The 54,945-nt window shown below is 70.9% G+C and carries 59 protein-coding genes (2 of these 59 cut by a window edge); 39 read left to right on the top strand and 20 right to left on the bottom strand.

Annotated elements, in window-relative coordinates; genetic code table 11:
* The 6 genes from HNR22_RS12835 to HNR22_RS12810 form a co-directional block, all read left to right on the top strand.
* Positions 1–894 carry the 3' portion of an Rne/Rng family ribonuclease gene (locus HNR22_RS12835; RefSeq protein ID WP_179780567.1) on the top strand. It extends 2,196 nt beyond the left edge of the window, so only the last 894 of its 3,090 coding nucleotides appear in the window; its start codon lies beyond the left edge, outside the window; the stop codon is at positions 892–894.
* Between the two features lie 117 nt (positions 895–1,011).
* A complete protein-coding gene (locus tag HNR22_RS12830; protein WP_179780566.1) occupies positions 1,012–1,491 on the top strand; it encodes a hypothetical protein in 480 nt (159 codons plus the stop codon).
* Between the two features lie 166 nt (positions 1,492–1,657).
* Positions 1,658–1,972, top strand: a complete 315-nt coding sequence (gene rplU / locus HNR22_RS12825) for a 50S ribosomal protein L21 (RefSeq protein WP_007464063.1) — start codon at positions 1,658–1,660, stop codon at positions 1,970–1,972.
* An 11-nt stretch (positions 1,973–1,983) separates the two neighbouring features.
* Positions 1,984–2,238 (top strand): 50S ribosomal protein L27, encoded by a 255-nt coding sequence (rpmA, locus tag HNR22_RS12820; RefSeq protein WP_074313740.1) that lies wholly within the window; start codon positions 1,984–1,986, stop codon positions 2,236–2,238.
* 93 nt (positions 2,239–2,331) lie between these two features.
* Complete coding sequence (obgE, locus tag HNR22_RS12815) at positions 2,332–3,804, top strand: GTPase ObgE (RefSeq protein ID WP_179780565.1); 1,473 nt, start codon at positions 2,332–2,334, stop codon at positions 3,802–3,804.
* Positions 3,805–3,874: 70 nt separating this feature from the next.
* Positions 3,875–4,324: a GNAT family N-acetyltransferase gene (locus HNR22_RS12810; protein WP_179780564.1), complete on the top strand. Its 450-nt coding sequence runs from the start codon at positions 3,875–3,877 to the stop codon at positions 4,322–4,324.
* Between the two features lie 15 nt (positions 4,325–4,339).
* On the opposite strand, the gene HNR22_RS12805 is transcribed toward HNR22_RS12810, so the two are convergent.
* Both HNR22_RS12805 and HNR22_RS12800 read right to left on the bottom strand, forming a co-directional pair.
* On the bottom strand, positions 4,340–4,999 hold the full coding sequence (locus HNR22_RS12805; RefSeq protein ID WP_179780563.1) for a DUF6766 family protein: 660 nt from the start codon (positions 4,997–4,999) through the stop codon (positions 4,340–4,342).
* A 65-nt stretch (positions 5,000–5,064) separates the two neighbouring features.
* Positions 5,065–5,556, bottom strand: coding sequence for a DUF4383 domain-containing protein (locus HNR22_RS12800; RefSeq protein WP_179780562.1), 492 nt, complete (start codon positions 5,554–5,556; stop codon positions 5,065–5,067).
* A gap of 239 nt (positions 5,557–5,795) precedes the next feature.
* Here HNR22_RS12800 and HNR22_RS12795 point away from each other — a divergent pair, with 239 nt between their 5' ends.
* Genes HNR22_RS12795 through HNR22_RS12785 form a run of 3 tightly spaced genes read left to right on the top strand, consistent with a single transcriptional unit; the run spans position 5,796 to position 7,739 of the window.
* On the top strand, positions 5,796–6,593 hold the full coding sequence (locus tag HNR22_RS12795) for a hypothetical protein (protein ID WP_179780561.1): 798 nt from the start codon (positions 5,796–5,798) through the stop codon (positions 6,591–6,593).
* A 31-nt stretch (positions 6,594–6,624) separates the two neighbouring features.
* Complete coding sequence (locus HNR22_RS12790) at positions 6,625–7,092, top strand: phage holin family protein (RefSeq protein WP_179780560.1); 468 nt, start codon at positions 6,625–6,627, stop codon at positions 7,090–7,092.
* A complete protein-coding gene (locus HNR22_RS12785; protein WP_179780559.1) occupies positions 7,089–7,739 on the top strand; it encodes a DUF3618 domain-containing protein in 651 nt (216 codons plus the stop codon). Before HNR22_RS12790 ends, HNR22_RS12785 begins: the two co-directional genes overlap by 4 nt.
* Positions 7,740–7,806: 67 nt before the next feature.
* Here HNR22_RS12785 and HNR22_RS12780 read toward each other — a convergent pair whose 3' ends face one another.
* On the bottom strand, positions 7,807–8,850 hold the full coding sequence (locus tag HNR22_RS12780; protein ID WP_246380809.1) for a glycosyltransferase family 2 protein: 1,044 nt from the start codon (positions 8,848–8,850) through the stop codon (positions 7,807–7,809).
* Between the two features lie 159 nt (positions 8,851–9,009).
* Between HNR22_RS12780 and HNR22_RS12775 the strand changes: the two genes are divergently transcribed.
* The gene (locus HNR22_RS12775) at positions 9,010–9,648 is read left to right on the top strand and encodes an SRPBCC family protein (protein WP_179780558.1); all 639 of its coding nucleotides are present in this window, start codon (positions 9,010–9,012) and stop codon (positions 9,646–9,648) included.
* Positions 9,645–10,814 carry an alcohol dehydrogenase catalytic domain-containing protein gene (locus HNR22_RS12770; protein ID WP_179780557.1) on the top strand — a complete coding sequence of 390 codons (1,170 nt, stop codon included), beginning with the start codon at positions 9,645–9,647 and terminating at the stop codon, positions 10,812–10,814. Before HNR22_RS12775 ends, HNR22_RS12770 begins: the two co-directional genes overlap by 4 nt.
* A gap of 81 nt (positions 10,815–10,895) precedes the next feature.
* Here HNR22_RS12770 and HNR22_RS12765 read toward each other — a convergent pair whose 3' ends face one another.
* Positions 10,896–12,143 (bottom strand): cytochrome P450, encoded by a 1,248-nt coding sequence (locus tag HNR22_RS12765; RefSeq protein ID WP_179780556.1) that lies wholly within the window; start codon positions 12,141–12,143, stop codon positions 10,896–10,898.
* A 159-nt stretch (positions 12,144–12,302) separates the two neighbouring features.
* Here HNR22_RS12765 and HNR22_RS12760 point away from each other — a divergent pair, with 159 nt between their 5' ends.
* Positions 12,303–12,704: a hypothetical protein gene (locus HNR22_RS12760; protein ID WP_179780555.1), complete on the top strand. Its 402-nt coding sequence runs from the start codon at positions 12,303–12,305 to the stop codon at positions 12,702–12,704.
* 58 nt (positions 12,705–12,762) lie between these two features.
* Here HNR22_RS12760 and HNR22_RS12755 read toward each other — a convergent pair whose 3' ends face one another.
* Positions 12,763–12,981, bottom strand: a complete 219-nt coding sequence (locus tag HNR22_RS12755) for a DUF397 domain-containing protein (protein WP_030336536.1) — start codon at positions 12,979–12,981, stop codon at positions 12,763–12,765.
* A 69-nt stretch (positions 12,982–13,050) separates the two neighbouring features.
* Between HNR22_RS12755 and pepN the strand changes: the two genes are divergently transcribed.
* Positions 13,051–15,567, top strand: coding sequence for an aminopeptidase N (gene pepN / locus HNR22_RS12750; protein WP_179780554.1), 2,517 nt, complete (start codon positions 13,051–13,053; stop codon positions 15,565–15,567).
* A gap of 90 nt (positions 15,568–15,657) precedes the next feature.
* Here the strand turns inward: pepN and HNR22_RS12745 are convergent, their stop codons facing one another.
* Together HNR22_RS12745 and HNR22_RS12740 are read right to left on the bottom strand one after the other, a co-directional pair.
* A complete protein-coding gene (locus HNR22_RS12745) occupies positions 15,658–16,872 on the bottom strand; it encodes an FAD-dependent monooxygenase (RefSeq protein ID WP_179780553.1) in 1,215 nt (404 codons plus the stop codon).
* Positions 16,873–17,025: 153 nt separating this feature from the next.
* Positions 17,026–17,844 (bottom strand): PadR family transcriptional regulator, encoded by an 819-nt coding sequence (locus tag HNR22_RS12740; protein WP_343059804.1) that lies wholly within the window; start codon positions 17,842–17,844, stop codon positions 17,026–17,028.
* A 1,206-nt stretch (positions 17,845–19,050) separates the two neighbouring features.
* Between HNR22_RS12740 and nadD the strand changes: the two genes are divergently transcribed.
* From nadD to HNR22_RS12715, 5 genes are all read left to right on the top strand, one after another.
* On the top strand, positions 19,051–19,647 hold the full coding sequence (nadD, locus tag HNR22_RS12735) for a nicotinate-nucleotide adenylyltransferase (protein WP_179780552.1): 597 nt from the start codon (positions 19,051–19,053) through the stop codon (positions 19,645–19,647).
* 110 nt (positions 19,648–19,757) lie between these two features.
* Positions 19,758–20,165, top strand: a complete 408-nt coding sequence (gene rsfS / locus HNR22_RS12730; protein ID WP_088949720.1) for a ribosome silencing factor — start codon at positions 19,758–19,760, stop codon at positions 20,163–20,165.
* On the top strand, positions 20,162–20,821 hold the full coding sequence (locus tag HNR22_RS12725; protein ID WP_179780551.1) for a histidine phosphatase family protein: 660 nt from the start codon (positions 20,162–20,164) through the stop codon (positions 20,819–20,821). The genes rsfS and HNR22_RS12725 overlap by 4 nt, the downstream gene beginning before the upstream one ends.
* A 48-nt stretch (positions 20,822–20,869) precedes the next feature.
* Positions 20,870–21,724 carry a DegV family protein gene (locus HNR22_RS12720; RefSeq protein WP_179780550.1) on the top strand — a complete coding sequence of 285 codons (855 nt, stop codon included), beginning with the start codon at positions 20,870–20,872 and terminating at the stop codon, positions 21,722–21,724.
* A 4-nt stretch (positions 21,725–21,728) separates the two neighbouring features.
* The gene (locus HNR22_RS12715; RefSeq protein ID WP_179780549.1) at positions 21,729–22,502 is read left to right on the top strand and encodes an SDR family NAD(P)-dependent oxidoreductase; all 774 of its coding nucleotides are present in this window, start codon (positions 21,729–21,731) and stop codon (positions 22,500–22,502) included.
* A 30-nt stretch (positions 22,503–22,532) separates the two neighbouring features.
* Here HNR22_RS12715 and HNR22_RS12710 read toward each other — a convergent pair whose 3' ends face one another.
* Positions 22,533–22,754, bottom strand: a complete 222-nt coding sequence (locus HNR22_RS12710; protein WP_091409860.1) for a GntR family transcriptional regulator — start codon at positions 22,752–22,754, stop codon at positions 22,533–22,535.
* A gap of 250 nt (positions 22,755–23,004) precedes the next feature.
* Between HNR22_RS12710 and HNR22_RS12705 the strand changes: the two genes are divergently transcribed.
* Both HNR22_RS12705 and HNR22_RS12700 read left to right on the top strand, forming a co-directional pair.
* Positions 23,005–23,211, top strand: a complete 207-nt coding sequence (locus HNR22_RS12705; protein WP_179780548.1) for a hypothetical protein — start codon at positions 23,005–23,007, stop codon at positions 23,209–23,211.
* Positions 23,212–23,436: 225 nt separating this feature from the next.
* Positions 23,437–23,811: a VOC family protein gene (locus HNR22_RS12700; RefSeq protein ID WP_112604312.1), complete on the top strand. Its 375-nt coding sequence runs from the start codon at positions 23,437–23,439 to the stop codon at positions 23,809–23,811.
* Positions 23,812–23,852: 41 nt separating this feature from the next.
* Here HNR22_RS12700 and HNR22_RS12695 read toward each other — a convergent pair whose 3' ends face one another.
* Together HNR22_RS12695 and hemC are read right to left on the bottom strand one after the other, a co-directional pair.
* Complete coding sequence (locus HNR22_RS12695) at positions 23,853–24,251, bottom strand: integrase (protein WP_179780547.1); 399 nt, start codon at positions 24,249–24,251, stop codon at positions 23,853–23,855.
* A gap of 37 nt (positions 24,252–24,288) precedes the next feature.
* The gene (hemC, locus tag HNR22_RS12690; RefSeq protein ID WP_179780546.1) at positions 24,289–25,224 is read right to left on the bottom strand and encodes a hydroxymethylbilane synthase; all 936 of its coding nucleotides are present in this window, start codon (positions 25,222–25,224) and stop codon (positions 24,289–24,291) included.
* A 187-nt stretch (positions 25,225–25,411) separates the two neighbouring features.
* On the opposite strand from hemC, the gene HNR22_RS12685 reads away from it, so the two are divergent.
* The 4 genes from HNR22_RS12685 (at position 25,412) to HNR22_RS12670 (ending at position 30,439) form a co-directional block, all read left to right on the top strand.
* Positions 25,412–26,248, top strand: a complete 837-nt coding sequence (locus HNR22_RS12685; protein ID WP_179780545.1) for a helix-hairpin-helix domain-containing protein — start codon at positions 25,412–25,414, stop codon at positions 26,246–26,248.
* A 56-nt stretch (positions 26,249–26,304) separates the two neighbouring features.
* Entirely contained in the window at positions 26,305–28,704 is a 2,400-nt protein-coding gene (locus tag HNR22_RS12680) for a ComEC/Rec2 family competence protein (protein WP_179783530.1), read from the top strand.
* A 323-nt stretch (positions 28,705–29,027) separates the two neighbouring features.
* Positions 29,028–30,020 carry a DNA polymerase III subunit delta gene (gene holA / locus HNR22_RS12675; protein WP_179783529.1) on the top strand — a complete coding sequence of 331 codons (993 nt, stop codon included), beginning with the start codon at positions 29,028–29,030 and terminating at the stop codon, positions 30,018–30,020.
* On the top strand, positions 30,017–30,439 hold the full coding sequence (locus tag HNR22_RS12670; RefSeq protein ID WP_088949713.1) for a hypothetical protein: 423 nt from the start codon (positions 30,017–30,019) through the stop codon (positions 30,437–30,439). Before holA ends, HNR22_RS12670 begins: the two co-directional genes overlap by 4 nt.
* Before the next feature lie 252 nt (positions 30,440–30,691).
* Here HNR22_RS12670 and rpsT read toward each other — a convergent pair whose 3' ends face one another.
* Entirely contained in the window at positions 30,692–30,958 is a 267-nt protein-coding gene (gene rpsT, locus HNR22_RS12665; RefSeq protein ID WP_179780544.1) for a 30S ribosomal protein S20, read from the bottom strand.
* A 274-nt stretch (positions 30,959–31,232) separates the two neighbouring features.
* A complete protein-coding gene (locus HNR22_RS12660; protein WP_179780543.1) occupies positions 31,233–32,219 on the bottom strand; it encodes a phosphotransferase in 987 nt (328 codons plus the stop codon).
* A 61-nt stretch (positions 32,220–32,280) separates the two neighbouring features.
* Between HNR22_RS12660 and HNR22_RS12655 the strand changes: the two genes are divergently transcribed.
* The 7 genes from HNR22_RS12655 to HNR22_RS12625 all read left to right on the top strand — a co-directional run bounded on the left by HNR22_RS12655 (position 32,281) and on the right by HNR22_RS12625 (position 40,551).
* Positions 32,281–32,817 (top strand): DUF4240 domain-containing protein, encoded by a 537-nt coding sequence (locus HNR22_RS12655; protein ID WP_110562678.1) that lies wholly within the window; start codon positions 32,281–32,283, stop codon positions 32,815–32,817.
* A gap of 116 nt (positions 32,818–32,933) precedes the next feature.
* Complete coding sequence (gene lepA, locus HNR22_RS12650) at positions 32,934–34,811, top strand: translation elongation factor 4 (protein WP_179780542.1); 1,878 nt, start codon at positions 32,934–32,936, stop codon at positions 34,809–34,811.
* Between the two features lie 1,308 nt (positions 34,812–36,119).
* The gene (locus HNR22_RS12645; RefSeq protein WP_179780541.1) at positions 36,120–36,404 is read left to right on the top strand and encodes a GlsB/YeaQ/YmgE family stress response membrane protein; all 285 of its coding nucleotides are present in this window, start codon (positions 36,120–36,122) and stop codon (positions 36,402–36,404) included.
* Positions 36,405–36,918: 514 nt separating this feature from the next.
* On the top strand, positions 36,919–37,203 hold the full coding sequence (locus HNR22_RS12640; RefSeq protein WP_179780540.1) for a GlsB/YeaQ/YmgE family stress response membrane protein: 285 nt from the start codon (positions 36,919–36,921) through the stop codon (positions 37,201–37,203).
* A gap of 251 nt (positions 37,204–37,454) precedes the next feature.
* Positions 37,455–38,741, top strand: a complete 1,287-nt coding sequence (locus tag HNR22_RS12635; protein WP_179780539.1) for an extracellular solute-binding protein — start codon at positions 37,455–37,457, stop codon at positions 38,739–38,741.
* Entirely contained in the window at positions 38,738–39,724 is a 987-nt protein-coding gene (locus tag HNR22_RS12630) for an ABC transporter permease subunit (protein ID WP_179780538.1), read from the top strand. Before HNR22_RS12635 ends, HNR22_RS12630 begins: the two co-directional genes overlap by 4 nt.
* Positions 39,721–40,551: a carbohydrate ABC transporter permease gene (locus HNR22_RS12625; RefSeq protein ID WP_088949707.1), complete on the top strand. Its 831-nt coding sequence runs from the start codon at positions 39,721–39,723 to the stop codon at positions 40,549–40,551. Before HNR22_RS12630 ends, HNR22_RS12625 begins: the two co-directional genes overlap by 4 nt.
* A gap of 58 nt (positions 40,552–40,609) precedes the next feature.
* Here the strand turns inward: HNR22_RS12625 and HNR22_RS12620 are convergent, their stop codons facing one another.
* The 3 genes from HNR22_RS12620 to HNR22_RS12610 are packed head-to-tail and all read right to left on the bottom strand — an operon-like array spanning position 40,610 to position 42,965.
* Entirely contained in the window at positions 40,610–41,392 is a 783-nt protein-coding gene (locus HNR22_RS12620) for a MerR family transcriptional regulator (protein ID WP_179780537.1), read from the bottom strand.
* A 17-nt stretch (positions 41,393–41,409) separates the two neighbouring features.
* Positions 41,410–42,171, bottom strand: a complete 762-nt coding sequence (locus HNR22_RS12615) for an ABC transporter permease (RefSeq protein WP_179780536.1) — start codon at positions 42,169–42,171, stop codon at positions 41,410–41,412.
* Positions 42,168–42,965 (bottom strand): ABC transporter ATP-binding protein, encoded by a 798-nt coding sequence (locus HNR22_RS12610; protein WP_179780535.1) that lies wholly within the window; start codon positions 42,963–42,965, stop codon positions 42,168–42,170. The genes HNR22_RS12615 and HNR22_RS12610 overlap by 4 nt, the downstream gene beginning before the upstream one ends.
* Positions 42,966–43,036: 71 nt before the next feature.
* On the opposite strand from HNR22_RS12610, the gene HNR22_RS12605 reads away from it, so the two are divergent.
* From HNR22_RS12605 to HNR22_RS12580, 6 genes are all read left to right on the top strand, one after another.
* Positions 43,037–43,675, top strand: a complete 639-nt coding sequence (locus HNR22_RS12605; RefSeq protein WP_179780534.1) for an MOSC domain-containing protein — start codon at positions 43,037–43,039, stop codon at positions 43,673–43,675.
* Positions 43,676–43,765: 90 nt separating this feature from the next.
* Positions 43,766–44,362: a helix-turn-helix domain-containing protein gene (locus tag HNR22_RS12600; RefSeq protein WP_179783528.1), complete on the top strand. Its 597-nt coding sequence runs from the start codon at positions 43,766–43,768 to the stop codon at positions 44,360–44,362.
* Positions 44,362–44,733, top strand: coding sequence for a hypothetical protein (locus HNR22_RS12595; RefSeq protein WP_179780533.1), 372 nt, complete (start codon positions 44,362–44,364; stop codon positions 44,731–44,733). Before HNR22_RS12600 ends, HNR22_RS12595 begins: the two co-directional genes overlap by 1 nt.
* Positions 44,730–45,650, top strand: a complete 921-nt coding sequence (locus HNR22_RS12590) for an ATP-binding cassette domain-containing protein (protein ID WP_179780532.1) — start codon at positions 44,730–44,732, stop codon at positions 45,648–45,650. Before HNR22_RS12595 ends, HNR22_RS12590 begins: the two co-directional genes overlap by 4 nt.
* A complete protein-coding gene (locus HNR22_RS12585; RefSeq protein WP_179780531.1) occupies positions 45,650–46,447 on the top strand; it encodes an ABC transporter permease in 798 nt (265 codons plus the stop codon). The genes HNR22_RS12590 and HNR22_RS12585 overlap by 1 nt, the downstream gene beginning before the upstream one ends.
* Before the next feature lie 152 nt (positions 46,448–46,599).
* Positions 46,600–47,796 carry a low temperature requirement protein A gene (locus tag HNR22_RS12580; protein WP_179780530.1) on the top strand — a complete coding sequence of 399 codons (1,197 nt, stop codon included), beginning with the start codon at positions 46,600–46,602 and terminating at the stop codon, positions 47,794–47,796.
* Between the two features lie 27 nt (positions 47,797–47,823).
* On the opposite strand, the gene HNR22_RS12575 is transcribed toward HNR22_RS12580, so the two are convergent.
* From HNR22_RS12575 to HNR22_RS12565, 3 genes are all read right to left on the bottom strand, one after another.
* Entirely contained in the window at positions 47,824–49,026 is a 1,203-nt protein-coding gene (locus tag HNR22_RS12575) for a low temperature requirement protein A (protein WP_179780529.1), read from the bottom strand.
* A gap of 161 nt (positions 49,027–49,187) precedes the next feature.
* Positions 49,188–50,090, bottom strand: coding sequence for a phytanoyl-CoA dioxygenase family protein (locus tag HNR22_RS12570; protein ID WP_091409805.1), 903 nt, complete (start codon positions 50,088–50,090; stop codon positions 49,188–49,190).
* Between the two features lie 221 nt (positions 50,091–50,311).
* The gene (locus HNR22_RS12565) at positions 50,312–51,172 is read right to left on the bottom strand and encodes a hypothetical protein (RefSeq protein WP_088949699.1); all 861 of its coding nucleotides are present in this window, start codon (positions 51,170–51,172) and stop codon (positions 50,312–50,314) included.
* A gap of 372 nt (positions 51,173–51,544) precedes the next feature.
* Here HNR22_RS12565 and HNR22_RS12560 point away from each other — a divergent pair, with 372 nt between their 5' ends.
* Positions 51,545–52,309, top strand: coding sequence for an SDR family NAD(P)-dependent oxidoreductase (locus tag HNR22_RS12560; protein WP_179780528.1), 765 nt, complete (start codon positions 51,545–51,547; stop codon positions 52,307–52,309).
* A 122-nt stretch (positions 52,310–52,431) separates the two neighbouring features.
* Here HNR22_RS12560 and HNR22_RS12555 read toward each other — a convergent pair whose 3' ends face one another.
* On the bottom strand, positions 52,432–53,241 hold the full coding sequence (locus tag HNR22_RS12555) for an enoyl-CoA hydratase-related protein (RefSeq protein ID WP_179780527.1): 810 nt from the start codon (positions 53,239–53,241) through the stop codon (positions 52,432–52,434).
* A gap of 19 nt (positions 53,242–53,260) precedes the next feature.
* On the opposite strand from HNR22_RS12555, the gene hemW reads away from it, so the two are divergent.
* On the top strand, positions 53,261–54,484 hold the full coding sequence (gene hemW, locus HNR22_RS12550) for a radical SAM family heme chaperone HemW (RefSeq protein ID WP_179783527.1): 1,224 nt from the start codon (positions 53,261–53,263) through the stop codon (positions 54,482–54,484).
* 54 nt (positions 54,485–54,538) lie between these two features.
* Here the strand turns inward: hemW and HNR22_RS12545 are convergent, their stop codons facing one another.
* On the bottom strand, positions 54,539–54,945 hold the 3' portion of the coding sequence (locus tag HNR22_RS12545; RefSeq protein WP_179780526.1) for a DUF4870 domain-containing protein. It continues 241 nt past the right edge of the window; 407 of the gene's 648 nt are visible here — the last part of the coding sequence; its start codon lies beyond the right edge, outside the window — the gene reads right to left on this strand; the stop codon is at positions 54,539–54,541.

Genomic DNA, 54,945 nt, shown 5'->3' with positions numbered 1-54,945 from the left:
CACGTCGGCACGAGCGACGTCTTCGCCGAGTACCGGATCGACGAGCAGATCATCAAGGGCCTGGACCGCAAGGTCTTCCTGCCCTCCGGTGGCTCGCTGGTGATCGACCGCACCGAGGCGATGACTGTCGTCGACGTCAACACCGGTAAGTACACCGGCTCCGGGGGCAACCTGGAGGAGACCGTCACCCGCAACAACCTGGAGGCGGCGGAGGAGATCGTCCGTCAGCTCCGGTTGCGCGACATCGGCGGCATCGTGGTGATCGACTTCATCGACATGGTGTTGGAGTCGAACCGTGAGCTGGTGCTGCGCCGACTCACCGAGTGCCTGGGCCGGGACCGGACCAAGCACCAGGTCACCGAGATCACCTCGCTCGGTCTGGTGCAGATGACCCGTAAGCGGATCGGCGCGGGCCTGCTGGAGGCGTTCAGCGAGACCTGCGAGTGCTGCAAGGGCCGGGGCGTCATCATGCACACCGAGCCGGTGCCGGAGAAGCCGCGCCCTGCCGGTGCGGGGGAGAAGGTCAAGGCGGTCGCCTCGTCGGTGGCCGCCGCCGCCCCGGCCACCGAGCAGGCCACCACCTCGTCCCGCCGCCGGGCACGCAAGAACGCCCCGACCGAGCGGGCCGTCGTGGAGGTCGTCGACACCGACAACAGCGCCGAACCGGACGCCGACTACCAGGACACCATGGGCTACGACCTGTCCCGCTACGAGTCGGAGACCGCCGCCGCGCCGGCGATCTCCGACAGCCAGCAGGGGGAGTCGGCTCGGCTGGCGGCGGCGGACGACCCGGACGCGCTCGCCGACGGTGACGGCGACGAGGACGCCACCGAGGGTGGCGCCGGCCGACGCCGTTCGCGCCGAGGTGGCGCCCGCCGGCGTACGCGCCCCTGACCGCCTGACCGGCCAAGTGTTTGACGAGGTCCCTTTCCCGGCAATGTGACGGGGGAGGGACCTCGCCGTTGCGGCCACCCCGGTCCAGGATCGGTCGTCCCGGGTCAGGAGAAGAAGATGCGTCGTCTGCTCGCCGTCACCGCGTTGGTCACCGTGCTGGCTGGCTGCTCCGCCGACCGGCCCGGGGGCGTCGGGCCAGGTCCGACCGGCGTGACCACCGGTGGCTCGACCTCCGGATCGAACGGTGTTCCGGCCAGTGGTGCTGCGGCGGGCGGCTCGCAGGTCTGTGTCGCCGCCCAGCAGGCCAGCACCACCGCCGTACGGACGTACGTGGCGGAGCTGGGCCGGATGGTCGCGGCGGTGGGCGCCGGGGACACCAGCACGGCCGAGGCCGCCCGTGGGCGGGCCGAGGCGGCACTGGACGGCTGGCGCACCGAGCTGCGGGAGCAGTCGGAGCAGGCCACCGATCCGCAGCTCAAGACTCTGCTCACGGACCTCGGCACCGAGGTGGCCGCGCTCAGCGTCGACGTCGAGTCGATCGACGAGACTGAGCTGGACCGGCTCCAGCAGCGTCTCGACCAGCTCTGCGCGCGCTGACCAGGGCGGGCCGGTTTGGGGTCGGGGCCGGCAATGGCGTACTCTTGCCTGCGGCCCACCTTTGGTGTGCCGAGTTCCCGTGTGCCCGCGCCGCCGTGCACTGCTACCCGGCGAGCCGCTGCGGGGACGACCGCCAGCAGCCTCAACGACAGGGAGTCCGCCTCCGATGTACGCGATCGTCAAGACCGGCGGCAAGCAGTACAAGGTCGCCGAGGGCGACGTGATCGAGGTCGAGAAGCTCACCGGTGCCCCCGGTGACGCGGTGAAGCTCACCGCGGTGCTCCTCGTCGACGGTGACGACCTGGTGACCGACGCGGCGAAGCTTGCCGAGGTCGCGGTGTCCGGCGAAATCGCCGCGCACACCAAGGGCCCGAAGATCCGGATCCACAAGTTCAAGAACAAGACCGGCTACCACAAGCGCCAGGGTCACCGCCAGCCGTTGACCCAGGTCAAGGTGACCGGCATCTCCAGCGGGAAGTAGGTCGTCCTCCAATGGCTCACAAAAAGGGTGCGTCCAGCTCGCGTAACGGTCGTGACTCCGCGGCCCAGCGACTCGGCGTGAAGCGCTTCGGTGGTCAGGTTGTCAGCGCCGGTGAGATCCTCATCCGGCAGCGTGGCACCAAGTTCCACCCCGGTGACCTGGTCGGCCGTGGCGGCGACGACACGCTGTTCGCGCTGTCGGCCGGTGCGGTCCTGTTCGGCACCAAGCGCGGTCGCAAGACCGTCAGCATCGTTCCGCAGCAGTAGTTCTCGAGCCAAGCGGGCCGCGGACCTACGGGTCCCGGCCCGTTTGGCTTTTTTCGAAGTGCGGGGTTGGACCTCGCTGGAAGGATTGACGCCGTGGCAACGTTCGTTGACCGGGTCGTTCTGCATCTGCAGGCCGGCGATGGTGGGCACGGTTGTGTCTCGATCCACCGCGAGAAGTTCAAGCCCTTCGGCGGACCGGACGGCGGTAACGGGGGGCACGGCGGCAGCGTGTCGCTGGTGGTCGACCCGCAGGTGACCACGCTGCTCGACTTCCACTTCCACCCGCACGTCAAGGCCGACAACGGCAAGGGTGGCGCCGGGTCGAACCGGGACGGGGCCAACGGTCACAACCTGGTGCTCAAGGTGCCCAACGGCACCGTGGTGCAGACCACCGACGGCACCGTGCTGGCCGACATGGTCGGTGCCGGCACCACCTTCGAGGTGGCCCGCGGTGGGCGCGGCGGGCGGGGCAACGCCTCGCTGGCCAACGCCAAGCGCAAGGCTCCGGGCTTCGCCGAGCTGGGCGAGCCCGGCGACCAGCTGGACATCGTGCTGGAGCTCAAGAGCGTCGCCGATGTGGGCCTGGTGGGTTTCCCGTCGGCCGGCAAGTCGTCGCTGATCTCGGTGATCTCCGCGGCCAAGCCGAAGATCGCCGACTACCCGTTCACCACTCTCGTGCCCAACCTCGGTGTGGTCCGCATGGACAACCACACCTTCACCGTCGCGGACGTCCCGGGTCTGATCCCCGGTGCGGCGACCGGCAAGGGTTTGGGCCTGGAGTTCCTACGGCACATCGAGCGCTGCGCGGTGCTGGTGCACGTCATCGACTCGGCGACCCTGGAGCCTGGGCGTGACCCGGTCGCCGACATCGACGCCATCGAGGCGGAGCTGAGCCAGTACGGCGGGCTGACCGACCGCCCGCGGCTCGTGGCCGTGAACAAGGTCGACGTGCCGGACGGCCGGGACCTCGCCGAGATCGTGCGCCCCGACCTGGAGGAGCGCGGCTACCGGGTGTTCGAGGTGTCCGCGGCCACCCGGGAAGGGCTCAAGGAGCTGACCTACGCGATGGCCGAGCTGGTCGAGGCCGAGCGCAAGGCCGCACCGCCCGCCGAGCCGACCAGGATCGTGATCCGTCCGATGGCCGTGGACGACGACGGCTTCACCATCACGGCCGAGGCGGACGGCTCGTTCACAGTGCGCGGTGTCCGGCCGGAGCGCTGGGTCAAGCAGACCAACTTCGACAACGACGAGGCGGTCGGCTACCTGGCCGACCGGCTGGCCCGGCTCGGGGTGGAGGACAAGCTGGCCAAGGCCGGCGCGCAGCCCGGTGACCTGGTCCGGATCGGGGCGCGCGAGTTCGACTGGCAGCCGACGCTGTTCGCCGGCGTGGACTTCGTACCCGGTAACCGGGGCACCGACGTCCGCCTGGAGGAGAAGTCGAACCGGGCCTCGGCGGCGGACCGGCTCGCCGCCCGCAAGGCCCGCCGGGTGCGGTCGGCCGACGAGGTGGGCGCGGACGCGTCGGACGACCTCGACGACATCGAGGACGAGGACGACGCCGAGTAGTTCGTTGCGCTCTGTGATCGGGTTGATTTCCGGAAACCTCCCCGAAATCCACCCGTTCTAGCGTGGGGTGATGCTGATCGAGTCCCGGCCTGTCACCGATCCGGAGATCGCCGCCCTCGTGATCGCGCAGCAGCGTGAGCTGCGTGAGGCCGATGGCGGGTTGGACGGGCAGGTCTTCATGCCGCACGACGACGTCCGCTACCTGGCGGTGGTGGTCAACGGTCGGGCGGTCGCCTGCGGAGGGCTCCAGTCGCTCGACGCCGAGACCGGCGAGATCAAGCGAATGTACGTGCGGCCCGCGTACCGGGGGCGGGGCGTCGCCCGCCAGTTGGTGGCAGCGCTGGAGGAGTGCGCGTTCCGACAGGGGCACTCGGTGGTCTGCCTGGAGACCGGCACCTACCTGCCGGCGGCGATCGCGCTGTACACCTCGTGTGGCTACGAGCAGATCCCGGTCTACGGCGAGTACGTGAGCAACCCGTACAGCATCTGTTTCGCCAAGCGGCTGCCGGTCGCGGCCTGACGGCCGCGTCGCCGGTCAGGCGCCGGTGCTGGCGTGCTCGACGGTCACCGGCTTCGACTCGGGTGAGGCGTGCTGGCGCAGGACGATGCTCAGCAGGATCAGCGCACCGACCGCGAGGAACTCGCTCTGCCAGTTCTGCATGGACTGGAACCAGAAGTCGCTGGTGCTGAGGAAGTCCCACACCCCGATCGGCGGTGCGCCGCTCTGCAGCGCCTGCTCCTGGTTGTACGCCGCGGTGCCACCGAGCAGGTGACCCACGAACGAACCGGCGAAGATCAGCAGCAGCGCGAGGGAGAGGCTGTTGCGGTAGATCACCAGCGGCAGACCGCCGACACGCACCGGCCAGGGCGACTGCGGGGTGGCCCGGCGCTCGTCGTCCTCCGGCCGGTCGGTCTGGTCCACCGGCTTCGACTCGGCCGAGCCCCGCTGCACCAGGTAAGCGGTGAGCAGCACGTACCCGCCCATCTGGAGGAACTCCGACTCCCAGTTCTCGAAGACCGCCTCGGCGAAGTGCCCACTGGTCAGGTACGCCGGCCAGCTCAGCGGCGCGGCGCCGAACTCGGTCAGCTCCTCATTGTGGGTCTGCCAGCCGAAGACGCTTTGCAAGACGAGGAAGACCAGGAACGCCCCCAGCATGGCGACGGCCAGGCCGTTGTTGCGTAGCCAACGAGGCATGACGGACCCCCTTCGCAGGGCGATTACCCCCGTGGGCGTGACCGCGAAACCCCCGAAGCTCCAGGTCAGTGCCGTTCGGCGGGATTGTCGAGGCGCCCGCCGGTGCCCACCTGGTTCGACAGCAGCAGCCCGAGCGCGAGCATCCCGAAGCCGAGCGCGAGGTGCAGCCAGTTGTCGGCGTCGTTCAACGGCAGGATGTTCGCCCCGCCCTCCGGGTTGATCGCCTCGATCCCCAGGCCGTACAGCCAGAGAGCGAGGTAGATCGCGCCGCCGGCGGCCAGGAACAAGCGGGCGCCGGCGATGCTGCGGGCCAGCACCAGACCGACCAGCCCGAAGAGCAGGTGCACCGCGTTGTGCAGGATCGACACCTGGAACAGCCCCAGCAGCCGGGCGTCCGAGTGGTGCCCGGCGAATCTCAGCTCGCCGTAGTCGGTGGTGATGCCGGGGATGAAGCCGAGGACGCCGATCAGCAGGAAGACCCCGGCGACGGCCAACGCGGCCAGCTGGACCCGGGGTCGGGGCACGGCCGGTCGGCCCCCTCGCGCGTCTCGTGCCATCGCTGCCCCCTCCATGGATCTGCCAGCACTCGCGAACCTCACTGTCCGCAGCGGCGACGTGACGCAGCCCGACGATCCTCCATTTTGAAGTCGGACCGACCGGTCCCGCAGAGAAATGCACGAAGAGGTATGGAAGCCGAAACGCAGGGTAGGTAAATGGTCAGCGGCTGCGGCAACGCAGCCACGCGGCCACATCCCCCCAGCACAACCGCGACGACTTTCTGAGCGGAAGGGAAATCATGTCTTACGATCTTTCACCTACGTCTTCCACGTACGGGCAGGAGTCGACGAACGGCGGTGGCGTTCGCGACCAGGCGCGCCAGGTCGGTTCCGAGGCCGCGCAGGCTGGCGGCGCGGTCGCCCAGACCGCCAAGGAGCAGGGCACCGAGGTTGGCCGCGAGGCGGCCCGGCAGGCCCGCAACCTGTACGGCGAGGCCCGCACCCAGCTCGCCAGCCAGACCGGTGAGCAGCAGCGCCGTGCCGCCGGTGGGCTGCGTTCACTGGCCGACGAGATGCGCTCGATGGCCGAGCAGGGTGGCCAGGCCGGCCCGGTGACCGAGCTGGCCCGCCAGGCCGCCGACCGGGTGCACGGCGTCGCCGGCTGGCTCGAGGAGCGCGAGCCCGGCGACCTGATCACCGAGGTACGCGACTACGCGCGACGCAACCCGGGCACCTTCCTGGTCGGCGCGGCGGTTCTCGGCGTGTTGGCCGGCCGGCTGACCCGCAGCATCTCCGCCGCTGGCGACGACTCCGGCAACGGAAGCTCGACCTACCGGGGCGCCGGGGCGTACGACCCGGAGCAGACCGCCGTGATCCCGACGCCGCCGCCTGCACCCCGCGCGGCGCCGAACGCCGCCCCGGCTGGCGGCTACCTCGACCCGACCCCCGGCACGTACACCGAGCCGACTCCCGGCGGTTACACCGAGCCGACTCCCGGTGGTTACACCGAGCCGACCGGCACCGGGCAGCCGCTGCCTCCGGTGACCCAGACCGACCCGCTGCCGGGCGTTCCGTCCAGCGGCAGCCCGCGCCCGTGACCCGCCGAACCATCCGAAGGGAGGCGACGGCATGAGCATGCCGACGCAGGGGTCCGGACTGGGCTCCGGATACCACCTCGACGAGGGTGCCCCGCACACCGCCGCGGAGGTGAAGGGCAGCTCGCTGGGGGACCTGATGCGTCAGGTCACCACCGACCTGTCGACGCTGATGCGTCAGGAGGTCGAACTGGCCAAGGCCGAGATCCGCCAGGAGGGCAAGAAGGCCGGTAAGGCCGCCGGGCTCTTCGGCGGTGCCGGCTTCGGCGGCTACATGGTGGCGCTCTTCGTGTCCATCGCCGTGTGGCAGTTCCTGGACAACGTCATGGACTCCGGCCTGGCCGCGCTGATCGTGGCCGCGATCTGGGCCGCGGTCGCCGCCGTCCTCTACTCCATGGCCAAGAAGAACGCCCAGCACGTACGCGGGCTCAAGCAGACCAACGACAGCGTGCAGCGGATCCCCGACGCGCTCAAGCCGCACCCGGAGGGAGTCACCCGATGAGCACCGATCCCGATCAGATCCGCCGCGAGATCGAAGCCACCCGTAACAGCCTCAGCTCCGATGTGGACGCGCTGGCGTACAAGGTAAGCCCGAGCCGCATCGTCGATGACCGTAAGCAGCGGGCCCGTTCCGCTCTGCAGAATGTGAGGGACAAGGTCATGGGAACCGCGTCTGACCTCGGCCACGGCACCGGCCAGGCCGCCCACTCGGTGGGTGACCGCGCCTCGTCGGCGGCCTCCAGCGTCAGCGACGCCGCGCACTCGGCGGCGACCACTGTCAGCGATGCCGCCCACAGCGCTCCACGGGTGATCCGGCAGAAGTCCCAGGGCAACCCTCTCGCCGCCGGTCTGATCGCGTTCGGGGTCGGCTGGCTGGCCTCCTCGCTGATTCCGGCCTCCCGCCGTGAGCAGCAGGCCGCGACCCAGCTCAAGGACCGGGTCAGCGAGCACAGCGGGGTGGTGAAGGAGAAGCTGGGCGAGGTGGCCAGCGAGCTCAAGGAAGAGCTGCGCGAGCCGGCCCAGCAGGCCGCCCAGTCGGTGAAGTCCACCGCTCAGGACGCCGTGCACGCGGTCAAGGACGACTCGAAGTCGGCCGCGCAGGACGTCAAGGACCAGGCCCAGCAGGCCCGGCACCAGGTCAACTCCTGACCCCACGCCAATCCCGACAGCTCGCGGCCACCTCGGTGACCGCGAGCTGTCGCGTCGTGGGGTGCGGTCAGCGGCGGCGTCGCAGGGCGCGGGTCGAGTGGGCGGCCCGGCGGATTCGGGTGTCGCCGTAGCGGACACCGCCGAACAGGAACCGCTGGCCGATCGCGAGCCAGCCGCACACGCCGCGCTCCAGCAGCCAGACCGGAGCCGCCAGCGCCGTCGCCGCAGGGAAGACAGCGGTGCCGCCGGCCCGACGGCGGCCCACCTCGGCGAGGGCCACAGTGCCGGCCGCCGCACCGAGCACCAGCGCGGGTCGCCGGGCCGCGACCGCCGCGGCCAGTGCCGGCAGGACCGCGAGCGTGGTCAGCAGGCGGGCCGGCTGGGCCAGATCGTCGTACGCCTGACGGACCCGTTGACCGCGGAAGTGCGCGGCGTCCGGAGGCAGCCGGCGTACGTAGAGCCAGGCCGGAGCCGCCTCGGTGCCGTCGTTCGCGCGCAGGGTGCGGATCAGCTCCAGGTTCTCGAAGAGCACGTCCGGGTCGTAGCCGCCCATGGCGAGGAAGGTGCTGCGACGCACCGCGAGGGTCCCCGGGTAGTCCGTGCCGAGCGCCCGGTTGAGCAGCGTCCGGCCGGTGTCCCACCAGGCGTGCCAGGGAAGCGGATCGAAGTAGTTCTGCGGTCGCACCAGGTCGACCCGGTCCAGCAGCCGGTGCACGGCGGTCAGCCCGGCCTCGTCGTACCGGACGTCGTCGTCGGCGATCACCACGTGCTCGTGACCTGCCGCGCGCACACCTGTGCGTACGCCGAGGACCTTGCCGTTGAGCCCGCGGGCGGTGGCGTCGGGCGGGAGGTGCCGGACCAGCCCCCGCCAGGCGTCGGCGTGCCGCGCGAACAGGTCCGGTGCGGAGCCGTCGACCACGAGCACGTCGACCCGGTCGGCCAGCCACCGCAGGTAACCGGTCAGCTCGGCCAGGCCGGTGTCGGCGTGCCAGCGCAGCGGCAGCACGTACGTCATCGGCAGACGGACCGGCGACGTGCTGGCGCGGTCGTGTTCGACGCCCCATCGGCGCGCGCCGCGTCGGGCGTCACCAGGTGGGCTGAACAGGGACATCGGCGTGCCTCCTCGGCCGGACAGCGGTGAATTCAAGGCTGAGCAGCACCTGCCCGCATTCCCGCCGATCAAACGGAGGTGTTGTTTCGACCGCCCGGCGCCGGGTAGCGCTGCCGGAGAGAGCTGTCCATCCCCGGACGTCCGGCTGGAGGAGACGAGATGACCAACAACGGAACGAGATTGGCGGTGCTCGGCGTCACCGCGGTCACGGCGGTCGGTGTGGGGCGGGCGGTGGCTCGCCGTCGGCACCGGCATCAGCCGGAGCGGCAGGACGGCTGGTACGTGGTACGTCGCGGGGTGACCGTGGACCGGTCCCGGGACGGGGTGATCGGTTTCTGGGCCGACCGGGAACGGCTGGACCGCGCGCTGGCCGGGTGGGCCACCCTGGAGCAGCTCGACGACCGGCGCTGGCGGTGCGTGGCTCGCGACCGGGCCGGTGGCGACACCGGATGGCGGGCGGAGATCACCGTCGACGGGCCCGGCGCGCTGCGGTGGCGGGTCGAGGACGGGCCGGTGCCGCAGGAGGGGCGGATCGAGCTGGTCGACGCACCCCAGGGCCGGGGCACCGAGATCCGGGCCGAGCTGCGGTACCGCTCGGGCCCGGTGCGCCGGGTGTTCGGCCTGATCGGTGGAGATGACCCCGATCTGGCGCTGCGGGACGCCCTGCGGCGCGTGAAGTCGCTGATCGAGTGTGGCCAGGTGATGGACACCCGCGACGACCCGTCCGGCCGGAGCCCGAGGCAGGAGAAGGCGACAGACAAGGTCCGGGAGAAGCTGATGACGGGAGGCCGGGCGTGAGGGCACTGTGTTGGGAAGGCGTCGGCAAGCTGGCGGTGCGGGACGTGCCGGAGCCCAGCATCCGCGCCGAGGGCGACATCATCGTCCGGGTCCGGGCCAGCAGTGTCTGTGGCTCGGACCTGCACCTGATCAACGGGTACCTGCCGGCGATGCGGGAGGGCGACATCCTCGGCCACGAGTTCATGGGCGAGGTGGTGGAGACCGGTCCCGGCGTACGACGGCACAAGGTCGGTGACCGCGTGGTGGTCGGGTCGGTGGTCGCCTGCGGTGGCTGCTGGTACTGCCGCACCGAGCAGTACTCGCTCTGCGACAACTCCAACCCCCAGCCGGTGTTCACCGAGAAGCTGTGGGGGCACTCACCGGCCGGCATCCTCGGCTACTCGCACGCCGCCGGCGGCTACTCGGGATCGCACGCCGAGTACATCCGGGTGCCGTTCGGTGACGTGGGTGCGTTCGGGGTGCCCGACGGGGTGCCGGACGACTCGGTGGTGTTCGCCTCCGACGCGATGCCCACCGGGTGGATGGCGGCGGACTTCTGCGGGCTCACCGGTGGTGAGGTGGTCGCCGTCTGGGGGGCCGGCGGCGTCGGGCAGATGGCGGCCCGGTCGGCGCAACTCCTCGGCGCCGAGCGGATCATCATGATCGACCGGTTCCCGGACCGGCTCGCCACGGCGGCCGAGCGGGTCGGCGTCGAGACGATCAACTACGCGGAGACGGACGTGCTGGAGGCACTGCGGGAGCTGACCGCCGGCCGTGGGCCGGACGCCTGCATCGAGGCCGTCGGCATGGAGTCATACGACGTCGGGCCGACCTACGCGTACGACCGGGCGAAGCAGGCGGCTCGGTTGCAGACCGACCGGCCGACCTCCGTACGCCAGGCGATCATGGCCTGCCGTAAGGGTGGCACGGTGAGCATCGTCGGGGTGTACGCCGGTCTGGTGGACAAGTTCCCGCTCGGCGCGGCCATGAACAAGGCCCTGGTGCTGCGGATGGGGCAGATGCACGCGCAGCGCTACATCCCGATGCTGCTCGACCGACTCGCGGCCGGCGAGATCGACCCCGGCTACCTGGCCACCCACCCGATCTCCCTGGAAGAGGGCGCACACGGCTACGAGCTGTTCGAGAAGAAGCAGGACGGCTGCCTCCGCAGCGTGCTGCACCCCTGACCCGCTGGCGTGCCGCCTCGCCGGTCACCCCGAAAGACCGGCGAGGCGGAGGTCAGGCGGTGCGACGGATGGTGCTGAGGGTCAGGCGGTGCGACGGATGTTGGTGAGGGTCAGGCCGAGGGGCGGCAGCGCCGGCATCCGGTGCAGGTCCAGGGCCAGGTTCTGGACGGGCACGTCGTAGCGCATGGTGCTGGTCAGGTTGGTGACCCCCCGCTTCATCAGGTCGATGGTGATCCACTCGCCCGCGCAACGGTGCCCGGCCCAGTGGTCACCGCCGCCCTGCGGGATCAGCTCGAACGGGTCCACGCGTCGGTCGGCGAACCGCTCCGGCCGGAACAGCTCCGGTTCCGGCCAGAGGGTCGGGTGGTGGTTGGTGCCGTACAGGTCGAGCAGGACCCGCCGCCCCCGGGGAAAGTGGTGGCCCTGCCAGTCGAAGGAATGCCGGACCCGGGCTGCCGCCATCGGGAAGAACGGGTAGTAGCGGCGTACTTCCTGGACGAAGTTCTCGGTGGCCTCGCCGTCGCCGCGGACCCGTTCCCGCCAGCCCGGATGGTCGTGCAGGGCGAGCGCGGCGAACGCGATGTACTGGTCCACGGCGACCACCGGCCGTAGCACGTTGAGCAGTTCCACCGCAGCGACCCGGCGGGGGAGCAGCCGTCCCTGCCGGTCCCGGTGCTCGGCGATCACGGCCAGGGCGCTGCCGGGCGGCGCCGGAAAGAGCCCGACCCGGGTCCGCTCGATGAGGTCGCCGAGCCAGCGTTCGGTGCGACGGCGGGCGAGCTGTCCCCGCCAGTGCCGGGGGCCGACCGCCGCCGGAGCCTCGATCATCGAGTGCAGCTCGACGGCGCGTCGTTCGACCTGCGACGTGGGCAGCGGCACCCCCGCCCAGGCGCAGACCACCCTGGTCAGCAACCGGCCGAGTTCGTCGTAGAGCGGCAGGGGACCGGCGGCCTCCCAGGCGGGGATCCGCGCCTGCCACTCGTCGTCGAAGAGTTGGCCGAGTTGCCGGATGGCGGTCGGCGTCATGATCGACATGAACATGGCCTTGCGGTCGGCGTGCTCCGGCCCGTCCAGCCCCTGCACGCCACGCCGACCGGTGAGGGTCCGCTGCACCCGCAGCGGCATGGCGGTCGCGCGCTGGAAGCGGTCGTTGTCGTAGAACAGCACCGCCGCGGGCCGGCCGCGCAGGCAGATTGTCGGGGCGAGCAGGATCCGGGTCTGGAAGACGTCGCTGCCGTACCGCTCGCAGCGTTCGCTGATGAACCGGTAGCCGGCGCGGAGCAACGCGAGCGTGCTGTCCGGGCTGCGGTCGGCCGGCATGGTCGCCATCGGGTCTCCTCACGCGCGGTTGCGGCCGGTCGCCACCGGCCGGCTGCGTCTACCCCCGTCACGGCCGCTGAATCCCCGCGCCGACGGCACGCCGGCTGGCCCCTCCCAGGGGCAGCGGAACCTGGTTTGCTGCTGGTGGGGCAACCACGGGGAGGGCGGATGCGCGACAACACATCACCGCACTGGCGGCAGCGACGAGCGGTCGGGGCACTGGGCCGAGGCCGCGACGCGCGGCCACTCATCGGGCCGCCCCGGCGGCCCACCCGGCCACACCGCTTCTTCACCGTGCACCTGGGCTTCACCGCGCCCAGCGTGGTCGAGGCACGCGAGCTTGCCGTGGCGTACGCGGAGGCGCTCAACCTGCTCCGCCCGGAGGTGGCGCTCGGGGCGGCGGCCCTGTCACCGGCCGATGCCTGGCAGCGGGCCGAACGGCTGTTCTGCGGTGCGCTCGGCCCGGACGGCGAGCGCTGCGTCGACGTGGCCGATCACCCCGGCTTCCACCACGCCCCGGGCCCCGGCGGTCTCGGCTGGGGCGACGGCGACGGCCCCGCCCGTGACTGACCGCCAACCCGGGGCCGCCGGTCCCGGGTCGACGGCCACCGCCCGCTCGCGGGCACGATCAGTCCAGGTCAAACTCGCCGTCCTGCGCGCCGGCCACGAACGCGTCCCACTCGGCCTGCGTGAAGACCAGCACCGGCCCGTCCGGCTCGGCCGAGTTGCGCATCCCGATCAGATCGTCGACGAAGGCGACCTCTACGGCGCTGTCGGAGGTGTCCCCTTCGGCCCGCTGCCAGACCGCCCGAGAGAGGTCGAAGTCGCCCTTGGGGTGCTGCGCCATTGTTCTTTCCTCCAGTGCCGAGGGTCGTGTGGTGACCGGGTGCCGATCCCCATCGGGCAGGATAAGCGGATGCCGAGCCTGACCCGTGTAGAGGCGACCGCGCGTGGCGCGGCGATTACTGTCGAGTCCTATCAGGTGGACCTCGACCTGACCGCTGGCACCGAGCTGTTCCGATCCCGCGTCGAGATCCGGTTCCGGGCGACCGCCGGCACCGCGACCTTCGCCGAGGTCAAGCCCGCAAAACTGCTCGGCGTACGCCTCAACGACCGCGACCTCGACCCCGGTCTGCTCACCGACAACCGGCTGCCGCTCGACGACCTGCTCGCGGACAACACGCTGGTCGTCGAGGCGGAGATGGCATATTCCAGGACGGGCGAGGGGATGCACCGCTTCGTCGACCCGGCCGACGGCGAGTCCTACCTCTACGCGGTGTCCTTCCTCGACAACGTGCAGCGCATCTTCGCCGCGTTCGACCAGCCCGACCTCAAGGCCCCGTTCACCCTCTCGGTGACCGCGCCGCCGGAATGGACGGTGTCCGGCAACGCCGAGGTGGCCGCAAACCCCGCGCCCGGCCGTTGGGAGTTCGCCCCGACCGCGCCGCTGGCCACATACTTCTTCTCGCTGATCGCCGGTCCCTACCACGTCCGGCGGGCCGAGCACGACGGCGTGCCGCTGGGCATCTACTGCCGCCGGTCGCTCGCCGAGCACCTGGACGCCGACGCCGAGGAGATCTTCACCATCACCCGGCAGTGCCTGGACCGGTTCCACCAGCTCTTCACCGAGCGCTACCCGTTCGGCAAGTACGACCAGGCGTTCGTGCCCGAGTTCAACGCCGGCGCGATGGAAAACCCGGGCATCGTCACCTTCCGCGACGACTACGTGTTCCGCTCGGCGGTCACCGACACCCAGCGCGAGCTGCGGGCCACCACCATCGCGCACGAAATGGCACACATGTGGTTCGGTGACCTGGTCACCATGCGCTGGTGGGACGACCTGTGGTTGAACGAGTCCTTCGCGGAATACCTGGGCACCCGGGTCACCGCCGAGGCGACCCGCTTCGACCAGGCGTGGACCACCTTCGCGATGCGCCGCAAGGCATGGGGGTACGCCGCCGACCAGCGCCCCTCCACCCACCCGGTCGCCCCGGAGGAGGTGGCCGACACCGACGAGGGCCTGCTCAACTTCGACGGCATCTCGTACGCCAAGGGCGCCAGCGTGCTCCGGCAACTGGTCGCGTGGCTCGGTGACGAGGCGTTCCTCGCCGGCCTGAACGCGCACTTCGCGGCGCACCGCTTCGGCAACGCCACCCTCGACGACCTGCTGACCAGCCTCTCCGCCGCCAGCGGGCGGGACCTGTCCGGTTGGGCCGAGCTGTGGCTACGCCGGCCACAGGTCAACACCCTGCGCGCCGAGGTCGCCGTCGACGCCGACGGCCACTACGCCGAGGTGGCCGTGGTGCAGACGGCGCCCGAGTCACACCAGGTGCTGCGTCCGCACCGCATCGGCGTGGGCCGCTACTCGATGGACGGCGCCGTCGAGCGCGACGAGGTGGACATCGACCCCGCCGCCGACGGTGGCCGCACGGTGCTGGGTGGGCTGACCGGCGCCCCGGCGGCCCGGCTGCTCCTGCTCAACGACGGTGATCTCAGCTTCGCCAAGGTGCGCCTCGACCCGGCGTCGGCGGACGCCGTTCCGCTGGTGCTTCCCGGGCTGACCGACCCACTGGCGAGGGCGGTGCTCTGGAGCGAGGCGCTGGACGCGGCGACCGACGGGGAGCGGCCGGTCACCGGCCTCGTCGAGCTGATGGTCGCCGCGCTGCCGGCCGAAACCGAAGTGATCATCGCGGAGGACGTGCTGACCCTCAGCCGGTCGCTGATCGACCGCTATCTCGACCCACTGGCCCGGTCCACAGCGCTGGCCCGGGTCGCCGGGGCGTGCCAACGACTGCTCGACGGTGCGCAGGCGGGGAAGTCGTTGCAGCTGGCCGCCGCCCGCGGCTGGATCGCCGCGACCACCGACGTGGACCTGCTCGTCGGCTGGCTCGCCGGCCGGGACGTGCCGACCGGCCTGAAGGTCGACGCGGAGCTGCGCTGGGCGGTGCTGCGTCGGCTGGTGGTGCTGGGCGCCGCCGGCGAGGCGGAGATCGCCCTCGAGGCAGCCGCCGACAACAGCTCCACGGGGGCGGAACGGGCCGCCCGCTGCCGGGCCGCCCTGCCCGACCCGGCCGCGAAGCAGGCAGCCTGGGAAATCATCGTGCGGGACACCGAGCTGTCCAGCCGGCCGTTGGAGGCGACCGCCGAGGGGTTCTGGCAACCCGAACAGGCCGAGCTGACCGCCGCCTACGTCGATCGGTACTTCGCGGACATGCCGGCCGCCGCGCGCCGGCGTACCCCCTGGACGGCCGACCGGGTCGCGGCCCTGGCGTTTCCCCGCTACGCCGTGGCGCAGCCGACCCGGGAAGCGGCCGCGGCGTTGCTGGCCCGCGACGACCTGACCCCCGGCCTGCGCCGGGTGGTGACCGACGCCGACGACGACCTGCGCCGCGCGCTGGTCGCCCGAACGGCGGTGGCCGCCGCGTCCGCATAGGGCTGATTGGGCGCGGGGTCCGGGACGGTTCGACACCCCGATTCCCCGGACCCCCAGTCGATCAGGCAAGGACCACCCCGCACCCGTAGTTCAGCGCAGTGCGGGCTCCGCCGTGACCGGCGCGTCCCAGTCGATGACGTACCGCTGCTCGTGGGCGATCGTCTTCTCCGGGTCCATCGCGGTGCGCACCAGCAGGGGCATCAGCAACGGCATCAGCGTCCGGCCGACCGGCCCCGGCGCCTTGGTGTGGTTGATCCGCGCCGCGCGGGCGGCGACCTTCTCCACCCGGGTGCGACGGAGCCCCTCGAACGCGGCGAACGCCGACGCCACGTCCGGTAGGTCACGCAGGCAGCGGGCGAGCTGCACCGCGCTCTCGATGGCCAGCGACGCGCCCTGCCCGGAGCTGTTCGACGGTGCGTGCGCCGCATCGCCGACCAGCACCATCCGACCCCGGTGCCAGTGCGGCACCGGCGGCATGATCTGCAACGCCCCGACCACCTGGAGTTCGTCCGCGGTGCTGGTCGCCATCAGCTCCCGGCCCGGGTCGTCGTCGCCGTAGGTGCCGCGCAGCGTGGCCAGCCACTGCGCCGACGGCACCGTGCGGGCCTCGACCAGGCTCATCGGCCGCTGGTACGGCAGGTTGGCCCCCCACCGGGTGCCACCGTCCGGCTCCGGCCAGTAGAGGTAGTAGCCGCGGCGCCCGAACGCGAACGTCATAGTGCCCGGCTCCGCATCCACCTCGTGCCGGGCCACCGCCTCGAAGCCGAGCAGACCGGTGAACCGGGGGCCGGGCGCGGCCGGGTCGATCAGGCCACGAACGGTCGACCGGATGCCGTCCGCACCGATCAGGACGTCGGCGGTGGCGGTACTCCCGTCCTCGAAGTGGGCGGTCACGCCGCTCTCCGTCTGCTCGGCGTCGACCAGCCGCTTGCCGTACGCGAAACCGACCCCCTCGGCGACCGCCTGGTCGTGCAGCGCCCGATGCAGCTCGGCGCGGTGCACCACGTGCAGCGGTGGCACTCCGCTCAGCGTGGGCAGGTCGATGCGGCGTCGGCCGACCGCCATGACGCTGCGCGTGATCGGGGTGGCGGTCGCCGTCACCGCCCGGTCCGCGCCGACCGTACGCAGGGCCGCCACGCCGTTGGGCGCGAGCGCGAGGGTGCCGCCGATGCCGCCAACTCCGCTGGCGGTGGCGGGGTACGCCTCGTGGACGGTCGCCGTGATGCCGGCGCGGCGCAGTGCGAGTGCCGTCACCGGTCCGGCAATGCCGCCGCCGATGACGATCGCGGTTCGTACCGTGGTCATGCTCTTCTCCCTGAGGTGTGTGGTCGCGTGCGACCGACCTGGGAGGGAGCCCGGTTATCCTCTGGTTGCCGCTTCGGGCCGGGCGCCTTCCCAGGCATCGGTTCGGGGTAAGGGCTCCGGCGGGGTGTTGGCGCACCCCGCCGGAGCCGTTCTTCAGTCGGCTTCCCGGCTGCTGGCTGTCGGGGTGCTGGTTTTCGGAGTGGTGGTGTCGACGCCGGTTGTTTCGGCGCCGGCGCTTTCGGCGTTGGCTTTCGAGGTGCTGGTTTTCTCGGCGCTTTCGGCGTTGGCCTTCGGGGCGCTGGTGGTGTCGGTGCTTTCGGCGTTGGTCTTGGGGGTGGTGGTTCTCTCGGCCAGCTCGGTCAGCTCCGCGGACATCTCGCCGGTTTCGTGGAAGGCCCGCCAGGTGTCCAGCCCCGGGTAGCTGCCCGAGGTCAGCTCCGCGAGCAGCCCCCGCAGCCAGGAGGCCTCCGCGTCCCGCATGGCGAGGTCGTACTCCGACTCCACCAGGAACAGCCGCGGAACCTCCCGCAGGTGCGCGTCGAGCGCTTCCCGGTCCTGGCGGATCACGTCCTCCAGCAGGTCGAGCCGTTGCCGCAGCAGGGCGGCGGCCTCGTCGGGATGCAGGGCGGCGAGAACGGACAGGCCGGCTCGGAAGCGGGGATGCTCGGGCATCGGCGTGGAGACCAACTCGCGGGCCCAGTCGACCAGCTCCGCCCGCCCCAGGTCCGTGATGCGGTAGACGGTGCGTTCCGGGCGTCGACCCTCGCGGACGCTCTCCACCGCTTCGATCATGCGGTGTTTGTCCATGTTGCGGATCACCGTGTAGAAGGACCCCCACTTGAACTCCATGTCCTGGTCCTTGCCCCAGGCACGCAGTGCGGTGGCGATCTCGTACGGGTGCATCGGCCGCTGGACCAGGGCAGACAGCACGGCCAGCGCCAGCAGGTTGCCGACCTTGCGCCGCTTCTGCACGACCGCTCCTCTGCTCGCGAGCGATTACTCGTACGCGAGTATATGCCCATGCTGACTCACCCCGCGACCCCCGTGCGGCGACCTCCCGGTGCGGCGACCCCGTGCGGCGACCCCCGGTGCGGGGACCCCCGGGGTGCGGCGGACCCCCCGGTGCGGGGACCCCCGGGGTGCGGCGGACCCCCCGGTGCGGGGACCCCCCGGGTGCGGCGACCCCCGGTGCGGGGACCCCCCGGGTGCGGGGACCCCCCGGGTGCGGGGACCCCCCGGGTGCGGCGACCCCCCGGTGCGGCGACCTCGTGCGGTTGCCTCGTGGTGTGCCCCCATGCGGCGACCCGCCGCGAGGCCCGCCCGCGCGACGACTCGCCCTCCGTGCTGAGCGCGCTGAGCCCGCTCTGCGCCGCCTGCGGCGTGATCGACTCCGTTTTCTGAAAATCGGGGTGTCACGCCGTACCGGACACCCCGATTTCCAGAAAGCCGAGTCGATCACCGCGCGGTGCCATCAAGTCGATCACCGCGCGGCCGCCGGATGCCCCGCGACCGACGGCGTGGTAACCCCGCACCACGTCTGCCAGAACCGCACCCGATGTACCGCGAACGCTCGCTGCCGACTTGCTTCGCCGACCGCGCTCCGCGCCCCGCTCGCGCCCTCTCGCGTGGTGATCGACTCGGTTTTCATGAAGTCGGGGTGTTCGGGCCGGTGCGACGCCGCGTTTTTCAGGAAGCCGAGTCGATCACCGCGCGGCGCCTCCGGACGCCCTGGACGCCGGTGCGGTGACCCGCGCTCGGTGCGCCTGACTGTGCTCCGCCGCACCGCTCCGCGCCCCGCTCGCGCCCTCTCGCACGGTGATCGACTCGGTTTTCATGAAGTCGGGGTGTTCGGGCCGGCGTGACACCCCGATTTCCAGAAAGCCGAGTCGATCACCCTGTCATGCCGAGTCGATCACCCTGTCATGCCGAGTCGATCACCACGTCACGCCGAGTCGATCATCACGTCACGCCGAATTGATCACCACGCCGGGCCGAGTCGATCACCGGCCGGCCGAGTTGATCGCCCTGGCGTGTCGGGGTTGATCAGCGTGAAGCCCGAGGTGACCGCCGCGCCGCCGGGGCGAATCGTCTGCCCGGCAGGCTGCCATCCGGTGGGCTGACGTGCGCCCGATACCGGGCGGCAACGGAGCGCCGCGACGTCCGGCCTACGATCACGGGGTGGAGGAAGACATCCGGCGGATCGGGATCATGGGTGGCACCTTCGACCCGATCCACCACGGGCACCTCGTCGCGGCCAGTGAGGTGGCGGACCGGTTCGGTCTGGACGAGGTGGTTTTCGTCCCCACCGGTCAGCCGTGGCAGAAGGCTGATGAGCCGGTCAGCCCAGCCGAGGACCGGTACCTGATGACGGTCATCGCCACCGCCTCCAACCCCCGCTTCCAGGTCAGCCGGGTCGACATCGACCGCAGTGGCCCCACCTACACGGTCGACACCCTGCGTGATCTTCAGGCCGAGTACGGCCCCAAGGTGCAGCTGTTCTTCATCACCGGCGCGGACGCGCTGCAACGCATCCTGTCGTGGAAGGACCTGGACGAGATCTTCGAGCTGGCCCACTTCATCGGGGTGACCCGGCCCGGCTTCCAGTTGACCGACAAGCACCTTCCGGCGGACACCGTCAGCCTGATCCAGGTGCCAGCGATGTCCATCTCGTCGACCGACTGCCGCGCTCGGGTCGCCCGGGGTGAGCCGGTCTGGTATCTGGTGCCCGACGGTGTGGTGCAGTACATCGCCAAGCGGCGCCTCTATCAGGGCTGATCACGCCTGGTATGGCCCGGTCTGTGCGCTTAACCGACCAGAACTGACCGGTCGGGGCGTCGCCGGGTATGAGACGCTTGGAGGATCGCACGCTTGATCTAAGGAGAACGGTGACAGTTTCCGAACGCGCTCACGAGCTGGCTATCGCGGCTGCCCAGGCCGCTGCCGACAAGAAGGCGCAGGACATCACGATCATCGACGTCGGCGACCAGCTCGCCATCACCGACGCGTTCGTGCTCGCTGCCGCCCCCAACGAGCGTCAGGTGCTGGCCATCGTCGACGCGATCGAGGCGAGTCTGCTGGAGCTGCCGGAGAAGGCGAAGCCGGTGCGGCGCGAGGGCGAGCGTGGCGGCCGTTGGGTGCTGCTCGACTACGTGGACATCGTGGTGCACGTCCAGCACACCGAGGAGCGCGAGTTCTACGCGCTCGACCGGCTCTGGAAGGACTGCCCCACCATCCCGTTCGTCGACCGCGACCTGGTCGAGGCCGACGCCAGCGGGTCCGCCGCAGCAGAATGACCCGGCTGATCGTCTGGCGGCACGGCAACACCGACTGGAACGCCGCCAACCGCGTGCAGGGGCAGACCGACGTACCCCTGAATGAGCTGGGCCGCGACCAGGCCCGCGCCGCCGCCCCGCTGCTCGCGGCGCTGCGGCCCGACGCGATCGTGTCGAGCGACCTGAGCCGCGCCGCGGAGACCGCTGGCGCGCTCGCCGCGCTGACGGGGCTTCCGGTGCGCTCTGACGCCCGGCTGCGTGAGCGGCACTTCGGTCAGTGGCAGGGTCTGCACCTCACCGAGGTCGCCGAGCGCTTTCCCGAGGAGTACGCGCGCTGGCGGGCCGGCGACCCCGATCCGGGCGCGGATCTGGAGCCTCTGCACGACCTCGGCGAGCGGGTCGGCGCCGCGTTGCGGGAGGCGGCCGACTCGGCACCGGGCGGCACCGTGGTGATCGCCACCCACGGTGGTGGCTCCCGGCAGGGCATCGGTCACCTGCTCGGTTGGGACACCAACGTGCTGCGCACCATCGGTTCGCTGGCCAACTGCCACTGGAGCGAGCTGCGGCACGACGACCGCGCGCCGGCTGTCGGGCGTCCGCAGGACGTCCGGGGGTGGCAGCTGCGGGCGCACAACGTCGGCCTGGTCACCGCCCCGGTCGTCGTTGACGCGATCTGAACGCTTCCGCCTCGTCGTTCGACCTCTCGATCGGCTAGCGTGCCGGGCATGCCCGTCGCGGTTGTCATCGACTCCACCGCCTACCTTCCGCCCGAGCTGGTGCAGGCGCACCGGCTGACCGTCGTTCCGTTGACCGTCGTGCTCAACGGCGCGGAGGGGCTGGAGGGGGTGGAGACCCAGCCGGCCGACGCCACCCTGGCGCTGAGCGCCCGGCGGGTCACCGCGACCACGTCCCGGCCGGCACCCGAGCAGTTCGCCCGCACGTACCGCCGACTGCTCGACGACGGCGCCGACGGCGTCGTCTCGGTGCACATCTCCGCCGCACTGTCCGGCACGGTGGAGGCGGCCCGGCTCGCCGCCGCCGACTTCGACGGCCGCGTCGAGGTCGTGGACAGTCGCTCCACGGGCATGGGGCTCGGCTTCCCGGCCATCGCGGCCGCCACCGCCGCCCAGGCGGGCGCCGACCTGACCGGGGTACGCGACGCCGCGCTCGCCGCCGTCGCCCGCACCACCGTCTGGTTCTACGTCGACACGCTGGAGTTCCTTCGCCGAGGCGGCCGGATCAACGCCGCCGAGGCGTTGCTGGGGACCGCCCTGTCCGTCAAGCCGATCATGCACATGCCGGACGGGGCGATCGTGCTGCGCGAGAAGGTCCGTACCGCCAGCCGGGGAGTGGCCCGTCTCGTGGATCTGGCCGTCGAGGCGGCCGGGGACGACGAGGTGGACATCGGGGTGCATCATCTGGCGGCGCCGCAGCGGGCCGAGGCGTTGCTCGCCGCGCTGACCGGGCGGTTCGGTGACCGGCTGCACGACACGTACGTCTCCGAGGCGGGTGCGGTCGTCGCCGCGCACGCGGGCCCGGGTCTGGCCAGCGTGGTCGTTCACCGCAGGCCGGCCGGCTGAGCCTATGGCGACGTCCTGTGTGGTCACCGGCGGCGGCCGTGGTGTCGGCCGGGCCGTGGTGGAGCGCCTGGTGGCGACCGGTCTCACGGTCGTCGTGCTGGAGCGCGACGCGGACGCGGTCGACTGGCTGACCGGGCACCCGGCTGCCGACCGGCTCGTCGCCGTGATCGGCGACGCCGCCGACGAGCAGGTTGCCGAGCACGCCGCCGAGCTGGCCGAACGGGCCGCGCCCCTGTCCGGCTGGGTGAACAACGCGGCGGTCTTCCGCGACGCCGCGCTGCACTCCGCCTCGGCCGACACGGTGCTGGAACTGATCGAGCTGAACCTACGCCCGGCGGTGGCGGGCGCTGCGGTGGCCGTGCGCCGGTTCCTGGCCCGCGCCGCCGGCGGCGCGATCGTCAACGTCTCGTCGCACCAGGCCCGCCGGCCGGTGTCAGGTGCCTTGCCGTACGCGACGGCGAAGGCCGCTGTGGAGGGGCTGACGCGGGCGCTGGCCGTCGAGTACGGGAGGCACGGCATCCGTGCCAACGCGGTCGCGCTCGGCTCGATCGCCACCGAGCGGCACGCCGACTTTTTGGCCGCGCAGGAACCCTCCCAGGCCCAGTGGATCGACGCCGAGCTGACCCGGCTGCACCCGGTGGGGCGCATCGGGCGGGTCGACGAGGTGGCCGAGGCCGTCGCGTACCTGCTGTCACCTGCGGCGAGCTTCGTCAACGGGGTGACGCTGCCGGTGGACGGCGGACGGGCCGTACTCGGCCTCGACCCAGAGACCCGCTGAGGTCTGCGGAACGCCGCGCCGCGATCGACGCTAACTGTCGGCGACGAAGACGCCCTGGCCCTGCTGACCGTAGATCAGGTTCCGCTCGTGCAGTTCCTTGACGGCTCGATAGGCCGTTGAGCGTGCCACGTTGTAGAGCTCGCCGATCTCCGACACCGACGGCAGTTGTTGGCCAGGCGAGTATTCGCCTGAGCGGATCTTCTGCTCGATGTCGTCCGCAACGCGGCGGTAGTGCGGTGGTCTCGTCGGCATGAGCGGCTCTCCCGGACTTCAGCGGAGATCATGTTTCCAGCCCGGGCGTGATCGAGACAAGGCGGCAACGCAGCAAAGTGGAGATAGTGAGAACTTGACTACAGTGAGACAGTGGATACAGTGAGACAGTGACCGGGTGCTCCTGGACTTCAGCACTCCCGAGGTATCCGGTCTGCCCGCCCTGAGGGAGCGCATCGCAAGGCTTTGGCCCTCAGGGCGGGCTACTTCGGATCGCGCGGAGGCGCCAAAGATGCCAATCGATGAACCGGTGTCCACGGCGACCGAACTGTTCATAGCCAAGAGGGTGCTGGATGCTCACTGGACCCGGGCGCTCGACCGGCCGTGGCGGGCGGGCGGGTGCCTGGAGTGCCGAGGACGCAGCGAGTGCCGACAACTCGACTGGGCGTTGGCGCTCACGGCGGAAGTCGCCTCGGTCATCTTCAGAAACGGTGAATGATCCTGCCCGCGCCGCTGTGTTAGCCTCCGTGCGCGCCCCAGATGGGCCTACCCCCCCGGAGGTTCTGGCTACTTCAGCCACCACGCCGAGATCGACGCGATGTGCGCGTCCCTCGTGCGGGATCCGGGGCGTCGGTGCCCGCGGGGCTTTGTCATCTGCGTGGCTGGGTGAACGCTGTGGGCCTCCGGTCGGGTCTTCGGATCGACCGGGAAGAAGACGGCACGGATGACAGTCACGTTCAACCACACCATCATCGCCAGCAAGGACAAGAGCGCCTCAGCCGCGTTCTACCGGGAGTTGTTCGAGCTACCCGAGGCGCCATCGTGGGGGCCGTTCGCCAACGTCCAACTGGACGAGGGTGTGCTGCTCCAGTTCGCCGAGCCGCCGGTGGACATCCAGATGCAGCACTACGCGTTCCTCGTCGACGACGAGCTGTTCGTGCGGTGCCTGGCGTTCGTCGAGGGGCGTGGCATCACGTACTGGGCCGACCCGCAGCTGAAGCGGGAGGGGGAGACCAACACCGAGCACGGTGGGCGGGGCTTCTACTTCTTCGACCCGGCGGGACACGCGATCGAAATCATCACCCGGCCGTACCTGTAGCAGGCCCGACGGCCGGTCGGGCGCGGTTGCCCCACCGGCCGTTAGCCTCGCTGCTGAGCCTCGTGGGTCGTGGAATCCGCGCTCTCGCCCGGGCGTACGGGATTGGTCAGCTGGAATCCCGACGCCGCGAAGTTGGCCCCATGCTCGCGGTCGGACAGCACGAACGTTCCGCCCCGCTGCTCTGGCTGCCAACCACTCTTCAGGCCGCAGATGATGACCTCCCGCACGTCCGCGGGTGTGGGGTAGCCGTTGTCGACAACGTACGGCCCGGGTGCCGACAGCAGATCCGCTTCGAGCTTCTGGCTGCTCTTGCCGCCGGATCCCCAGGCGCGAACGTAGACGGCCCGGCGGTAGAAACCGTTGATCTGCACGCTGTGCAGCGCCGCGCGCCACATGAAGGTGTGCCCGTCGATGTGAATCTGCCGTAGTCGAGCCCGCATCTGAGCCACCTCCCTGCCTTCAAGATCGGCGGACGGGTCAGGCGTGCGTGGACAGGTCGAGGAGGTCACGGGCACCCTGTCGGAGCAGGGCGGCGGCGACGGAGGTCCCGAGGGTGATCGGATCCGCCGCCCATTCGTGTACATCGAGCACTGTCTTACCGTCGAGGCTGATCACCCTCGCCCGTAGGCCGAGGCGGCCGTCGGGTTCGGTGCGGGCAAGCGCAGCGATGGGGGAGTGACAGTTCCCCTGCAGGATGTGCAGCATGGTCCGTTCCGCCACGGTCTCCCGCCAGGCCCGTGGGTCACCGAGACTGGCTGCCAGGTCACGGGTGCTGGTGTCGTCATCCCGGCATTGCAGGACCAGGGTGCCGGAGCCGACGGCCGGGACCATCGTGTCGACGTCGATCGGGTGGGTGATGCGGGCGGCCTGTCCGATCCGCTCCAGCCCGGAGAACGCGAGCAGCAGCGCGTCGTACCTGTCCCCGGCGTCGAGTTTGGCGAGCCTGCTGTTCGCGTTGCCCCGGATGGCCACCGGCACCAGGTTCGGCCAGTGCAGCGCCAGCTGGGCGACCCGCCGGACGGCGGAGGTGCCAATCCGGGTACCGGGGGGCAGTTGGTCGATCCGCAGCCCGCCCGGGTGCACGAGGCAGTCCCGGACGTCGTCGCGGGCCAGGTAGGCGGCCATCACCGTGCCGGCTGGCGCCGGGCGGTCTCCGGGGACGTCCTTGACGCAGTGCACCACCAGGTCCACATCCCCGGCGAGCAGGGCCGCGTCCACCTCCTTGGTGAACGCTCCCTTGCCGCCCAGGGCGGCAAGGTCACCGTGCCACCGATCGCCGCTTGTCGACATCGACAGCACGTCCACTGTGACGTCGGGGTGCCGGTCGGCGAGCATCGCGCGGACCCGCTCGACCTGGGCGAGCGCCATCGGAGAGTTGCGGGTGCCGATGCGCAGCAGGCGGGAGTCGGACATACCGCCGAGGGTAATCCGCTCGCTGCGGGCGTCCGCGACCAGACCGGCCGCCCAGGCCGCGCGCCGTAATTCGGCCCTCGCATAGCAGATCGGAGCATGATCAGGGCGTTGTCCACAGTGGCGATGGTTGTCCACAGGATGACGCCGTCACTCTCCACCGTCCCGGCCGCCGCCATAGCGTCGCGCTGTGTCGCACGACGAGGAGACAGAGGTACGCCAGCGCCTGCGCCGGCTGACGGAGGCGGCTGTCGCGCCGCCGCGCCGGCCGGAGGCGCCGCTCACTGGCGTACCCCCGTCGTCCCTGGTCGGCTTGCAGCCCGTGGACGTGCTGTCCCCCCAGCCCGCCGGGCTGGTCTCGGAGCCGACATCGGACGGCCTTGCGGTCCCGTCCGAGTCGCGGCTGCCCGGCCCCGGGGCGTTCGACCCTGGGCGGCGCGGTGTGCGGGCGTTGGCGGTGGTCGCCGTGGTGGTGGTAGTGGGTGCGGCAGGTTGGGCCTGGCAGGCGCGGCCGCAGTCGGAGCCGGTCGCCCCGCTGGCCAGCGACGCCGCGCCGGTCGCGTCGGCGGGTGACCCCAGCGTGTCCAGCTCCGGCGAGGTGGTGGTGGCGGTCGCGGGCAAGGTCCGAAAACCCGGTTTGGTACGCCTGCCGGCCGGGTCCCGGCTCGCCGACGCGGTGCAGGCGGCCGGCGGCGCGCTGCCCGGGGTCGACGTGGCGCTGCTCAACCCCGCCCGCAAGGTCACCGACGGCGAGCTGATAGTGGTCGGGGTGACGCCACCGCCGGTGCCGGGCGGTGCGGCCGGGCCCGCCGCAGGCGGTGCGGCACCCGCCGCCGGGCCGCTGAACCTCAACACCGCGACGCTGGCACAGCTCGACGCGCTGCCCGGGGTGGGGCCGGTGCTCGCCCAACGGATCCTCACCCACCGAGACCAGCACGGCGGGTTCAAGTCCGTTGGCGACCTACGCCAGGTCGACGGGATCGGCGATGCCCGTTACGAACAGCTCAAGGATCTGGTGACGGTGTGAGCGAGTCCGCCGTCGCCGCTGGCCCTTCGCCGGCCGGTAGGGCTCAGCCCGCGCCGCTGGCTGGGCCGGCGCAGAGCACGCCGCTCGTTGGCCGGGCCCGGTCCGAGCCGCCGGATCTGCGACTGGCTGGGCTCGCCGTGGCGGCCTGGCTCACGGCGCTCGCCGGCCTGCACCTCGGCAGCCGCACCACGCTGCTGGTAGCGAGTACGGCGGCCGGTCTGACGGCAATTGGTGCCGTGCACCTGCTCGGCCGCCTCGGCAGTCCCCGAGCCATGGCGCGGCGCTACGGGTGGGTCGCCGTGGCGGTCGGCCTCGGTGTGATCTGTGGTGGTGCGGCCACCGCCGCCCGGCTCGCCGTTCGAGACGCGCCGGCGATCCGTGCCCTCGCCGAGCAACGCGCTCCGATCACCGCCGACCTGGTCGTCCGGGACGATCCGCGCCCGATCCGGAGCGCCGGGCGGCCGGGGATGCTGCTGGTGTCGACCGAACTGGTCCGGCTCACCGGCCCGGATGGTCGACGGATCCACGCGTCGGTGCGGCTACTCGTCCTGGCGACCGACCCGGCCTGGCGGGGCCTGTTGCCCGGGCAGCGCCTCACCGTCGACGGCCGGCTCGGCGTCCCGCGAGGCGGCGACCTCACCGCGGCGGTGCTCAGCACCAACGATCCACCGCAGCGGCACGGCGCGCCGTCCTGGGCGCAGCGCGCCGCCGGGACGCTGCGTACCGGCCTGCAACGGGCCTGCGCGCCGCTGCCCGACGACCCCGGCGGGCTGCTGCCCGGTCTGGTGGTGGGCGACACCAGCCGGCTGCCACCCGCCGTCGAGGCGGACTTCCAGGCCACCGGGATGACACATCTCAACGCGGTCTCCGGCTCCAACGTCGCGATCGTGGTGGGTGCTGTGTTGTTGCTGGCCCGGTGGTCGCGTGCCGGTCCGTGGCTCGCCGCCGCGCTGTGTGGGGTGGCGCTCGTGGGGTTCGTCATTCTGGTCCGCCCGTCGCCGAGCGTCGTACGGGCCGCCACGATGGGAGCGATCGGGCTGGCCGCGCTCGCCGCCGGTCGACCTCGGGCGGCGCTGCCCGCGCTGGCCGCCGCCGTGACAGTGCTGGTGCTCGTCGACCCCGAGTTGGCCGGGGACCCCGGGTTCGCCCTCTCCGTGCTGGCCACCGGTGGCCTGTTGCTGCTCGCGCCGCGCTGGCGGGACGGGTTGCGTCGGCGAGGAGTCCCGCCTGGGCTGGCCGAGGCATTGGCCGTGCCGGCGGCTGCCCAGCTCGCCTGCGGTCCGGTCGTCGCCGGGATCTCCGGCACTGTGAGCCTGGTGGCGGTGCCGGCGAACCTGCTGGCGGTGCCGGCCATCGCGCCAGCGACAGTGCTGGGCGTGCTGGCGGCCATGGTGTCGCCGATCTGGCCGGGCGGTGCCGAGTTCGTCGCGTGGCTGGCGAGTTGGCCGGCCTGGTGGCTGGTGGTCATCGCCCGCCAGGGTGCTCGACTGCCGGGTGGCACTCTGCCGTGGCCGGGCGGGGTTCCCGGTGCCCTGCTGCTGACCGGGCTGACCGTCGCGTTGCTGCTCGCGGTTCGCCGGCCACTCGTACGCCGGCTGGTGGCGGTGGTGGGGGTTGCCGCCGTGCTGGGTGCCCTGCCGGTTCGGCTGGTGGCCGCCGGCTGGCCGCCCGCCGGGTGGGTGGTGGTGGCCTGCGCGGTGGGGCAGGGCGACGCGCTGGTGCTTCCGGTCGACCCCGGCCGGGCCGTGGTGGTGGACGCCGGGCCGGAACCGGGTGCGGTGGACGCTTGCCTGCGTCGGCTCGGCGTACGGGAGGTGCCCCTGCTGGTGATCAGCCACTTCCACGCTGACCACGTGGGCGGCGTGGCCGGGGTGTTCCGGGGGCGGCGGGTGGGTGCCGTGCTGACGCCGTCGTCCACCGACCCGGAGAGCGGTCGGGACCTGGTTCGGGCGGCGGCCACCGGCGGGCGGGCCGCGCTGCTGACCACAGCGGCCGGCGCCCGTCATCCCGTGGGCGGGGTCGACCTGCTGGTGCTCGGCCCGCCGTACCCGCTGGCCGGGACCAGGTCCGACCCGAACAACAACTCGCTGGTGCTGCGTGCCACGGTGGCCGGGGTACGGATCCTGCTGGCCGGCGACGCGGAGACCGAGGAGCAGCACGCGATGGTGGCGCGGGCGGCACCCGGCCAGTTACGGGCTGACGTGTTGAAGGTCGCGCACCACGGGTCGGCGTACCAGGATCCGGGGTTCCTCGACGCGGTGCGGCCGACGGTGGCGCTCGTGCCGGTGGGCACGGGCAACACCTACGGACACCCGAGTCCGGGGCTGCTCGCCCAACTGGGCAGGGGCGGCGTGCGGGTGCTGCGTACCGACACGGACGGCGACGTGGCGGCGGTCCGAACGGGTGACGGTCTGGCGGTAGCCCGGCGTGGTGTGCCCGCAGGCCGCCAGCCCTGACCCCCCGGGCGGACAGTCCGGAGTCGCCCGCACAGCACCAAAACAGGCACCACAACTCCATGCTCGACGAAGTCGAGCCGCATCTTCTCCGCGATCTTGCATCTTCTGTTGCGGCATAGGGTTCATTCCGGGCATGTCGACGACCGAAACTGCAAGATCGGCGCCGGCGGAAGATCGCGAACGCGGTGGCGTGGATCAAGAAGTGCGGGCGACTTGCGGATTAAACGAATAATTGAGCTGTATGTCTGGATTTGCGCTGTGTGCGGGCTGCGCCGATCAAGCAGCGAATGAGCAGGCACGATCCCGAGCCGGGCCGTGCGAATATGGGCGGCGTGACCCCCGCCAGCCTCGCCCCCATTCTGCTCGTCCTCGGTGACGAGGAGCTGCTCGCCACGCGCGCGGTCACCGAAGCTGTCGCGAAGGTTCGCGGTGTGGACCCCGAGGCGGACGTCCGCGAATACCAGGCCAGCGCACTCACCGTTGGCGAGATCGCCGAGATGCTCAGCCCGTCGCTGTTCGGTGGGCGGCGGCTGCTGATCCTGCGCTCCGGTCAGGACGCCCGCAAGGATCTGGTCGCCGCACTGCTCGCGTACGCGAAGAACCCCGACCCCGACGTCCAACTGCTGGTGCTGCACCTGGGCGGCGCCAAGGGCAAGGCGTTCGCCGACGGGCTGCGCGCAGCCGGTGCGACTGTCGTGCCGGTGGCCCAGCTGCCGAAAGGGCCGAAGGGGCACCGCGACAGGGTGGCCTTCGTCCGCGACGAGATCCGCCGAGCTGGCGGAAAGTGCACCGACGACGCCGCCGAGGCGCTCATCGCGGCGGTCGGCAACGACCTGCGCGAGCTGGCCGCCGCCTGTTCCCAACTGATCGCCGACACGGACGGGCGGATCAGCGCCGACACGGTCTCCCGTTACTACCGCGGCAGGGTCGAGGTGACCGGCTTCACCGTTGCGGACGCCACCATGGTCGGTGACGTGCCGGCGGCGCTGGAGGCACTGCGCTGGGCCCTGCACGTCGGAGTCGACCCGGTGCCCATCGCCGACGCCCTGGCCGACGGGGTGCGCACGGTTGCCCGGGTGGCCTCGGCTGGGCGGGGCAACCCGTACCAGCTCGCCAGCAGCCTCGGGATGCCCGCGTGGAAGATCGAGCGGGCGCAGCGGCAGGGGCGTGGTTGGACGCCGGAGGGCCTGGTCCGGGCCATGCAGGTCGCCGCCGAGTGCAACGCGGCCGTCAAGGGCGGCTCCGACGACCGGGCGTACGCCCTGGAGCGGGCGGTCTTCTCCGTCGCCGCGGCCCGGCAGGGCAGCGCCAGGTGACGGGGGCGAACCGCCCGGCCTGGGCCACCATCCCCGTGGACGAGGAGCGTTACCGGCCGCTCTACGCCCGGCTCCTCGGCCTGCGGTTCGTCAACCCCGGCGGCGTGCTGTGCTTCCTCTTCTTCGAGGGCACCATCGCTCTGGCGGTGCTGCTCGCCCTCGCCGAGCTGGTCACCTGGTGGGCGGTGCTGGTGCTGCCCGTCGTGGTGGCGGCCATGGTCAAGCTCAACGACATGGTGGCCGCGATCGTGGTCCGCTCCGCCGCGCTGGTGCCCGAGCAGGAACGGGACCGTTTCCGCCGGCAGATGGAGCCGGCGGTCGGCCGAGCCCAGGTGGAGTGGATCTCGCACAGCGTCACCGGCGTGGTGATCACCGCGGATTCGGTGCCGCCCGCCCGCCGCCCCGACCCGTCAGACTGAGCGCGACCCGCCGGATCGAGCGCTGGTCGGTCGGATCGAGCGCCGGCCCGTCCGACTCAGCGCGATTCAGCAGATCGACCACTGACCCGGCGGGTTGAGCGTCAGCCCGTCCGACTCAGCGCCGCCCGGCGGATCGAGCGCCGGCCCGTGAGATTGAGCCGTCTGGTCTGCGGGCACGACACCTGCCTGCGGACACGCGGAAGCCCCGGGCCTGGGCCCGGGGCTTTCCGAATCGGTCTGACGGTTGAGTCGTCAGGCGGAGAGCGCACCCACGCGCTTCGCGATCGCGGACTTGCGGTTCGCGGCCTGGTTGGAGTGGATCACGCCCTTGCTGACGGCCTTGTCCAGCTTGCGAGAGGCGTCCAGCATCAGCGCGGTGGCCTTCTCGACGTCACCGGCCTCGGCAGCCTCGTTGAACTTCCGGACGGCGGTCTTCAGCGACGACTTGACCGACTTGTTGCGCAGCCGGGCCTTCTCGTTCTGCCGGTTGCGCTTGATCTGGGACTTGATGTTCGCCACGCGACAGCCTCGTCTTGATAGCTCGGGTTGGTCAGCTTGTGCGCTGGATGACGAACATGCGTCACCGCTGCGCGAAGAGCCAGGTTACCAGGTCGCCCGGGACGAGCCAAAACGGCTCGGCCTTCGCGCGGACGGACCCGGCCCGTCGACCACCAGATTACGCCCCCGACCATCACGGCGGCTCACCCCCAGCCCGCGTCGCCCCCAGGCCAGCCCGCCGCCAGGCCGGCCAGCCCGCCGCCAGGCCGGCCAGCCCGCCGCCAGGCCGGCCGGCTCACCGCCAGCCCTGGCGGCGGGCCAGCCAGTCGAGTGACTGCTCGCCGCTCCACCGCTGGTGGGCGGGCAGGTGCGGCGAGGCCGTCGCCGGTGCGGCCGCAGCGCCGGTGAGGTAGTAGCCGGCCAACGCGGCAAGGGTCGCGTCCAGCGCGTCCGGGGGCGCGCCGGCGGTCGCCGGGTGCGTGGCGAAGAGCCGGTCCGCGTCCAGCCCGCTGGTGTACGCGGTGAGCAGCAGGCCGGCCAGGTCGAACCAGGCCGGCCCGGAGCAGACCCAGGTCCAGTCGCAGAACCAGGCTCGGCCGTGCGCGTCGATCAGCACGTTGTCGACCCGCAGGTCGCCGTGGATCAGGCTGGTCGCCCCGGCGGCGTACCGGGGGAGGCGGGACTCCAGCGCCACCAGCTCGGCCAGGCGGCCCCGCGCCGGAGCGGGCAGTGGTGGGGCCGGCTCGCGCCCGGCGGCGACCTCCTCCCACCAGAGGATGTCCGAGCGGGCCAGGTCCGACAGCTGCGGCAGGCCGAGCGCGGTCAGCTCGACCGGGGGGTCGGCCAGGGCGGCGGCGACCTGCGCGTACCCGGCGAGGGTGGCGTCCAACTCGGCGGGCACCCAGGGCAGACGCGGGGTGTGGCCGTCGACGGCGTCGGTGCAGAGCACGAACCAGCCAGCTTCGGACAGGGTCCACCGGGGGCGGGGCGCCGGCAGGTCGGCCGGCAGCCGATCCAGGATCGCGGCCTCCCGGGCGTACCAGTCGACCAGATGCGGTTGCTCGGCGGCGGGTGCCGCCTTGACGAAGGCCCTGCCACCGTCGGCGGTGTGGAGCACTGCGGCGAAGCCGCGGGTGAAGCCCGCGCCCGCGACCCGGGCGGTGACCACCGGCGCGCCCAGGCGGTCGGCGACCGCGGCCCGCAGCGCCGCCGGCAGCGTCGGCCACGACGGGCGCAGCGCACTCGCGTGGTAGGGCACCGGCGGCAGCGGGGGAGGAGACACCACACAATGCTGCCCCGGGGTACGTGCGCGGCGCGCGGCGACACTGCCAGACTGCCAAGCCATGAGGACCGAGGACTTCTGGCAGCTGATCGACCAGGCTCGAGCGGGCGGTGGGGGAGAGCCCGGGCCGGTCGCCGCGCGGGCGGTCGCGCTGCTCGCCGAACGCGACCCGGAGGACATCATCGGGTACGCCCGGCACCAGACGAGGGTGCTGGCCGCCTCGCACAAGGCGGATCTGTGGGGTGCGGCGTACCTGATCAACGGCGGCGCTTCGGCCGACGGCTTCGAGCACTTCCGGGGCTGGCTGATGACCCAGGGTCGGGCGGTCTTCGCCCGGGCGGTCGCCGAACCGGACTCGCTGGCCGAGTTGCCCCAGGTGCGGGCGGCCTCGCTCAGCGGCGAGGAGTTCTCCGCCGAGCAGATGCTGTCGGTGCCCTGGGACGCGTACCGCAAGGCCACCGCGACCGAGTTGCCGGCGGACCGCGACCCGGTGCGTACGCCGGACCTCAACGACTTCTGGGACTTCGACGACGAGGAGGAGGCCCGCCGACGGCTGCCCCGGTTGGCCGCACTCTTCGTCGAACCGCCGATGGAGTGAGGGGTCCTCGGGCCGATCCATCGCCCGCGCAGCGGGCGTGCCCCGGCGGCGTGGGAACATAGAGGGGGTCGGCGGCGCGCCGGCCTGTTCACGTCAGCCGACCAGAACGGACCGCTGTGCCACCGAAGCTCGATCCCGGCGCGAACGCCCCTGGTGCCACCGACCCCGGTCGCATCCGGAACTTCGGCATCATCGCCCACATCGACCACGGGAAGTCGACCCTGGCCGACCGGATGTTGCAGCTCACCGGTGTGGTCGACCCCCGGCAGATGCGCGCCCAGTACCTGGACCGGATGGACATCGAGCGCGAGCGCGGCATCACGATCAAGAGCCAGGCCGTTCGCATGCCGTGGACCATCCGCGAGGGCGAGCGGGCCGGCGAGCACGCGGTGCTCAACATGATCGACACCCCGGGGCACGTCGACTTCACGTACGAGGTGTCCCGGTCGCTGGCCGCCTGCGAGGGCGCCGTGCTCCTGGTCGACGCCGCGCAGGGCATCGAGGCGCAGACCCTGGCCAACCTCTACCTGGCCCTGGAAAACGACCTGCGCATCATCCCGGTGCTCAACAAGATCGACCTGCCGGCCGCCCAGCCGGAGAAGTACGCCGAGGAGCTGGCCCATCTCATCGGTGGCGACCCCGCCGACTGCATCCGCGTTTCCGGCAAGACCGGCGAGGGCGTGCCGTACCTGCTCGACGAGATCGTCCGGCAGTTCATCCCGCCGGTCGGCGACGCGGCGGCGCCCGCCCGGGCGATGATCTTCGATTCGGTGTACGACGTCTACCGCGGCGTCGTCACGTACGTCCGGGTCATCGACGGGCGGATCAGCGCCCGGGACCGGATCAAGATGATGTCCACCGGCGCCGTGCACGAGCTGCTGGAGATCGGCGTCATCTCGCCCGAGATGGTCAAGGCCGAGGCGCTCGGCGTCGGCGAGGTCGGCTACCTCATCACCGGTGTGAAGGACGTCCGGCAGTCCCGGGTCGGCGACACGGTCACCATCAACAGCCGGCCGGCGGCCGAGGCGCTGGGTGGCTACAAGGACCCGAAGCCGATGGTCTACTCCGGCCTCTACCCGATCGACGGGTCCGACTACCCCAACCTGCGTGAGGCTCTGGACAAGCTCAAGCTCAACGACGCCGCCCTGGACTACGAGCCGGAGACCTCCGGCGCGCTCGGCTTCGGCTTCCGTTGCGGCTTCCTCGGCCTGCTCCACCTGGAGATCATCCGGGAGCGGCTGGAACGCGAGTACAACCTCGACCTGATCTCCACCGCGCCGAACGTCGTCTACCGGGCGATCACGGACGACGGCGAGGAGATCGTCGTGACCAACCCGAGCGAGTACCCCACCGGCAAGATCGCCGAGGTGTACGAGCCGGTCGTCCGAGCCACCGTGTTGACGCCCAACGACTACGTGGGCGCGGTGATGGAGCTCTGCCAGGGCCGGCGCGGCACACTGCTGGGCATGGACTACCTCTCCGCCGACCGGGTGGAGTTGCGCTACACGCTGCCCCTCGCAGAGATCATCTACGACTTCTTCGACCAGTTGAAGAGCCGTACCAAGGGCTACGCCTCGCTCGACTACGAGCCCTCCGGCGAGCAGGCGTCCGACCTGGTGAAGGTGGACATCCTGCTGCACGGCGAGCCGGTGGACGCGTTCAGCGCCATCGTGCACAAGGACAAGGCGTACAACTACGGCGTCACCATCGCCGCCAAGCTCCGTACCCTGATCCCGCGCCAGCAGTTCGAGGTGCCGATCCAGGCGGCCATCGGCAGCCGGGTCATCGCCCGGGAGACCATTCGGGCGATCCGCAAGGACGTGCTCGCCAAGTGCTACGGCGGCGACATCAGCCGTAAGCGCAAGCTGCTGGAGAAGCAGAAGGAAGGCAAGAAGCGGATGAAGATGGTGGGCCGGGTCGAGGTCCCGCAGGAAGCCTTCATCGCCGCGCTCTCCTCCGACTCGGGCGACGGCAAGGCGGCCGGGAAGAAGTAGCAGCTCCGGGGGCGGGTCCGCCGGCGCTCTGCTTGCGTGGTGGGGTGCTCTTGCGTGGTGGGACGCTCTGCGTCGTGGGGTGCTCTTGCGTCGTGGGGTGCTCTTGCGTCGTGCGGTGCTCTTGCGTCGTGGGGTGGTCCCGCCGGGGGTGTTGCGTCATGGGTGCTCTCGGGTGGCGTGGCCTCGCGCGAAGCGCCCCGGCGTAACCGACCTCCACAGTCCACCGGACCCCCGGGACCGGGCAAATCACCCATCGACTCGGTGCCTGCGCTCCGACTCGGCGCCTGCGCTCCGACTCGGCGCCTGCGCTCCTGAGGGCCCAGACAGCCTCTACCAGGCTGCCTGCCCAGGCATGATCCACTCGACTTCATGAATATCGCGGTATCCGGGACGGCTCGACACCCCGCCTTCCTGCAACCCGAGTCGATCAAGAAGCGTCGAGCGGGCCGAGGGTGAGCGGCTGGAACTCGAGGTCGGGCTCTGTATGCGGTCGTGGTCGAGATGTGCACGCTCTCAGGGGTGCCGCTGCCGGCAGATATGTTCCGGCGGCGCTTGCCTGCAACGCCGCGCTGGCTCAGCTCAGCGAGATCCACTCGGCTTCCGGGAAGCCGGGGTGTCAAAGGGTCGGCGATACCCCGACTTCCCGAAACGCGAGTCGATCTCTTCGCCTGGGGCTGCTCGTCTCGGCCGGTTCACCTGGGTCCGCTTCACCTCGACCGCTTCGCTTGGTCTGTTGACTCGTGCTGGTTGCTGGGTGGGCGCTACCGGCCATCGGGCATCGGCCATCGGCCACCCGCCCCGCGTACCAGCGACGGCGCACCCGCCACGGCGTACCGGCCACCGGGCATCGGCCACCGGGCACCGGCCACCGGCCACCGGCCACCGGCCACCGGCCACCGGCCACCCGCCACCGGCCACCGGGCACCGGGCATCGGCCACCGGGCACCGGCCACCGGCCACCGGCCACCCGCCACCCGCCACCCGCCACCGGGCATCGGGCATCGGGCACCGGGCATCGGCCACCGGGCACGGGCACCGGCGCCGGCGCGGGCTACCGGCCACGGGGTACCGGCACCGGGCACCGGGCGGCAAGAATTTTTCCTTGGGCTGTCTCGGGTGCCGGGGTCGAGCAGATGGGCACCCACCTGTGTGGATGCGCTCCCACGCGCAACCGACGCAGCTCTGGGCATCGACGTCTGGCGTTGCTATCTGAGGTGAGTCGGTTTGGATTTTCGGGAGGTCGGGCAATTGGTGGTCACGACAGGAAGCACACGTTGTGTGTCAGACATTCTTTGAAGGAGGGTGGCCGTGGAGCTCACCGTGTGGGGCATCATCACTGCGATCGTTGTTGGTCTCATCGTCGGCGCGCTGGGCCGCCTGGTTGTTCCGGGTCGGCAGAACATGCCGATCTGGCTGCACCTGTTGATCGGTGTGGGTGCGGCTCTGCTGGGCACTGTGCTGGCGCGGGCCATCGGCATCGCGACCGAGACGAACGGTGTCGACTGGGGCGAGCTGCTGGTGCAGGTCGTGGTGGCCGCGATCGCGGTCGCGCTGGTGGCCGGTGTGGGTGGCCGCCGCCGCGTGACCCGGTAACACCGAGCATCACCCCGTACCACTGCTAGATCTTCGATGGGCGCCCGACCGGCAGGTCGGGCGCCCATCGGCGTTCCTCCTCTTCGGAGGGTGGCTGGCTCTTCGGATCGTGGCCGGCCGTAGGTCTGGTTCGCCGGCTCGGCCGGTCGAGCCGCCGTGATCGACTCGGGTTCAGGGATGTCGGGGTGTCCCAGGGCCTCCGATACCGCAGTTTCAATGATCTCGTGTTGATCATGCGCCCAGCGGTACCGGCGGGCCGGGGACCGCCGGCCAGGCCGGGGACCGCCGGCCAGGCCGGGGACCGCCGGCCAGGTGGGGGACCGCCGGCCAGGTCGGGGACCTCGGCAGGACTGCGTGCGTCCGGCGGTCGGCGGTCGGCGGAACGTGTTCGTGTCTGCCAAATCGTGATCGTTTGGTGGGTGGAGTCGGTTTGGATTTTCGGACGGTCGGGCAATTGGTGGTCACGACAGGAAGCACACGTTGTGTGTCAGACATTCTTTGAAGGAGGGTGGCCGTGGAGCTCACCGTGTGGGGCATCATCACTGCGATCGTTGTTGGTCTCATCGTCGGCGCGCTGGGCCGCCTGGTTGTTCCGGGTCGGCAGAACATGCCGATCTGGCTGCACCTGTTGATCGGTGTGGGTGCGGCTCTGCTGGGCACTGTGCTGGCGCGGGCCATCGGCATCGCGACCGAGACGAACGGTGTCGACTGGGGCGAGCTGCTGGTGCAGGTCGTGGTGGCCGCGATCGCGGTCGCGCTGGTGGCCGGCGTTGGTCGCCGCCGCAGCGTCACCCGATAACGACCCGGCATCACCTGGTCGGACAGCACCACCGGCAAGACGGCAACACTGGAAAGAGCGCCCGGCCACTGGCCGGGCGCTCTTTCGTGTTGGTACGCCCGACTTCGACCCGATGCCGCAGTGCCGTTCGTCGGGCCTCTGCGGTACGGTCGCGACGCTTCGGCCAGTCCCGCCCACTGTCGTAAAGGAATTCTCCGTACTAGGGTGCGGCGGAGAAGGTTAGTTCCAGGCGGCGCGAGGGGAGCAGTGGCGTGAACAGGTGGAAGCGGTTGACCCCGGTCACCGTCATGGTGGCCTCGGCCGCGATGGTGCTGACCGGCTGTGGGGGTTCCGGCGACAAGGCGGCCGACGACAGCAAGCTCACGGTCTGGATGATGGGCGAGGGCGGCGACGCGCAGAACACCTTCCTCGACGGGGTCGAGGCCGAGTTCCGCCAGAAGCACCCTGACACCGACGTGGTGGTGCAGTACATTCCCTGGCTCGAGGCGCCCAAGAAGTTCCAGGCCGCGCTCGCCGGTGGCGAGGGACCGGACATCACCGAGCTGGGCAACACCGAGACCCAGGGCTGGGCGGCCCAGGAGGCGCTCGCCGACGTGAGTGGTCGGATGGGCGGCTGGGCCGACGGCAAGGACCTGCTGCCCGACCTGGTGCGCAACGCGCAGCTCGACGGCAAGCAGTACGGCGTGCCCTGGTACGCGGGCGTGCGCGCGATCTACTACCGCACCGACTGGTTCGCCGAGGCCGGAGTGCAGCCCCCGAAGACCTGGGACGACCTGGTCACGGTGGCGAAGACCGTGCAGGCGAAGAAGAAGGGCACCTACGGCATCGCCCTGCCAGGCAACTCGGAACTGCCCTTCTACTCCTTCCTGTGGGGCGCCGGCGGCGAGATCGCCAACAACCAGGGCGGCACCTGGAAGTCCGGCTACACCACACCGGAGGCGCAGCGGGCCGTCAAGTTCTGGACGGACCTGGTGACCGTGCACAAGGTGGCCCCGCCGGCCGCGGCCGGTTGGAACGAGATCGACGCGCGGACCCAGTTCGCCACCGGCAAGGCGGCGATGGCCTTCGCCGGCAGCTGGCAGCAGGGCGCCATCAAGAAGGACAACCCCGAGATCGAGAAGGTCTGGGGTACGTTCCCGATCCCCGGCCCGGACGGCAAGGCGGCACCCGGTTTCGCCGGCGGCTCGGACGTGGCGATCTGGAAGGACAGCGAGCGCCAGGACCTGGCCTGGGACTACCTGACCGTGCTGCTCAACAAGAAGAACTCGCAGAGCTTCGCGAGCAGCCTCGGCTTCTTCCCGGTCTACCAGGACCTGGTGGCCGGTGACGCGTACGCCAACGACAAGGTGATGGCGGCGTTCGCCACCACCATGCAGAACACCAAGCTCACGCCGCTCACCCCGAAGTGGGTGGAGGTCAGCCGGACCAAGACGGTGACCCAGGCGATGAACAGCTCGGTCATGAAGGGTCAGAAGACGGTCGAGAAGGCTACCGCCGACGCGGCCGGTGAGATGGAAAGCATCCTCAACGCCAAGTGACCACGCTGACCGAGGTGCCGGAGACGGCCGCCGCGCGGGAGACCCCCGCGCGGCGGCGTCGCCGGGTTGACCGCCTGCCCTACCTGCTACTCCTGCCCGCACTGGTGATCATCGGGGTGCTGCTGCTCTGGCCGCTCGGCCAGGTGGTGGTGATGTCCTTCTACCGGCTGAACACCGTCCGGCAACTGCGGGGCGACCGGGAGTGGCCGTGGGTGGGGCTGGGCAACTACGCCGACATCCTCTCCGATCCGTTCTTCCTGACGGTGCTGCGCAACACGGTGCTGTTCGCCGCGGCCAACGTGCTGCTCACCATGGTCCTCGGCACCCTGGTCGGGCTCCTGCTCAACCGGCTCGGCCGCAAGATGGCGACCTTCGTGGCCAGTTGCGTGATGCTCGCCTGGGCCACCCCGGCGCTGACCGGCACCATCGTCTGGAAGTGGATTTTCGACGACACGAGCGGCCTCGTCACGTGGCTGTTCAACGCCCTGCCTGACGGGCTCTCCAACGGTCTGTTCGGTCGTAGCGACTGGACCGGCTACGGCTGGTTCAACTCGCCGCTGCTCTTCTTCGCCATCCTCACCCTGGTGGTGGTCTGGCACTCGTTCCCGTTCATCGCGGTGAGCGTGCTCGCTGGTCTCAAGAGCGTGCCGAGCGAGCTGCACGAGGCTGCCCGGGTGGACGGCGCCAGCCCGTGGCGGGTCTTCTGGAAGATCACGTTTCCGCTGCTGCGGCCGGTCTTCGGGATCCTGATCGTGCTCTCCACCATCTGGGACTTCAAGGTCTTCACCCAGCAGTTCGTGCTGGCCGGCGGCACCCAGGACCGGCCGACGTTCATGCTCGCCATCTACTCGTACGCCGAAGCCTTCTCCCCGCCGCCGAAGTACGGACTCGGCGCGGCCATCGCGGTGATCCTCACGCTGATCCTGCTGGTGGTCACCGGCTTCTACGTACGGATGGTGCTCAGGCAGGAGGACGAGTCGTGAAGAAGGTCGCCCTCAACGGCGCCGGGCTGCTGGTCGCGCTCTTCGCGGCGTTCCCGGTCTACTGGATGATCTCCACCTCGTTGAAGCCGAGCAGGGAGATCTTCTCGTCCACTCCGCAGCCGGTGCCGACCCACCCGACGCTGGAGCACTACCGGGAGATCCTGACCGGCAACCTGATCCCCGGGGTGAGCTTCCTCGACTTCTTCCTCAACAGCGCGCTGGTCGCCGTATCCACAGTGGTGCTCAGTGGGCTGGTGGCCCTGCTGGCCGCGACGGCGGTGGCGCGGTTCCGCTTCAAGCTGCGGACCAGCTTCCTGATCATGCTGCTGGTGGTGCAGATGATCCCACTGGAGGCGCTGGTCATCCCGCTGTTCCTGATGATCCAGCGGTTGGGGCTCTACAACACCCTGCCCAGCCTGATCCTCACGTACCTGGGCTTCTCGCTGCCGTTCGCGGTCTGGATGCTGCGTGGTTTCGTCGCCGCGGTGCCGAAGGAACTGGAGGAGGCGGCGGCCATCGACGGGGCGAGCCGGGCCCAGATCTTCCGGCGGGTCCTCTTCCCGCTGGTCGCGCCCGGCCTGGTGGCCACCAGCATCTTCTCCTTCATCACGGCGTGGAACGAGCTGATCTTCGCGTTGACGTTCATCAACGACCAGGGGAGCTACACCCTGCCGGTGGCGATGACCTTCTTCTTCGGCCGCGACGACACCAACTGGGGGCCGGTGATGGCCGCGTCCACCCTGTTCACCCTGCCGGTCATCATCTTCTTCCTGCTGGTGCAGCGTCGGATGGTCTCCGGCCTGGTGGCCGGCGCCGTCAAGGGCTGAGCGGCCGGAAACGCTGAGCGGCCGGAAACGCTGAGCGGTCGGAAACGCTGAGCGGTGGTCAGGCGGCGGGCGGCTTCGGCAGCCGCTCCATCCGGTTCCAGCCGGACCAGCCGCGCTCGCGCATCAGCTCCCGCAGCCGCCGCACGCGCGGGTCGGACTCGACGGCGAGCGCGTCGATCAGGTCGTGCGGGAGATCGTCGTCGGCCTCCTCGCCCTGAACGACCTCGCCGGCGGCGTACGCCTGCTCTGCGAGGCAGGCCATGATGTCGGCGGCCTCCGCCAGACGTGGGTCGTCCTCCTCGTCGCCGTCGAAGACCTCCGAGAGCACCCGATAGAGTCGGACGACCTGCGGATCATCAAGATGGGCGATCTTGCCGGGCATCCACTCGACGATCCGGTCGGGCCAGCGCGCCGCGACCAGGATCCACCCGTCCCGTTCGGCCTCCACCATCCGTTGGGACGCCCCGATGCCCCGGAGTCGGTCGAGATAGGCGGCGACCTCCGGTGGGAGCGCCAGGCTGTCCCCGGCGGCGAGCTGCGCGATGTGTCTGCGGCTGGTCTCCAGCCGTTGGATCTCGTTGCGCAGGTGGTTGTCGATGGTCCGGATCGCTTCGGCGAAGGTTGAGGCGTCGGCTTCGAGCATTCGACTGATCTGCGACAGTGGCACGCCGGCGTCGGCGAGGGTGCGGATCTTGATGAGGGACACGACGGCCGTGGCGCCGTACCGCCGGTAGCCCGAGGCGTCCCGCTCGGGCTCCGGCAGCAGGCCGATCTGGTGGTAGTGGCGCACCGCCCGCACCGTGACGCCGGCGTACGCCGCCAGTTGACCGATCGTCAGCATGCCCTGATCCTGCCTGCTCAGGAGATCCGGCGACGATAGGTGACGTTGGCGAACAGGTAGGCGAGGACGAGGATGCCGGCGCACCAGGCGAGGGCGATCCAGATGTCTGCGCCGACCGGCTGCTGGGTGAACAGGTCCCGGATCGCGTTGACGATCGAGGTCACCGGCTGGTGCTCGGCGAAGGCACGCACCGGGCCGGGCATCGACTGGGTGGGCACGAAGGCCGAGCTGACGAACGGCAGGAAGATGAGCGGGTAGGAGAACGCGCTCGCGCCGTCCAGCGTCTTCGCGCTCAGGCCGGGGATCACGGCGATCCAGGTCAGGGCCAGGGTGAACAGGACGAGGATGCCGGCGACCGCGAGCCACCCCGACACGCCCGCCCCCGTACGGAAGCCCATGACCAGGGCGACGCCGATGACGACGACGATCGAGATCAGGTTGGCGACCAGCGAGGTCAGGACGTGCGCCCACAGCACGGCGGAGCGGGCGATCGGCATGGACTGGAACCGTTCGAAGATGCCGCCCTTCAGGTCCAGAAAGAGCCGGAAGGCGGTGTAGGAGATGCCCGAGGCGATCGTGATGATCAGGATGCCGGGCAGCAGGTAGTTGACGTAGGAGTCGGACCCGGCCTCGATCGCGCCGCCGAAGACGTAGACGAACAGCAGCATGAAGGCGATCGGCATGATCGCGGTGGTGATGATGGTGTCCGGGCTGCGGGCGATGTGGCGCAGCGAGCGACCCAGGAGAACGGCGGTGTCGCCGACGAAATGCTTGTTCATCGTTGTTCCTTGCTCGTGCGGGCGCCGACGACGGTGAGGAAGACGTCCTCGAGGCTCGGCTGCTTCTCGACGTACTCGACTTTCGCGGGTGGGAGGAGCTGCTTGAGCTCGTCGAGGGTGCCGTTCACGATGATCCGTCCCTCGTGCAGGATCGCGATCCGGTCGGCGAGCTGCTCCGCCTCATCGAGGTGCTGAGTGGTGAGCAGTACGGTCGTACCGCCCTTGGCGAGTTCCTTGACGGCCTGCCACACCTCGATGCGCGCCTCCGGGTCCAGCCCGGTTGTCGGCTCGTCGAGGAAGATCACCGGTGGGTTCCCGATGAGACTCATCGCGATGTCCAGCCGGCGGCGCATGCCACCGGAGTACGTCGCCACCCTCCGGGTGCCCGCCTCGGTCAGCGAGAAGCGCCTCAGCAGGTCGTCCGCGACCGTGCCCGGCGCTGGGCGGTGCCGGAGCCGGGCGACCAGGACGAGGTTCTCCCGCCCGGTGAGGACCTCGTCGACCGCCGCGAACTGCCCGGTGAGACTGATCGACTCGCGCACCTCGGCAGCCTGTGCCGCGACGTCGAAGCCGTTGACCCGGGCGGTCCCCGCGTCGGCCTTGAGCAGCGTGGACAGGATCTTCACCACAGTGGTCTTGCCCGCCCCGTTCGAGCCGAGCAGGGCGAAGATGCTGCCCCGAGCCACGTCGATGTCCACACCGCGCAGCACCTTCAGTTGCTTGAACGACTTCTCCAGGCCCCGCACGTGTATCACGGGCGGCTCGACCTGATCGGTTGTTGGCGGGATGCTCATGGCAGCAGCATGGAGGGTTGACGCAGCGTCAAGGTCAAGCCCGCAGCGCGGATTCACCTAGGCTGGCCGTCATGACGGGCAGGGTGGCAGCGGTGAACCTCGGCATCGTGACCGAGGCGCAGTGGGCCGGCGACGCGAGCGGTCGCAGCGGCATCGACAAGCGGCCGGTCGACGGCCCGGTGCAGGTCCGTGTGGACGGGGTGGTCGGTGACTTCATCGGCGAGCGAGCCCATCACGGCGGTCCTGACCAGGCGGTCTACGCCTACGCTGAGGAGGACGCCGCCTGGTGGGCGGCCGAGCTGGGCCGCGCCGTACGACCGGGTGGCTTCGGTGAGAACCTGTCCACCTACGCGGTCGACGTGACCGGCGCGGTGATCGGCGAGCAGTGGCAGGTCGGTTCCGCTCTGCTCCAGGTCACCAAACCGCGTACGCCCTGCACCACCTTCGCCGGGTTCTGGGGCGTACCGGATCTGATCAAACGGTTCACCGCCCGGGCGCTGCCCGGCGCCTATCTGCGGGTGCTGCGGGAGGGCGAGGTCGGCCCGGGTGACCCGGTCGAGGTGGTGGAGCGGCCCGCGCACGGCGTGACCATCGGCGAGGTGTTCCGGGCGACCAGCCTGGAGCCGGAGCTGTTGCCGCGCCTGCTGGAGGCACCCGACCTGCCGGAGCCGATCCGGGACAAGGTTCGCCGCCGTCTCGCCGCCCGTTAGTCGACGTCGAGGGCGCGAGGCCCAGCCGTTCGTTGTGGAACGCGGCCCTTTCATTCTCATTATCGATAGTGATACCGTTCGGTCGTGGAGATGTCGAGAGAGCGCTGGGCGGATCTGGCGCTGCATCCGGTGCGGATCCGGATCCTGCGTGCGGTCGCGGGCACGCGCCTGACCACACAAGGGCTGCTTGAGCTGCTGCCCGATGTCCCGCAGGCCACGATGTACCGGCACCTGGCGATCCTGGTCAAGGCAGGGCTGGTCGAGGTGATTGACGAACGCAGGGTTCGCGGCACCGTCGAGCGGGTGTACGCGTTGCCCGCGCAGGGCGCGACGCTCGACCCCGCGGCCCTCGCCACGGCTACGCGGAAGGACCATGCGCGTTACTTCACGGCGTTCATGTCGAGTCTGCTGGCGGAGTTCTCCCGCTATCTCACCCGGGAGCGGATCGACTTCACCGCCGACGGTGTGGGCTATCAGCAACTCGTGCTGCACCTGACCGACGCCGAACTGGGCGAGTTCGCCGCCGGTCTCAACGCACTGGTGGGCCCATTGCTCGGCAACCAGCCCGGCGGTGGACGGATACCGCGACTGTTGGCGACCGTTCTGCTGCCCACCGATCTGCCGACGACCGACAGGCGTGCGCCTGCGCCAAAGGACGACTCCGACACGACGAAAGGGGATGACTGATGGCATCGGTCATGGTGACCAACGATGTGATCGACATTCGGTTCACCGGATGGGAGCGGGTCTGGGTCGGGCGGGAACAGTTCGCACTACCCCTTACCGCGGTGCGGCACGTCGCCCTGGTGGACAACCCGCTCCGTCTGGCCCGTGGCGCCCGCCGGGGATACGTGGTGTCCGGCTTCGCCAAGATCGGAGTATGGGGCCTGTACGGCGGTCCTCGGCAGCTCGTGGCAGCCCGCCGGGCGGAACCGGGGCTGCACCTCGTTCTGGACCGGGCGTCGGCAGGCGGCGAGTTCGACCAGGTCGTGCTCTCCAGCCCGGCCGCGCCAGGCCTCGTGGAGACGATCACGCGTGCCATGGCGGCCCGCGCGTGACCGGCGACCACCTCGCGATCGAGGTGTCGCGCCTGACAAAGCGCTACGGTGACGTGACCGCCGTGCATGATCTGAGCTTCACCGTGCAACCCGGCGTGGTCACCGGATTCCTCGGCCCGAACGGCGCCGGCAAGACCACCACGATGCGCATGATGACCGGGCTGGTGTCGCCGACCAGTGGCACCGCCACGATCGGCGGGCTGCCGTACGGCCAACTGGCCCGGCCCTCGCGCACTGTCGGCGCCGTGTTCGACGCCAACGCGTTCCACCCTGGACACACCGCCCGCGACCACCTGCGCGTCTACGCCGCGATGGGCGGATATCCGGACAGCCGGGTCACCACCCTGCTCGACCTGCTCGGCCTCGCCGAGGCCGCACACCGTCGCACCCGAGGATTCTCCACGGGCATGCGGCAGCGGCTCAACCTCGCCACGGCGTTGCTCGGCGATCCCCGCGTACTGCTGCTCGACGAGCCCGGCAACGGCCTGGACCCGGAAGGCGTGTCGTGGCTGCGCGGCTTTCTGCGTCAGTTCGCCGACGAGGGCCGCACCGTCCTGATCTCCAGCCACGCGCTCGGCGAGATCCAGCAGCTCGTGGATGACGTCGTGGTGATCCGGCGTGGCGGACTCGTCGCCGCCGGGCCCTGTTCCCGGCTCGCCGGCCCGCCAGCGGTGCTGGTCACCTCACCCGACGCGGACGCGCTCGCTGCCGTTCTGACGGCCGACCCCGCCAACGGCGGCACGGCACCGCACGTCGAAGCCGTCGGGCCCGATCGGCTGCGGGTGCGAGGGCTGGACGCGCCGAGCATCGCCGACCTCGCCGCCGCCCACCATGTTCGGGTGCACGAGCTGGTCGTCGAGACTCCCAGTCTCGAAGAACTCTTCCTCCACCTCACCACGGACAAGGCGGTCAGCTGATGAACCTCCTGATCAGAGCGGAGTTCCGCCGGCTGCTGGCCACCCGGATGTGGGGCGGCCTGCTGCTCGCCGCCGCTGTGCTGGGAGGGGGCATGTTCGGGGCCATGGCGCTGGCGGGGCCGGAGAACTTCGATCCACCGATGCCCGGTCTGGACACCGAGGCCGGTCTCCGCGCGATCCTCGGCATTCTTGGCTATACCGCGTTCGTGCCGGCCGCCGCCGGGGCCCTGGCGGTCACCTCCGAGTACCGACACCGCACCGCCGCGGTCACCTTTCTCTTCGCCCCGCGCCGTGGGCGGGTGCTCGCCGCCAAACTCGCCACGTACGCGGTTGTTGGCCTCGCGTACGGGCTCGTTCTCGCGGGCACCGCTGCGGTGGCGCTGTTCGCTGTCGCCGCCGCCCGGGACGTCTCACTCGGTCTGCCAGCCACCGCGGTGCTGGCGCTGCTCGGCCGTATCGCCGTCGCGATGGTGGTCTACCTGCTCCTCGGGGCCGGGGTGGGCGCCCTCATCCACCACCAGGTCGCGGCGCTGTGCGTCGTGATCGGCTATCTGTACGTGGGGGAGCCGGTGCTGATGATGATCCCGGGCGTCAACACGCTCTACCCGATCCTGCCCGGCGGAGCCACCGCCGCGCTGACCGATTTCACCTACGTCGCCGACGCCATCTCCACGGAACTCGGCAGCGGCACCGTCAACCTGCTCCCACCGGCGGCCGGCGCTCTCCTGCTCACCGCGTACGCGGTGGCCGCCTCGGCGATCGCCCTGTTGCTGCTCCTGCGTCGAGACGTCACGTGACCGGCTGAAGGCGCGGGGCTGACCGCGCTGCCGAGGCGACACGCCATCGTTGGGGTGGCCAGCGGCCGTAAGAACCGGATGACGGGGTTGGACGCCAGCGGTTGCCCGTATTGTCCCCTTGAGGGCATGCGGTGGAGGCCGGGTGAAGCGCGATGTCGATGGCAACGGACGGCGGCGCCACGGCAGCGGCACCCGCCGATCCGGACCTGGAGCGTCCGGCGTTCCTGGAACTCTTCTTCGACCTCGTCTACGTCTTCGCGCTGGTCACCTTGGCGACCATGCTGGCCAACGACCTGACCTGGACCGGCGTCGCCAAGGTGCTGGTGCTGCTGCTCGCGTTCACGATGATCTGGGCGCTGAGCGTGTGGACCGCGGACACCATCGACCTGACCAGTCCATCCGGGCAGGGGCATCTCACCTCGGTGGCGGCCGCCAGCCTGCTGTTGGCGGCGGTCGCGCCCGACGCGTACGGCCATCGCGCGCTGCTCTTCGCGATCACCTTCGTGTTCATCCCCCTCAGCACGACCGCCTACTACGCCGTTGTCGTCTCGAAGGGCCAGCCCCTGCGGCGTTCGACCATCCGGATCCAGACCTGGAAGTCCGTCACCGGCGTCGGCTGGATCGCCGGAGCGCTCGTCGGCGGCCCGGGCCAGCTGCCGATCTGGGCGCTCGCGGTCGTCGTCGAGTACGTCGGTGCGGTGTGCGGCTGGCCGCTGCCCCGGATCGGCCGCTCACGACCGCGGGACTGGCGGCTGGTCGACGCGCGGGTGGCCGAGCGCTATCGGCAGTTCGTCATCATTGCGCTCGGGGTGTCGATCTTCGTGACCGGGACGACCTTCAGCAGGAACGAGTACACGCTGGAGAGGGCCGGGGCTCTGCTCGTGGTGTTCAGCACGGTGGTGCTGATGTGGCGGATCTACATCTACCGTGCCGGTGAGCTGCTGACCGACGCGATCGCCCGGTCGACCGACCCGGCGTTGCTCACCCAGTCCGCCGCGGTCACCCATTTGATCATGGTGGCCGGCATCGCCGGCGCGGCGGTCACCAGCGACCTCGTGCTGAGTCGCCCGTTGGGCGAGACCCCACCGTCGTGGGCCGCGGTCATCCTCGGCAGCCCCGCGTTGTACCTGCTCGGTCGGGGCGTCCTCGACTTCACCGTGTTCGGACGCATCTCGCGGTCCCGGCTGGCCGGCGTGGTGCTGCTGGCGTGCCTGGCACCGGCCACGCCCGTGCTGCCGCCGGTCATGGTCGCGCTGCTCGCCATGATCGTGCTGGCCCTGATCGCCGTGGCGAACCTGGTCAGCACCCGACGACACGCCCGTTCGCCGGCGCCGCCGATGCTGGCGTGAGACTCCGCGCGGCGGCGGGGCGATCCCTCATCGGGCCGGCGCGATGGTCTCGGCCAGGCCGCGACGTGCGGCCAGCCCCTCCCCGGCCAGGGTGAGCAGCAGGACCAGGTTCGCCACCACCAGGACGGTCAACGGCGGCAACCGGAACACGCCGGGCGCGACAAGCGCGCACAGCAGCACGGCCGCCAGCAGCACGATCGCCAGCACCCGGGACCAGAGGATCCCGGCCGTCACCACGGCATCGAACAGCACGCTGCCGAGCAGGAACAGCACCGGTCCGCCGAGGATGGCAACCATCAGATCCACCGGGGTGTGACCGGACGGCCGAGCGATGACCATCGAGGTACCGGTCGAGACCAACACCACCCCGGCCACCATCACCAGATGCGTGTACGAGGTGGAGGTGCCGGAGCGGACCCGCTCCACGGTCGTGACCCTGGGTCGGGCCAGGATCCGCTGGACGCGCTGGAAGTAGAGCTGGAACAGCAGGACCGCGCTGACGAACGCCACCGCGCTGGCGGTCACCTGACCGGCGGTGAACCCGCTGCCGGCCAGCCCCATGCCGGTGCTCAGGATCAACTCGCCGAGCGCGACGATGAAGATCGCCCGATGCCGCTCGGAGAGGTGCACCCCGGTGAAGATCTGGCTGGCGAGCTCGGTGCGCCCCAGCCCCGGCGTCGGCCAGCCGAACCGTGCCGAGCCCAGGTCGACCGCCACCGCGAGCGACCAGAGCACCAGCCGCGCCGTCTCGTCCACGAACACCCCGGCCACCCAGGGCGCCACGGTGATGCCGAACCAGAAGAAGACCCGGATGCTCCGGGCCTGGATCGGACGATTGACCCGGGTGCCGGGGATCAGGACGGCATCACGCACCAGGTGGATGCCGAAGTACGCGGCGACGAAGAGCCACCCGTACCTGCCGAAGGCGTACGGTGTCGCGATCGCCATCAGCAGGGTGCCGAGCATGACCAACAGGACGGTCGCCTGGATGATCGGCAGTCGGGGGTTGAACAGGTCGGTGAGCCACGCCGTGAGCACCCAGACCCACCAGGCGGCCAGCAGCAGGACGGCGGTCTGCGCCGCGTTCCGCACGGTGAGGTGCTCGCCCAGGCTGGCCGAGAGTCGGGAGAGCAGGAAGATGTAGACCAGGTCGAAGAAGAGCTCCAGGAAGGTCGGATATTCCGGCTCGCCGCGACGGCGGAGGATCCGGGGGAGCGGAGCGGACGTCACTGCGGCTGCCTCCTGTGCCACCCCGCGCCCCTGCCAGGCGCTGCGCCCCGGCTCTGCCTACCCGCCACGCTACCGACGGCGCGGCGTCTGGTGGCCCGGAAGCGGATACGAGAACGGCCCCCCGCCAACGGTGGCGGGGGGCCGTTCTCAGACGCGGGTGATCAGCGCAGCCAGGGGATGTTGCGGTCGAGCAGACCGCGCTCCTTGAGCTCCTTGCGCAGCGGGATCTCGTCGTCGACGTACCCGTCCCAGTTGATGCCCCAGTAGTTGGCGGTGTGGGTGCCCTCACCGATCAGCTGGCGCTGCACGGGAGTGCGGTTGCGGTACCACTCGCCGTTCACGTCGGGGTGCAGCTCGTCCAGCGGACGGATCCACCGGTAGGTGTAGCCGACGAAGAGCATCTTGCGGGTGATGGTCGACAGGTTCGTCGACCGCGAGTGCCACTGCCGGCGGTCGAAGATGAAGGCGTCGCCCGGATTGGCGGTGATCTCCACCGTGCCCTCCGGGTCGGGGTTCTGCACGGTGAGGTCAGCCGGCCGGGGCAGCGAGTTCTTCAGGTGGCTGCCCGGGATGACCTTGGTGGCGCCGCGGCCGGTCTCGGAGAGGTCGGACAGCACGTACGCGACCTTCAGCGAGAACATCGGCCGGGGCAGGTTCGGGTCCATCGTCTCCGGGTCGGAGTTCTGCCGGTACCCGTCCTGGTGCCAACCCCAGTACGGCTTCTCCGGCTCGGCGGCCGGCGGGGTGACGTCCAGGTGGTTGTGGTGGGTGTAGATGTTCCAGCCGGCCAGCCCCCACATGTACGGGAAGGCGATCGGGTGGGTGAGCAGCTCGCCGAAGAGCTCGTCGCGCTCCAGGAAGCCCAGCAGGTGCAGGGTGCCGTCCTTCTTGGTGGTGCCCTTCGCCTGCTCCTCCGCGTAGACGCGGTCGACCGCCGCCTCCAGCGCCGCCCGGTGGTCCTCCGTCAGGACGTTGCGCAGCAGGAGGAAGCCCTGCTCGTGGAACTCCTTGCGGTCAGTGTCGCTGATCGGTTCGTAACCGGTCCGGTCGCCGTAATCGAACACCGCGTAGTACCCCTCCCCATGAGGTGAAACCTTTTCTGGCACAGGCCGCCGATCGTAACGCGACGGATCTGGCCCCGGGGAGGGCGTGTGGGGCTGGTGGGCCGCAGGGGGACCCCGTGCAGCGAGAGGAGTGCGGAGAGTGAGTTGACCGTGATCAATAGGGGTGTTTGCGGAGACTTGTCCGATTGTGCGGTGACTGCCGGTTAAGAGATCCGGGTCGGTCAACCCTCGTTGAACACCTCGGCCACCACCTGACCGGCGGGGCTCTGCTCGCCGTCCGCCCGGCCCCAGGTGCCGGCCCGCGCGGTCCACTCCAGGTCGCCGAAGCGGACGCGCTTCACGCCGTGGTCCTGGGCGTGGGAAACCAGCCAGTGCGCGTACCGCCAGCCGTCACGCTGGTCGTCCGGCGTCACCGCCAACCCGGTGGGGTCGGTCGGGTCGGTGCCCTTCAGCCCCCAGTCCAGCACCAGGTTGCGGGTCAGCTGCGTGGCCGCCGCCGCGCCGTGCATCGCCGGGGTACGCCCGACGGTGCAGGCGACCGCGCCGGTCGCGTCGCCCATCAGCGCTCGGCTGAGCACCTCGGAGTCGTCGGCCCACTTCTGGTAGGCCTCCGGGAAGGCCGAGCGCTGCACCCGCTGGGCGGCGTCGGTGACGCGCATCTTCTCCCAGCCGCGCACCTTCTTGAGCGCCGCGTAGAACCGGTTGGCCGCGTAGCGCGGGTCCCGAATCTGGGCCGGGGTGCCCCAACCCTGGCTCGGCCGCTGCTGGAACAGGCCGACCGAGTCCCGGTCGCCGTCGGCGAGATTGCGCAGCCCCGACTCCTGGTAGGCGGTGGCCAGCGCGACCACCACGGCCCGCTCGGACATCCCGCGCTGCGCCCCGATGGCTGCGATGGTCGCCGCGTTGGCCATCTGGTCGGCGTCGAGCGCGACCCGACCGTCGGCCTGCACGGTGCACTTCCGGGCCGCCAGCGGCAACTGGAGGCGGTCACCGACCTGCCGTACGACGAGCCAGATCGCGATCACGGCGACGAGGATGAGCACCACTCCACCCGCCACGGTTGCCCGAGTTCGCACCCACACCCCCAGATCGACAGTCTGACAAGCGTACGTCCCCCACGGGCCTCTCCGGGTCGTCCGCGCGGTTCCAGGCCGGCTCTGTCGACCCGTGCCGATCGGGGCATTCCCGCTCCGGCCGCGCTCTCACCTGCCCGTATGGCCGTGTGGCTCACCCTGCTCCGCGAGAATCGACGCATCCGGTGCCGGGGCCCGCTGGCGGATCGCGGGCACCGCGCGTGTTGACAGTCTGACCTGTCGTGCGTGTCACCACCCCGACGGCGCCCGGAATGGCCGGAAAGGTCGAGGCGCTTACTCCCGATTGACATGTCAATTGCTGGCTCGCCCGGTCATTCACTCAGCTGACCTGCGGGTAGCCACGGAGCAAGGAGGAGTTCCATGGGAACGCTCGACGGCAAGATCGTGCTCGTCACCGGCACCGGCGGCGGTCTGGGGCGCGTCGCCGCGCAGATCTTCGCGCGGGAGGGCGCAAAGGTCGTCGGGGCCGACATCCAGGTCGCCGGAAACGACGAGACGGTCGAACTCGTCCGGAGCGCCGGTGGCGAGATGACCGGCATCGCGCCGGTCGATCTCACCGACCCGGAGCAGGTGCGGACGTTCGTCGAGGACGCCGCCGCGACCTACGGTGGGCTCGACGTGGTCTACAACAACGCGGCGGCGCTCCGCTTCGGCCCGATGCCGGACTTCTCCGTCGATGCCTGGCGGTACACCATCACCGGCGAACTCGACATGCCGTACTTCGTGTCCAAGTTCGCCTGGCCCCACCTGGTCCGGCGCGGTGGTGGCGTCATCATCAACGCCGCCTCCATGGCCGGCATGATCGCCGGTCACGTCCCCCCGATGGTCGGCCACACCGCCGCCAACGCCGGTGTCATCGGCCTGACCCGACAGCTCGCGCTCGAAGGCGCGCCGCACGGGATCCGGGCGGTGGCGGTCAGCCCGGGGCCGATCGTCAGCCCCGCAAGTGAGCGCGACCTGGGTGACAACCAGGCGGCTCGGGACGCGATCACCGGCAAGACGCTCCTCAAGCGGTTCGCTCAGCCCGAGGAGGTCGCCGAACTGGTGGTGTTCCTGGCCTCCGACCGGGCGTCGTACATCACCGGGGCGAACTACCCGGTCGACGGCGGCGCGACCGCCTGGTGACCGGACCGAATGGCCCGGGGACGCCACATCATGCAGCGGCGTCCCCGGCGGCCCCGGTCCTAGCCGGCATGATCACCGACGCCCCGGTCCAAGCCGGCCTGAATTCACCGCAGGCCCCGGTCCTAGCCGGCATGATCACCGGAACCACCGTCCAGAGCGGCCACCCATCGAGTCAATCGTTTTTCCCGGAAGGCCATGATCCCCTCGCGCCCCTCGTCGGAGAGGAAGTAGCCGGTCGAGAGGGCGGAGAGCCGGGCCAGGTCACCACGCAGCTCGGCGGTGCCCGGCCGGCGCAGCAGCTCCTTCGCCCCGGCCAGGGCGCCCGGTGCGCCGCGCACCAGCGAGTCGCAGTAGCGCCGCACCGCGTCGTCCAGGCCGTCCGCCGGGACCGAGGCCGTGACCAGGCCGATCTCGGCGGCCCGTCGACCGTCGAAGGTGTCCCCGGTCAGGTAGAGCTCGGCGGCGGCGCGCGGGTGCAGCCGGGGCAGCACGGTCGCCGAGATCACCGCCGGGATCACCCCGATGCGTACCTCGGTGAACGCGAACGTCGCCTCGTCGGCGCAGACCGCCAGGTCGGCGGCGGCGATCAGGCCCAGCCCGCCGGCCCGTGCCGGCCCCCCCACCCGGGCCAGCACCGGCTTCGGGCAGTCCCAGATCGCCGCGAGCACGTCACCCAGCATCGCGGCGGGCACCGTCCCGCTGGCGTAGGCCGCGGCCGTCTCCTTCAGGTCGGCGCCCGAGCAGAAGACCGGGCCGGTGTGGTCGAGCACTATCGCTCGAACCGTCTCGTCGGCGACCGCGTCGCCCAACCCGGCCAGCAGCTGGGTCATGAGGCCGGTGGAGAGCGCGTTGCGGTTGTGCGGGCTGTCCAGGGTGAGGGTGGTCACCCCGCGGGCCGTGGCGACCCGCACGAGGACGTCGGGAGAGGTCATGCCGGGCACACTAGTGGCCATGCCCGGCGTCCTTCCAGATGGTGAGACCGTCCCCGTCGACGGATCGCTGCCCGCCACCGCCACCACGGCGGTCGGCGCGCGCGGCTTCGGCGTGTACGTCCACGTGCCGTTCTGCGCCAGCCGCTGCGGCTACTGCGACTTCAACACCTACACGGCGTCCGAGTTGGGCGGCGGTGCGAGCCGCGAGGGGTACGCCGACACCGTCCTGGCCGAGCTGGCGCTCGCCTCCCGGGTGCTAGGCGACAGCCCGCCGCCCCGGGTCGACACCGTCTTCGTGGGCGGCGGAACGCCCACCCTGCTCCCCGCCGACGACCTCGCCCGCATCCTCGACGGCATCGACCGCACCTGGGGGCTGGCCGCCGACGCCGAGGTGACCACCGAGGCCAACCCCGAATCGGTCACCCCGGAATCGTTGAAGCTGCTGCGGGCCGCCGGCTACACCCGGATCTCGCTGGGCATGCAGTCCGCCTCCCCGGGAGTGCTGGCGATCCTGGACCGCAAACACAGCGCCGGTCGGGCCACCGCCGCCGCCCTGGAGGCACGCGACGCCGGGTTCGAGCACGTCAACCTGGACCTGATCTACGGCACCCCGGGGGAGCGCACCGAGGACTTCGCCGCCTCGCTGGAGCAGGTCGTCGCCGCCGGGGTGGACCACGTCAGCGCGTACGCCCTGATCGTCGAGGACGGCACCCGGCTCGCCGCCCGGATGCGGCGCGGCGAGCTGGCGTACCCCAGTGACGACGTGGCCGCGGACCGCTACCTGGCCGCGGAGGCCGCGCTCGACGCGGCCGGGCTCTCCTGGTACGAGGTCTCCAACTGGGCGCGCACCGACGACGCCCGGTGCCGGCACAACCTGCTCTACTGGACCGGCGCGGACTGGTGGGGGCTGGGGCCGGGGGCGCACAGCCACGTCGGCGGGGTGCGCTGGTGGAACGTCAAGCACCCCTCGGCGTACGCCCAGCGGTTGGCGGCGGGCGCGTCACCAGGCCTGGCCCGGGAGGTGCTCACCGGCGACGAGGCGCACATGGAGGACGTGATGCTCCGGCTGCGCCTCGCCAGCGGCCTCCCGTTGGCGGTGCTCGACGCCACTGGCAGGGCGGGCGCCGAGCGGGCCCTGGCCGACGGGCTGCTGGCGGCCGACGAGTACGCGGCCGGCCGGGCGGTGCTCACCCTGCGCGGGCGGCTGCTCGCCGACGCTGTCGTGCGTGACCTGCTGCCCTGAGTGGGCAGGCCGTTCCGGTGGTGCGGGCCGGCCGGGGGAGCGGCCGACCCGGCATCACTTGATGAAGTTGGCCGTCATCGGATAGCGGTACGCGGTGCCCTCGTTGGCCTTTATGCCGGCGATGATCCCGAACAGGATCTGGATCACCACGACGGCGATGCTGGGCAGGAAGAGCAGGCACCAGCTCACGAAGAGCAGCACGAACGCGATGATCGACCAGAGGATCTGGAAGTTCAGCGCGGCGAGGGCGTGTGCCCGGACGGTCGGCGACTGCTGGCCGCGGGCCAGGTAGGCGATGAGCGGGGCGACGAAGCCCAGCGGACCAAAGCTGATCAGCGCGCCGACGGCGCCGCCGAAGTGGGCGACCAGCGCCCAGGTCTTGTCCTCGTTGTTGGCGAAGCCGCCGCCGGGGCCGCCGTAGGCGCCACCGGTCGGGTAGCCGCCGCCGGTCGGGTAGCCGC

It is taken from the genome of Micromonospora jinlongensis (genome assembly GCF_013410645.1).
In the GTDB taxonomy this organism is placed as follows: Bacteria; Actinomycetota; Actinomycetes; order Mycobacteriales; family Micromonosporaceae; genus Micromonospora; species Micromonospora zamorensis.
Note: the sequence above shows the minus strand (reverse complement) of the source record. Positions and strands in the feature narration are given on the sequence as shown.

Excerpts from the sequence above, each read along its gene's own strand:
- hemW (WP_179783527.1), top strand. The coding sequence starts at position 53,261 with ATGCCCGGCGTCCTTCCAGATGGTGAGACCGTCCCCGTCGACGGATCG.
- rplU (WP_007464063.1), top strand. The coding sequence starts at position 1,658 with ATGTACGCGATCGTCAAGACCGGCGGCAAGCAGTACAAGGTCGCCGAG.
- HNR22_RS12705 (WP_179780548.1), top strand. The coding sequence starts at position 23,005 with ATGCCAATCGATGAACCGGTGTCCACGGCGACCGAACTGTTCATAGCC.
- HNR22_RS12745 (WP_179780553.1), bottom strand. The coding sequence starts at position 16,872 with ATGACCACGGTACGAACCGCGATCGTCATCGGCGGCGGCATTGCCGGA.
- HNR22_RS12610 (WP_179780535.1), bottom strand. The coding sequence starts at position 42,965 with ATGAGCATCCCGCCAACAACCGATCAGGTCGAGCCGCCCGTGATACAC.
- HNR22_RS12580 (WP_179780530.1), top strand. The coding sequence starts at position 46,600 with ATGTCGATGGCAACGGACGGCGGCGCCACGGCAGCGGCACCCGCCGAT.
- HNR22_RS12805 (WP_179780563.1), bottom strand. The coding sequence starts at position 4,999 with ATGCCTCGTTGGCTACGCAACAACGGCCTGGCCGTCGCCATGCTGGGG.
- HNR22_RS12695 (WP_179780547.1), bottom strand. The coding sequence starts at position 24,251 with ATGCGGGCTCGACTACGGCAGATTCACATCGACGGGCACACCTTCATG.
- HNR22_RS12780 (WP_246380809.1), bottom strand. The coding sequence starts at position 8,850 with ATGTCCCTGTTCAGCCCACCTGGTGACGCCCGACGCGGCGCGCGCCGA.
- HNR22_RS12755 (WP_030336536.1), bottom strand. The coding sequence starts at position 12,981 with ATGGCGCAGCACCCCAAGGGCGACTTCGACCTCTCTCGGGCGGTCTGG.
- HNR22_RS12720 (WP_179780550.1), top strand. The coding sequence starts at position 20,870 with ATGCCCGTCGCGGTTGTCATCGACTCCACCGCCTACCTTCCGCCCGAG.
- HNR22_RS12595 (WP_179780533.1), top strand. The coding sequence starts at position 44,362 with ATGGCATCGGTCATGGTGACCAACGATGTGATCGACATTCGGTTCACC.
- HNR22_RS12655 (WP_110562678.1), top strand. The coding sequence starts at position 32,281 with ATGAGGACCGAGGACTTCTGGCAGCTGATCGACCAGGCTCGAGCGGGC.
- HNR22_RS12555 (WP_179780527.1), bottom strand. The coding sequence starts at position 53,241 with ATGACCTCTCCCGACGTCCTCGTGCGGGTCGCCACGGCCCGCGGGGTG.
- HNR22_RS12775 (WP_179780558.1), top strand. The coding sequence starts at position 9,010 with ATGACCAACAACGGAACGAGATTGGCGGTGCTCGGCGTCACCGCGGTC.
- HNR22_RS12760 (WP_179780555.1), top strand. The coding sequence starts at position 12,303 with ATGCGCGACAACACATCACCGCACTGGCGGCAGCGACGAGCGGTCGGG.
- HNR22_RS12600 (WP_179783528.1), top strand. The coding sequence starts at position 43,766 with ATGTCGAGAGAGCGCTGGGCGGATCTGGCGCTGCATCCGGTGCGGATC.
- HNR22_RS12620 (WP_179780537.1), bottom strand. The coding sequence starts at position 41,392 with ATGCTGACGATCGGTCAACTGGCGGCGTACGCCGGCGTCACGGTGCGG.
- HNR22_RS12560 (WP_179780528.1), top strand. The coding sequence starts at position 51,545 with ATGGGAACGCTCGACGGCAAGATCGTGCTCGTCACCGGCACCGGCGGC.
- hemC (WP_179780546.1), bottom strand. The coding sequence starts at position 25,224 with ATGTCCGACTCCCGCCTGCTGCGCATCGGCACCCGCAACTCTCCGATG.
- HNR22_RS12795 (WP_179780561.1), top strand. The coding sequence starts at position 5,796 with ATGTCTTACGATCTTTCACCTACGTCTTCCACGTACGGGCAGGAGTCG.
- HNR22_RS12700 (WP_112604312.1), top strand. The coding sequence starts at position 23,437 with ATGACAGTCACGTTCAACCACACCATCATCGCCAGCAAGGACAAGAGC.
- HNR22_RS12800 (WP_179780562.1), bottom strand. The coding sequence starts at position 5,556 with ATGGCACGAGACGCGCGAGGGGGCCGACCGGCCGTGCCCCGACCCCGG.
- pepN (WP_179780554.1), top strand. The coding sequence starts at position 13,051 with ATGCCGAGCCTGACCCGTGTAGAGGCGACCGCGCGTGGCGCGGCGATT.
- HNR22_RS12710 (WP_091409860.1), bottom strand. The coding sequence starts at position 22,754 with ATGCCGACGAGACCACCGCACTACCGCCGCGTTGCGGACGACATCGAG.
- HNR22_RS12790 (WP_179780560.1), top strand. The coding sequence starts at position 6,625 with ATGAGCATGCCGACGCAGGGGTCCGGACTGGGCTCCGGATACCACCTC.
- HNR22_RS12785 (WP_179780559.1), top strand. The coding sequence starts at position 7,089 with ATGAGCACCGATCCCGATCAGATCCGCCGCGAGATCGAAGCCACCCGT.
- HNR22_RS12725 (WP_179780551.1), top strand. The coding sequence starts at position 20,162 with ATGACCCGGCTGATCGTCTGGCGGCACGGCAACACCGACTGGAACGCC.
- HNR22_RS12810 (WP_179780564.1), top strand. The coding sequence starts at position 3,875 with ATGCTGATCGAGTCCCGGCCTGTCACCGATCCGGAGATCGCCGCCCTC.
- HNR22_RS12585 (WP_179780531.1), top strand. The coding sequence starts at position 45,650 with ATGAACCTCCTGATCAGAGCGGAGTTCCGCCGGCTGCTGGCCACCCGG.
- HNR22_RS12605 (WP_179780534.1), top strand. The coding sequence starts at position 43,037 with ATGACGGGCAGGGTGGCAGCGGTGAACCTCGGCATCGTGACCGAGGCG.
- holA (WP_179783529.1), top strand. The coding sequence starts at position 29,028 with ATGGGCGGCGTGACCCCCGCCAGCCTCGCCCCCATTCTGCTCGTCCTC.
- HNR22_RS12830 (WP_179780566.1), top strand. The coding sequence starts at position 1,012 with ATGCGTCGTCTGCTCGCCGTCACCGCGTTGGTCACCGTGCTGGCTGGC.
- HNR22_RS12615 (WP_179780536.1), bottom strand. The coding sequence starts at position 42,171 with ATGAACAAGCATTTCGTCGGCGACACCGCCGTTCTCCTGGGTCGCTCG.
- HNR22_RS12765 (WP_179780556.1), bottom strand. The coding sequence starts at position 12,143 with ATGGCGACCATGCCGGCCGACCGCAGCCCGGACAGCACGCTCGCGTTG.
- HNR22_RS12715 (WP_179780549.1), top strand. The coding sequence starts at position 21,729 with ATGGCGACGTCCTGTGTGGTCACCGGCGGCGGCCGTGGTGTCGGCCGG.
- rpmA (WP_074313740.1), top strand. The coding sequence starts at position 1,984 with ATGGCTCACAAAAAGGGTGCGTCCAGCTCGCGTAACGGTCGTGACTCC.